This is a genomic window from Amycolatopsis halotolerans (assembly GCF_042647905.1).
GTDB lineage: Bacteria > Actinomycetota > Actinomycetes > Mycobacteriales > Pseudonocardiaceae > Amycolatopsis > Amycolatopsis halotolerans.
The window spans coordinates 57,339-105,207 of the sequence record NZ_JBHRWI010000029.1 but is presented as its reverse complement, the minus strand read 5'-3'; the positions used below and the strand labels follow the sequence as shown (position 1 = coordinate 105,207).

The 47,869-nt window shown below is 70.4% G+C and carries 48 protein-coding genes (1 of these 48 running past the window's edge); 30 read left to right on the top strand and 18 right to left on the bottom strand.

Going from position 1 to position 47,869, the window contains the following annotated elements:
• A partial coding sequence (locus ACFORO_RS25020; RefSeq protein ID WP_377896641.1) for a serine hydrolase domain-containing protein occupies positions 1-325 on the bottom strand: 325 nt, incomplete at its 3' end.
• Positions 326-402: 77 nt separating this feature from the next.
• Here ACFORO_RS25020 and ACFORO_RS25015 point away from each other — a divergent pair.
• Positions 403-984 (top strand): phosphatase PAP2 family protein, encoded by a 582-nt coding sequence (locus ACFORO_RS25015; protein ID WP_377868148.1) that lies wholly within the window; start codon positions 403-405, stop codon positions 982-984.
• On the opposite strand, the gene zapE is transcribed toward ACFORO_RS25015, so the two are convergent.
• On the bottom strand, positions 926-1,969 hold the full coding sequence (gene zapE, locus ACFORO_RS25010) for a cell division protein ZapE (RefSeq protein ID WP_354748454.1): 1,044 nt from the start codon (positions 1,967-1,969) through the stop codon (positions 926-928). The two genes, ACFORO_RS25015 and zapE, sit on opposite strands and share 59 nt — an antisense overlap.
• Before the next feature lie 734 nt (positions 1,970-2,703).
• On the opposite strand from zapE, the gene ACFORO_RS25005 reads away from it, so the two are divergent.
• From ACFORO_RS25005 to ACFORO_RS24975, 7 genes are all read left to right on the top strand, one after another.
• Positions 2,704-3,159 carry an Asp23/Gls24 family envelope stress response protein gene (locus ACFORO_RS25005; RefSeq protein WP_377868147.1) on the top strand — a complete coding sequence of 152 codons (456 nt, stop codon included), beginning with the start codon at positions 2,704-2,706 and terminating at the stop codon, positions 3,157-3,159.
• A gap of 328 nt (positions 3,160-3,487) precedes the next feature.
• On the top strand, positions 3,488-3,664 hold the full coding sequence (locus ACFORO_RS25000; RefSeq protein ID WP_009075692.1) for a hypothetical protein: 177 nt from the start codon (positions 3,488-3,490) through the stop codon (positions 3,662-3,664).
• Positions 3,661-4,047 carry an Asp23/Gls24 family envelope stress response protein gene (locus ACFORO_RS24995; RefSeq protein WP_344267437.1) on the top strand — a complete coding sequence of 129 codons (387 nt, stop codon included), beginning with the start codon at positions 3,661-3,663 and terminating at the stop codon, positions 4,045-4,047. The genes ACFORO_RS25000 and ACFORO_RS24995 overlap by 4 nt, the downstream gene beginning before the upstream one ends.
• On the top strand, positions 4,047-4,580 hold the full coding sequence (locus tag ACFORO_RS24990; protein WP_354748449.1) for a DUF6286 domain-containing protein: 534 nt from the start codon (positions 4,047-4,049) through the stop codon (positions 4,578-4,580). Before ACFORO_RS24995 ends, ACFORO_RS24990 begins: the two co-directional genes overlap by 1 nt.
• Positions 4,580-5,179, top strand: a complete 600-nt coding sequence (locus tag ACFORO_RS24985; RefSeq protein ID WP_377868146.1) for an alkaline shock response membrane anchor protein AmaP — start codon at positions 4,580-4,582, stop codon at positions 5,177-5,179. Before ACFORO_RS24990 ends, ACFORO_RS24985 begins: the two co-directional genes overlap by 1 nt.
• A 26-nt stretch (positions 5,180-5,205) precedes the next feature.
• Positions 5,206-6,279 carry an ATP-dependent DNA ligase gene (locus ACFORO_RS24980; protein WP_377868145.1) on the top strand — a complete coding sequence of 358 codons (1,074 nt, stop codon included), beginning with the start codon at positions 5,206-5,208 and terminating at the stop codon, positions 6,277-6,279.
• 117 nt (positions 6,280-6,396) lie between these two features.
• The gene (locus ACFORO_RS24975; RefSeq protein ID WP_377868144.1) at positions 6,397-7,965 is read left to right on the top strand and encodes an alpha/beta hydrolase; all 1,569 of its coding nucleotides are present in this window, start codon (positions 6,397-6,399) and stop codon (positions 7,963-7,965) included.
• 349 nt (positions 7,966-8,314) lie between these two features.
• Here the strand turns inward: ACFORO_RS24975 and ACFORO_RS24970 are convergent, their stop codons facing one another.
• Together ACFORO_RS24970 and ACFORO_RS24965 are read right to left on the bottom strand one after the other, a co-directional pair.
• On the bottom strand, positions 8,315-8,902 hold the full coding sequence (locus ACFORO_RS24970) for a TetR/AcrR family transcriptional regulator (RefSeq protein WP_377868143.1): 588 nt from the start codon (positions 8,900-8,902) through the stop codon (positions 8,315-8,317).
• 73 nt (positions 8,903-8,975) lie between these two features.
• Positions 8,976-9,215 (bottom strand): DUF2630 family protein, encoded by a 240-nt coding sequence (locus tag ACFORO_RS24965; protein WP_182890496.1) that lies wholly within the window; start codon positions 9,213-9,215, stop codon positions 8,976-8,978.
• Between the two features lie 87 nt (positions 9,216-9,302).
• On the opposite strand from ACFORO_RS24965, the gene trxA reads away from it, so the two are divergent.
• The gene (gene trxA, locus ACFORO_RS24960; RefSeq protein WP_116205014.1) at positions 9,303-9,674 is read left to right on the top strand and encodes a thioredoxin; all 372 of its coding nucleotides are present in this window, start codon (positions 9,303-9,305) and stop codon (positions 9,672-9,674) included.
• A 78-nt stretch (positions 9,675-9,752) separates the two neighbouring features.
• Here the strand turns inward: trxA and ACFORO_RS24955 are convergent, their stop codons facing one another.
• Together ACFORO_RS24955 and pruA are read right to left on the bottom strand one after the other, a co-directional pair.
• The gene (locus ACFORO_RS24955) at positions 9,753-10,682 is read right to left on the bottom strand and encodes a proline dehydrogenase family protein (RefSeq protein WP_354748439.1); all 930 of its coding nucleotides are present in this window, start codon (positions 10,680-10,682) and stop codon (positions 9,753-9,755) included.
• A 15-nt stretch (positions 10,683-10,697) separates the two neighbouring features.
• The gene (gene pruA / locus ACFORO_RS24950; protein WP_377868142.1) at positions 10,698-12,335 is read right to left on the bottom strand and encodes an L-glutamate gamma-semialdehyde dehydrogenase; all 1,638 of its coding nucleotides are present in this window, start codon (positions 12,333-12,335) and stop codon (positions 10,698-10,700) included.
• Between the two features lie 117 nt (positions 12,336-12,452).
• On the opposite strand from pruA, the gene ACFORO_RS24945 reads away from it, so the two are divergent.
• Together ACFORO_RS24945 and ACFORO_RS24940 are read left to right on the top strand one after the other, a co-directional pair.
• On the top strand, positions 12,453-14,045 hold the full coding sequence (locus ACFORO_RS24945; RefSeq protein ID WP_344267455.1) for a PucR family transcriptional regulator: 1,593 nt from the start codon (positions 12,453-12,455) through the stop codon (positions 14,043-14,045).
• Positions 14,046-14,086: 41 nt separating this feature from the next.
• Positions 14,087-14,743 carry a maleylpyruvate isomerase N-terminal domain-containing protein gene (locus ACFORO_RS24940; protein ID WP_377868141.1) on the top strand — a complete coding sequence of 219 codons (657 nt, stop codon included), beginning with the start codon at positions 14,087-14,089 and terminating at the stop codon, positions 14,741-14,743.
• Here ACFORO_RS24940 and ACFORO_RS24935 read toward each other — a convergent pair.
• The 3 genes from ACFORO_RS24935 to ACFORO_RS24925 all read right to left on the bottom strand — a co-directional run bounded on the left by ACFORO_RS24935 (position 14,740) and on the right by ACFORO_RS24925 (position 17,822).
• Complete coding sequence (locus ACFORO_RS24935; RefSeq protein WP_377868178.1) at positions 14,740-15,735, bottom strand: MsnO8 family LLM class oxidoreductase; 996 nt, start codon at positions 15,733-15,735, stop codon at positions 14,740-14,742. The two genes, ACFORO_RS24940 and ACFORO_RS24935, sit on opposite strands and share 4 nt — an antisense overlap.
• A 478-nt stretch (positions 15,736-16,213) precedes the next feature.
• Positions 16,214-16,606 (bottom strand): DUF6221 family protein, encoded by a 393-nt coding sequence (locus ACFORO_RS24930; protein ID WP_116206681.1) that lies wholly within the window; start codon positions 16,604-16,606, stop codon positions 16,214-16,216.
• Between the two features lie 193 nt (positions 16,607-16,799).
• A complete protein-coding gene (locus ACFORO_RS24925) occupies positions 16,800-17,822 on the bottom strand; it encodes a DNA polymerase domain-containing protein (protein ID WP_354748431.1) in 1,023 nt (340 codons plus the stop codon).
• 37 nt (positions 17,823-17,859) lie between these two features.
• On the opposite strand from ACFORO_RS24925, the gene ACFORO_RS24920 reads away from it, so the two are divergent.
• The 10 genes from ACFORO_RS24920 to ACFORO_RS24875 all read left to right on the top strand — a co-directional run bounded on the left by ACFORO_RS24920 (position 17,860) and on the right by ACFORO_RS24875 (position 26,073).
• Entirely contained in the window at positions 17,860-18,534 is a 675-nt protein-coding gene (locus ACFORO_RS24920; RefSeq protein ID WP_344267463.1) for a TVP38/TMEM64 family protein, read from the top strand.
• A gap of 117 nt (positions 18,535-18,651) precedes the next feature.
• Complete coding sequence (locus ACFORO_RS24915; protein ID WP_377868177.1) at positions 18,652-20,292, top strand: serine/threonine-protein kinase; 1,641 nt, start codon at positions 18,652-18,654, stop codon at positions 20,290-20,292.
• Positions 20,293-20,342: 50 nt separating this feature from the next.
• Positions 20,343-20,648 (top strand): hypothetical protein, encoded by a 306-nt coding sequence (locus ACFORO_RS24910; protein ID WP_354748427.1) that lies wholly within the window; start codon positions 20,343-20,345, stop codon positions 20,646-20,648.
• Between the two features lie 19 nt (positions 20,649-20,667).
• Complete coding sequence (gene msrB, locus ACFORO_RS24905; protein ID WP_344267467.1) at positions 20,668-21,096, top strand: peptide-methionine (R)-S-oxide reductase MsrB; 429 nt, start codon at positions 20,668-20,670, stop codon at positions 21,094-21,096.
• Positions 21,097-21,208: 112 nt separating this feature from the next.
• Entirely contained in the window at positions 21,209-22,132 is a 924-nt protein-coding gene (locus ACFORO_RS24900; protein ID WP_377868140.1) for a TIGR04222 domain-containing membrane protein, read from the top strand.
• Between the two features lie 99 nt (positions 22,133-22,231).
• On the top strand, positions 22,232-23,182 hold the full coding sequence (locus ACFORO_RS24895; protein WP_377868139.1) for a TIGR04222 domain-containing membrane protein: 951 nt from the start codon (positions 22,232-22,234) through the stop codon (positions 23,180-23,182).
• A 60-nt stretch (positions 23,183-23,242) separates the two neighbouring features.
• Positions 23,243-24,073, top strand: coding sequence for a TIGR04222 domain-containing membrane protein (locus ACFORO_RS24890; protein WP_377868138.1), 831 nt, complete (start codon positions 23,243-23,245; stop codon positions 24,071-24,073).
• Entirely contained in the window at positions 24,066-24,869 is an 804-nt protein-coding gene (locus ACFORO_RS24885) for a DUF692 domain-containing protein (RefSeq protein WP_377868137.1), read from the top strand. The genes ACFORO_RS24890 and ACFORO_RS24885 overlap by 8 nt, the downstream gene beginning before the upstream one ends.
• Positions 24,866-25,192 (top strand): hypothetical protein, encoded by a 327-nt coding sequence (locus ACFORO_RS24880; RefSeq protein WP_377868136.1) that lies wholly within the window; start codon positions 24,866-24,868, stop codon positions 25,190-25,192. The genes ACFORO_RS24885 and ACFORO_RS24880 overlap by 4 nt, the downstream gene beginning before the upstream one ends.
• A 101-nt stretch (positions 25,193-25,293) precedes the next feature.
• The gene (locus tag ACFORO_RS24875; RefSeq protein WP_377868135.1) at positions 25,294-26,073 is read left to right on the top strand and encodes a TIGR04222 domain-containing membrane protein; all 780 of its coding nucleotides are present in this window, start codon (positions 25,294-25,296) and stop codon (positions 26,071-26,073) included.
• Positions 26,074-26,364: 291 nt separating this feature from the next.
• On the opposite strand, the gene ACFORO_RS24870 is transcribed toward ACFORO_RS24875, so the two are convergent.
• Genes ACFORO_RS24870 through hemE form a run of 4 tightly spaced genes read right to left on the bottom strand, consistent with a single transcriptional unit; the run spans position 26,365 to position 30,966 of the window.
• Positions 26,365-27,732, bottom strand: coding sequence for a CoA transferase (locus ACFORO_RS24870; protein ID WP_377868134.1), 1,368 nt, complete (start codon positions 27,730-27,732; stop codon positions 26,365-26,367).
• Between the two features lie 6 nt (positions 27,733-27,738).
• Positions 27,739-28,431 carry a hydrogen peroxide-dependent heme synthase gene (hemQ, locus tag ACFORO_RS24865; protein ID WP_037819061.1) on the bottom strand — a complete coding sequence of 231 codons (693 nt, stop codon included), beginning with the start codon at positions 28,429-28,431 and terminating at the stop codon, positions 27,739-27,741.
• Between the two features lie 46 nt (positions 28,432-28,477).
• Positions 28,478-29,887, bottom strand: a complete 1,410-nt coding sequence (gene hemG / locus ACFORO_RS24860) for a protoporphyrinogen oxidase (protein WP_377868133.1) — start codon at positions 29,885-29,887, stop codon at positions 28,478-28,480.
• Positions 29,884-30,966: a uroporphyrinogen decarboxylase gene (hemE, locus tag ACFORO_RS24855; RefSeq protein WP_377868132.1), complete on the bottom strand. Its 1,083-nt coding sequence runs from the start codon at positions 30,964-30,966 to the stop codon at positions 29,884-29,886. Before hemE ends, hemG begins: the two co-directional genes overlap by 4 nt.
• Positions 30,967-31,689: 723 nt before the next feature.
• Here hemE and ACFORO_RS24850 point away from each other — a divergent pair.
• The 3 genes from ACFORO_RS24850 (at position 31,690) to ACFORO_RS24840 (ending at position 34,980) form a co-directional block, all read left to right on the top strand.
• A complete protein-coding gene (locus ACFORO_RS24850) occupies positions 31,690-32,253 on the top strand; it encodes a DUF3000 domain-containing protein (RefSeq protein WP_354751255.1) in 564 nt (187 codons plus the stop codon).
• A gap of 673 nt (positions 32,254-32,926) precedes the next feature.
• The gene (locus ACFORO_RS24845; protein WP_033291604.1) at positions 32,927-33,643 is read left to right on the top strand and encodes a response regulator transcription factor; all 717 of its coding nucleotides are present in this window, start codon (positions 32,927-32,929) and stop codon (positions 33,641-33,643) included.
• Positions 33,644-33,714: 71 nt separating this feature from the next.
• Entirely contained in the window at positions 33,715-34,980 is a 1,266-nt protein-coding gene (locus tag ACFORO_RS24840; RefSeq protein ID WP_377868131.1) for an HRDC domain-containing protein, read from the top strand.
• 264 nt (positions 34,981-35,244) lie between these two features.
• Here the strand turns inward: ACFORO_RS24840 and ACFORO_RS24835 are convergent, their stop codons facing one another.
• On the bottom strand, positions 35,245-36,009 hold the full coding sequence (locus ACFORO_RS24835; protein WP_377868130.1) for an IclR family transcriptional regulator: 765 nt from the start codon (positions 36,007-36,009) through the stop codon (positions 35,245-35,247).
• 51 nt (positions 36,010-36,060) lie between these two features.
• Here ACFORO_RS24835 and ACFORO_RS24830 point away from each other — a divergent pair, with 51 nt between their 5' ends.
• The 3 genes from ACFORO_RS24830 to ACFORO_RS24820 are packed head-to-tail and all read left to right on the top strand — an operon-like array spanning position 36,061 to position 38,966.
• Complete coding sequence (locus ACFORO_RS24830; protein WP_377868129.1) at positions 36,061-36,852, top strand: SDR family NAD(P)-dependent oxidoreductase; 792 nt, start codon at positions 36,061-36,063, stop codon at positions 36,850-36,852.
• A gap of 45 nt (positions 36,853-36,897) precedes the next feature.
• Positions 36,898-38,010 (top strand): NAD/NADP-dependent octopine/nopaline dehydrogenase family protein, encoded by a 1,113-nt coding sequence (locus ACFORO_RS24825; protein ID WP_377868128.1) that lies wholly within the window; start codon positions 36,898-36,900, stop codon positions 38,008-38,010.
• A complete protein-coding gene (locus tag ACFORO_RS24820) occupies positions 38,007-38,966 on the top strand; it encodes a 3-hydroxyacyl-CoA dehydrogenase NAD-binding domain-containing protein (protein WP_377868127.1) in 960 nt (319 codons plus the stop codon). The genes ACFORO_RS24825 and ACFORO_RS24820 overlap by 4 nt, the downstream gene beginning before the upstream one ends.
• A 22-nt stretch (positions 38,967-38,988) precedes the next feature.
• Here the strand turns inward: ACFORO_RS24820 and ACFORO_RS24815 are convergent, their stop codons facing one another.
• Entirely contained in the window at positions 38,989-40,068 is a 1,080-nt protein-coding gene (locus ACFORO_RS24815; RefSeq protein WP_377868126.1) for a tetratricopeptide repeat protein, read from the bottom strand.
• 26 nt (positions 40,069-40,094) lie between these two features.
• Positions 40,095-41,156 carry a tetratricopeptide repeat protein gene (locus ACFORO_RS24810; protein ID WP_377868125.1) on the bottom strand — a complete coding sequence of 354 codons (1,062 nt, stop codon included), beginning with the start codon at positions 41,154-41,156 and terminating at the stop codon, positions 40,095-40,097.
• 206 nt (positions 41,157-41,362) lie between these two features.
• Between ACFORO_RS24810 and ACFORO_RS24805 the strand changes: the two genes are divergently transcribed.
• From ACFORO_RS24805 to ACFORO_RS24795, 3 genes are all read left to right on the top strand, one after another.
• Positions 41,363-42,616, top strand: a complete 1,254-nt coding sequence (locus ACFORO_RS24805; protein ID WP_377868176.1) for a thiolase family protein — start codon at positions 41,363-41,365, stop codon at positions 42,614-42,616.
• Complete coding sequence (locus tag ACFORO_RS24800; RefSeq protein WP_377868124.1) at positions 42,616-44,724, top strand: 3-hydroxyacyl-CoA dehydrogenase NAD-binding domain-containing protein; 2,109 nt, start codon at positions 42,616-42,618, stop codon at positions 44,722-44,724. Before ACFORO_RS24805 ends, ACFORO_RS24800 begins: the two co-directional genes overlap by 1 nt.
• A gap of 143 nt (positions 44,725-44,867) precedes the next feature.
• Positions 44,868-46,481, top strand: coding sequence for a PHP domain-containing protein (locus tag ACFORO_RS24795; protein ID WP_377868123.1), 1,614 nt, complete (start codon positions 44,868-44,870; stop codon positions 46,479-46,481).
• Between the two features lie 49 nt (positions 46,482-46,530).
• Here the strand turns inward: ACFORO_RS24795 and ACFORO_RS24790 are convergent, their stop codons facing one another.
• Positions 46,531-47,655: a sensor histidine kinase gene (locus tag ACFORO_RS24790; RefSeq protein WP_354750427.1), complete on the bottom strand. Its 1,125-nt coding sequence runs from the start codon at positions 47,653-47,655 to the stop codon at positions 46,531-46,533.
• Positions 47,652-47,869, bottom strand: the 3' portion of a protein-coding gene (locus tag ACFORO_RS24785; RefSeq protein ID WP_344267515.1) for a response regulator transcription factor. It continues 454 nt past the right edge of the window; only the last 218 of its 672 coding nucleotides appear in the window; its start codon lies off the right edge, out of view; its stop codon occupies positions 47,652-47,654. Before ACFORO_RS24785 ends, ACFORO_RS24790 begins: the two co-directional genes overlap by 4 nt.

Below are 47,869 nucleotides of genomic sequence, written 5' to 3'. Positions count from 1 at the left end.
GGTGGCTCAGCACGTCTCGCACCGTGATCCCGCCCTTGCCCGCGGCAGCGAACTCCGGCCAGTGGCGCGCGACCGGCTCGTCCAGGTCAAGAACGCCGTCCTGCACGAGCAGCGCCACCACCAGCGTCGTCGCGCCCTTGGTCGAGGAGTACACGCCAGTCAGCGTCTCGCCCGTGACGTCACCCGCCCAAAGATCAACCACCAGCCGCCTGCGCACGCGGACCGCCAACTGCACGCCCGCACTCGCCTCGGCCGACGCAGCGAACTCGTCGCGGACCGTCTCGAAGCCGTCCGCGACAGTCCCCTGGATTTCGATGTCCCCCATTGGTTCTTGTCCCTCCGATCGTCAGTTGTCGAAAGGAGGACCCACGCGCCGCCGTGAATGTGACTAGGCTTCGCTTCGTGACCGCTAGGCGGACTCTCGCGCTCTTCGCCGCGCTCTGCGCACTCGCCACGCTTGTGCTGGGACTGCTCGTCGCGCCCTACGCACCGGGCACTGTGGACCAATGGGCCGACAGGTCCGCCTCAACGCTGAGTCCGGGCTTGCTCAACGCGCTCGTGCTGCCCACCGAGCCGTACGTGCTCATTCCCGCCGTCGCCGTCATCGCCGGAATCTGCCTCTACCAACGCTCCCGGCGCGACGCTCTGCTCGCTGTAGCAGGCCCGTTCATCGCCATCGCCCTCAACAGCTGGGCGCTGAAACCCGTCTTCGACCGCTGGAAAGGCGGCACGCTCGTCTACCCGAGCGGCCACACCGTCAGCCTGGTGGCTGTGCTCACTGTGGTGGTGCTGCTGGTCCGCTTCAAGGCGATCGCCGTCACAGTGGGCGCGCTGCTGGTCGCTTGTGCCGCCGTTGGCATGATCGGCCTCGGCTACCACTACCTCACGGACATCGTCGGCGGCGTCTGCTTCGCCGCCGCAGTGGTCACCGCGCTGCGGGCGGCGCTGTCACCGCGTCGCGCGCCAGAGCCGTCAACCGGCTGATCGCGCGCAGGTACTTCTTGCGGTAGCCGCCGTTCAGCATCTCCTCGCCGAACAGCTCGGGCAGCGGCACGCCGGACACGACCACCGGGATCGCCCGGTCGTACAGCCGGTCCGCCAGCGCGACCAGCCGAAGCCCGACCATCTGGTCCGGCACCGGCGTCACGTGCTTGAGGTGCACCCGCCGCACCCCGGCGAGCAGCTTCCCGTACCGCGAGGGATGCAGGCGCTCGAGATGCGTCATCAGCGCGCTGAATTCGTCCACAGTGGACCCTTCGTGCGCGGCCGCCGAGGCGTCGATCTCGTCGTCACCGACCGGCGGCGGCGCGTCCGGCAGCCCGCGGTGCCGGTAGTCCGGCCCGTCGACCCGCACGACGCCGAACCGCCGCGACAACGCCTGGATCTCGCGCAGGAAGTCCTCCGCCGCGAACCGCCCCTCGCCGAGCTTGTCCGGCAACGTGTTGGAGGTCGCCGCGACGTAGACGCCCGCGTCGGTAAGTTCCTGCAGCAACCGGCTGACCAGCGTGGTGTCGCCGGGATCGTCGAGTTCGAACTCGTCGATCGCCAGCAGCCGATGCTCGGACAGCCGCGCGACCGCGTTGGCGAACCCCAGTGCGCCGACGAGGTGAGTCAGCTCGACGAACGTCCCGTACGCCTTGGGCCCCGGAGTCTCGTGCCAGGTCGAGGCGAGGAGGTGGGTCTTGCCGACGCCGAACCCGCCGTCGAGGTAGAGCCCCATCGGCCCGTCCGGAATCGCCGCCCCGCCGCCGAACAACGACCGCAGCCGCGACTTCTTGGCTTTCGCCGCGCCGATCCGCGAAGCGAACGCAGAACACGCCTCGACCGCGGCCGCCTGGCTGGGCTCGTCCGGGTTGGGAAGGTAAGTGGAAAACCGAGCCTCGCCAAACCGCGGCGGCGGCACGAGGGACGCGATCAGCTCGTCGGCCCCAAGCTCGGGAAACCGGTCGGTCAGCGCAGCGGCGGGCATGGTGGAGGAGCCTATCCGGCCTGCTCCGGCGGGCTCGGCTCGCCTCGACGTCGCCGGACGCGGCAAATCCCCCGGTCGGAGCCACTTTTGGCCGGGGATGGGGCGGGCAAGACGGGGTTCGTGTGGTGACTGTCACCGGGCCGCGTAGCTGGCCCGACACACCTGGTGAACCGGGCCGAGCGAGGTCGGCCATCGGCGCGCGAACCAGCAGCATTGCCGCCAGGCAGCCATCGCAAGGCGGGCTCGGACCCGCTGACCGCCGACCGAGTCCGCCGCGTAGCCGCGCGGATGGCCGACGGTGCGCACCGTCGGCCTGCCGTCAGCGACAGCCTCTGGTCGAGGCCGCACTAGCGCCATGCCGAGCCGAACTGGCCCTACGAGTCGTCGCCTGGCTGCGCCTCTTCGCCTGGCTGCGCTTCGTCGCCTGGCGGTGCGCTTCTTCGCCGCGAGTCATCTCCTGGCTGTCCCGTCCGCGCCACGCGCCGTCTTCAGACCGCCCCGCCTGCACTCGAAGGCCCGGGCGCAGTGCGGTGAGCCCGGCGAGCCACCGCCACCATCGCAGGACGGAAGTTCGGCCGCGGCCTCGCTGGCCGCTTGCCAACTCACCCATTCGAGGGATGCCGCGTGAGTTTTCGCCCGGTCGGGAGGTCCTTTCAGCGAGCACGTCTCCGGCGCCGCGGGCCGCTCGCGGTGACACTGGACGCGCTATGTCCGCATACAGGGAGCGAGGAACCATGCCGACCCCGAACCGGCCCGATGCGCCGACCGCTGTTCCGTCTGCCGCGCTGACTTCGGTCGAGCAGACGGACACCGCTGGGCGCACCACGATTTCGTCGCTGGTCGTGCAGAAGATCGCGGCGCTTTCGGCGCGCGAGGTCGCCGGCGTGCACGCGCTCGGCGGCGGGGTCTCGCGGGCGATCGGGGCCATCCGGGACCGCATCCCGGGCTCGGGCGCGACCTCCACTGCGGGAGTCTCCGTGGAGGTCGGCGAGAAGCAGGCCGCGATCGACCTCGACGTCGTCGTCGAATACGGCGCGCGCATCGCGGAGGTCGCCCGCGACGTGCGGCGCAACGTCATCACCGCGGTCGAGCAGATCACCGCGCTCGAGGTGATCGAGGTCAACATCTCGGTCAACGACATCCACCTGCCCGGCGAGGAGGACGAACCCGAGTCGAGCAGGGTCGAGTGACCAGTCAGTCGCCAGTGCGTCGGCGCAGCCCTGTTGTCCCGCGGACTCGACACCTCGTCGGTCCTGGCGGCCCAGGTGCGCCAGCGCTCCGGCACTGACGCCGAAACGCTTCGGACCGCAGCGTGCCGACGCCAGCTAGACAGGGCGAACGGCCTAGCGACAGCTCCGGAATCCCGAAGCGCCGCGCAAGCCGCTGCCGCGACGGCCACGAACGCACCGTCGTGCCAGTCACGGAACCGCTAACCGCACCAACTGCCAGTCCAAGGACCACAGCACCTCAGATCAGGCAGCACAACCAACGCAGCACGCAATCCCAGGAGGGCGCACGTTGAACGCAACGCAGACCGGGATCCTCGCCGGGCTGATTCTCGGCCTGGCCGCCACTCAGGGGTTCACCGCCTTTCTGGTGACCTTCGCGGTCGGCATCATCGGGCTCGTGGTCGGCCGGGTCCTCGACGGCGAACTCGACCTCGGCGACCTGTTCGGGAAGGGCCGAGACAAGTGACCAGGGCGGTCGAGGCAGGGCCGTCCCGCAGCGATCTTCCGGAACCCGCCGAGCGCGGTTCGCTGACCATCGCCCAGGCCGTGGTGCGCAAGGTCGCGCAGCACGCCGCCGACCAGGTGCCCGGGACGATGTTCACCGAGCGCCGCGTCGCGGGCGTCAGCACCGGGACTTCCGGTGCGTCCGCGAAGGTCGGCGGATCGGACAACGACGTGGAGCTGTCCCTCGATCTCGCGCTGCGCTATCCGGCCCCGGTGCGGGAAGTGACCGGGCAGGTGCGCGCCAAGGTCGTCGAAGAGGTCGAACGCATCACCTCCTATCACGTGCGTTCGGTCGCGGTGACGGTCACCGCGCTGCTGCCGGACGTGCCGCCGAGGGTGCGATGATGCGCGTCCTCGTCCGTCTTCTGTCCACGTTGCTCGGTCTGGCCGTCGCCGCCGGCGGCGCGTTGCTGGCGCTCGAGGTCGGCTGGGCCTGGTGGCAGCCCGGCAAGGAGCCGCTGCTCGTGCCGTGGCCGCGGTGGAAGACCGCGATCGCCGAGCTGGACTGGACCAGCACGCCGGTGCGGATCGCCGCCGGGATCGCGGTGCTCGCCGGGCTCGTGCTTCTGTTGCTGGCGCTCGGTGCGGGCGACCGCGCGGTGCGGATGACCGATCCCGCCGACGGCATCACGGTGAGCACCTCGCCGCGGGCGCTCGCGCGGTTGGTCGGGCTGGCGGTGCGCGCGGAGGACAACGTGCGCGGCGCGTCCGTGACCGCCAGCTCTCGCAGGGTGCGCGTGCGCGCGACGAGCCGTCTCGAAAACGAGGAACAGCTGCGGCCGCGACTGTTGGAGACCGTTTCCGGGGTGCTGGACGATCTCCCGTTGCAGCGCCGCCCGAAGGTGTCTGTGGTCGTCGACTCTCCGAAGGACCGGTGATGAGTGCTTCTGCGGCGCGTCGCGCGCAAGGTCGTTCGCACGGTGCCGAGCGCACGCTGACCTCCCTGGTCGGCGTGCTCGGGCTGCTGGCTGGTGCCGGTGCGCTGGTCGTCGGCATGGGGTGGCTCGGGCAGTTCCGCGGGCACCGGCCGGTGCTCGACCCGATCGCGGTCGGCTGGCTTGGCGACCACGTGCTGTACGCGCGGATCGGCGCGCTCGTGCTCGGGGTGCTGCTGCTGGTGTTCGGGCTGTGGTGGTTTTTCCGTTCGCTGCGCCCGGAACGCCGTCCGGACCTGAAGCTCGACGAGACGATCGGCTCGGAGCTGACCGTCACCGCCGGGGCGCTGGCCGGGGCCGTGCAAACGGATGTGGAGAGCGTTGACGGGGTCACCCGGGCCCGGGTCCGATCGGTGGGCACGGTGGCTGAACCGGCGTTGCGGATCACGCTCTGGCTGGCCGAGGGCACGGAAGTCCGGCGGGTATGGGAAGACCTCGACTCGTACGTGCTGACCAGGGCCAGGGAATCGCTCGGCGTCGAGACGCTGCCGACCGCGGTGCGGCTCGAACTCGACACGGCCGGCTCGGCACGCGTGCGCTGATCCCGCGTTTCGCCCAGAATGCCCGCATGGCCCTCCCTGTGCAGGCACCGATCAAGCCCATGCTGGCGAAACCGGCGAAAGCGATCCCCGATTCCGGCGGCCTGCTGTTCGAGCCGAAGTGGGACGGGTTCCGCTGCCTGGTTTTCCGCGACGGCGACGAGATCACCCTGCAGTCGCGCGCGGAAAAGCCGCTGAACCGGTATTTCCCGGAGGTGCTCGCCGCGCTGCGGGAATCCTTGCCGGAGCGGGTCGTGCTCGACGGCGAACTCGTGGTGGCCCGCGACGGCAAGCTCGATTTCGACGCGCTGACCGAGCGCATCCACCCGGCGGAGAGCCGTGTGCAGCTGCTCGCCGAGCAGTCGCCCGCGCAGTTCGTGGCTTTCGACGTGCTCGCGCTGGGCGACGAGTCGTTTGTGGACGAGCCGTTCTCGGCACGCCGCGAACGACTCGAGTCGCTCCCGGGCATCGCGCTGACGCCGGCGACGACGGATCCGGAGACCGCGCGGCACTGGTTCGAGCTGTTCGAAGGAGCCGGGCTGGACGGCGTGATCGGCAAGCCGCTGGGCGAGCCGTACTCGCCGGGCAAGCGGGTTCTGTTCAAGTACAAGCATTCCCGCACCGCGGACTGCGTGCTGGCGGGCCTGCGCTGGCACGTGGACGGCGAACCGGGCGAGGCGGTCGGCTCGTTCTTGCTGGGCCTGTACGACGACAACGGGCTGCTGCACCACGTCGGCGTGGTCGGTTCGTTCCCGGTCGCGCGTCGCCGCGAGCTGGCGCAGGAGCTGGCTCCGCTGATCACTGACGGCGAAGGACATCCGTGGCTGGGCGACGCGGTCCGCGAGGGACAGCGGATCCCGGGCGGCATCACGCGCTGGCGGTCGAAGGAACAGCCGTGGGTGCCGTTGCGGCTGGAGCGCGTGGTGGAGGTTTCGTACGAGCACACGGAGGGCGGCTATCCGTCGCGCTTCCGGCACACCGCCCAGTTCGCGCGCTGGCGGCCGGACCGGGAGCCGTCGTCGTGCGGCTACTCGCAGCTGGACGAGCCGGCGCGCTACGACCTGTCTGCGGTGTTCCGGGGCGAGGTCGTGCGGACCCGCTGACCGGGCCGCCCGGACCGGCGCGAGCCGGACACGCCGCAGGACCCGCTCACTGGCTTCCCACACCAGGCGTGCCAAGCTCGTCCGAGAGTTCCGCCGAGCAGACGTGAGGATCAGCCCGTGCACCGCCGTTCCCCCAGCCGTTCCCGTTCGCGCGCCCGGCTGGTGGCGGCGACGCTGGGAGTGCTCCTGCTGGCCGGCTGCACCAGCGGGCCCTCCGTGCGGCCCGCGGTGATCGACAACGACGGGCGCGCTACCACCGCGCCGCCCCCGAGCGCCGCCGCGGTGCCGCTGCCGCCGCTGGCCGAGCCCAAGAAGTCCAATGTGCGATGGGCCAACTGCGACGCGGACACCCGGCAGCGGATGGCCGCTCCGGCGCTGCCCGATTCGCTGCACGTCAGCTGCGCGCGCCTGACCTCCCCGCTCGACGCTCCCGACGACTCCCAGCATCTGCTCGCCCGCGTCCTCGTGCTCAAGGCAGGCGACGGCCCGATCCCGCTCGTGGTGGTCAACGACATCGGCGGCGAGCCGGGGTCGCTGTTCGCCGCGCGCCTGGCGACGAAACTGCCGCCGGAGTTCCTCAAGAAGTTCTCGCTGATCGGCGTGGACCGGCGCGGCACCGGGCTGTCCGGCGGAGTGCAGTGCGTGCCGCTGGAGGTGCGTTCCGACCTGCTGGGCGCGGACCCGGCCGAGGGCGGCCTCGGCGAGGTGCTCGACGCGGCCCGCCGGGCCGGTCAGCAGTGCGCTCTCGATCTCGACACCGCGCAGACCGCGCTGGACAGCTGGCGCACCGCCGGAGACCTCGACCAGCTGCGCAAACAGTTGGGCCTGGACCGGCTGAACGCGCTCGGCCGCGGCGACGGTTCGAAGGTGCTTTCGGAGTACGCCGTGCGCTATCCGGCGCAGGTGGGCCGCATGGTGCTGGACGGCATCCCGGACCCGGGCGCTGACCGAGCGGCCGTGCTCGACGCGGTCGCCGCTGGCGCCCAGTCGACGTTCGACGCCTTCTCCGCCGACTGCGCCGCCCGCAACTGTCCGATGGGCGATGCGAAAGCCGCGCTGAAGACGGTGACCGACCGGCTCCGTACGTCCCCTGTGGACACTGACGATGGCGTGACGATGAGCCCGGGCGTGGCGACCTACGCGGTGTACCAAGGACTCGCCGACCGTTCGAACTGGCCAGCTCTCGCCGACGCGCTGAACGCCGCGAAGAACGGCGACATCACCGCACTGGCCGGCTTCGCGAATCCGATCGTCGCGGACATCCGCGGACGCACGTCGCGCATCGGCGGCACCATCGCGACCCGCTGCAACGACTCGACCACCCGGCTGCCCGCCGATCAACTGGACCGCGCCGCGTCGGCGATGCGCGCGAAATACCCGCAGTTCGGCGCGGCGGTCGCTCAGGAACTCGCCTGGTGCGGCGCTTGGCCGGTCCGCCGCGAGGCGCTGCCGCCCGCCGGTGCGCCCGGCGCCCCGCCCATCCTGGTGGCCGCCACCGCCACCGACCCGGTGACGCCGCAGATCGGCACCACCCGGGCCGCAGACCAGATGCCCAGTGCCGTGACTGTCACCTGGCAGGGTGTCGCGCACGGCGCGGTCGGCCAGTCCCCCTGCGTCACCTCCGCCGCGCAATCCTTCCTGATCGACGGCAAGATCCCGGACAACGGCACCCTCTGCCCAGCCTAGGGATCGATCGCTCTTCCGCCGGTGCCCCGCGGTTTCCGCGACGCAGTTGCCGAGCGATGCCATCCGACCGAGACAGCGCCGCCGTCCAAGGCGCAACATCCGGCCGAGTCGTTCGCCCCGCTGTGGTCTGAGGTGGCGGGACCGGGGCTGCCCCGCCGAAGTCGTTTCGAACACCTCACCAGTATCTCGAACACTTGTTCGAGAGCGCATCACTCAACCCGGCTGGATTACCTCACCCACCCGAGAACGCGGATCTCACCGCGAGTGCCGAAAACCCGGCAGCGCGCCGAATTCCGCCACTCGCAGCCGGGAACCCGGCAAGCCAAGGCCGCCCCAGGGCCCGACCGTCCTAACGGGACACAGCAGGACTGGCAGCCGCCCAGGCCGCCTCGATCATCCGGAACACCTCGTCCACCGCGGCCTCCGGATCAGCCGCCTCGCGGGCCACCGAATAGGCGTCGACCACGAACCGGGCGATCGCGCGGCACGCCGTCGGAGTCCGCCCGAGCCCGGGATCGGCCGCCATCGCCGCCGCCAGCGACTCCGCGTGCCGCAGCCGCATCGAATCCTCGTACTCCCGCAGCGCGGGCGATCCGTCGATCATCCGCCAGACCGGCGCGACGCTGTCCGCCGTGCAATGCCGCACCAGCGCCTGGATCTCGCCTCGCAACACCGGGATCAGCGGCTCCGCGGGCTCCCGCCCCTCGACTGCTCCCCGGAGGTTCTCCTCGAAGTTCGAGTCCTGCTCGAAGACCAGCGCTTCCTTCGAGGCGAAGTGCGAGAAGACCGTGGTCACCGCGACATCGGCCTCGGCCGCGATGTCCCGGATGCCCACCTCGTCGTACCCGCGCTCGAGGAACAGCCGAAGCGCGGTGTCGGCGATCTTCTGGCGGGTCGCAGCCTTCTTGCGCTCGCGCCGCCCGGACGGCTCAGTCATCCGCGGATGCTATCAGCCACAAAACCTGGCCGATCACCAAAAGCTAACAGTTAGCTTTTAATCGGGCGGGGAGCTACTGCCGGTACCCCTCGACCTCGCCCACCGACCGCACCGAAGCCTCGTCGGGGTCGTCGTCGAACTCGACGCGGGCCCGCCGCTGCCGCAGAAGGTCCCAGCACTGGTCGAGCTCCTCTTCGGCCCGGCGCAACCGCTCGCGGTCGTCCGAGGACAACCCGACCCCGATCGCCCGGTCGCGCAGTTCCTTCTCCTCCGCGATCAGCTCGTCGATCCGCCCCAAGATCCCGTCAGCCACATCAACCTCCAAGACAGCGTCGGACACCCACCAGGACGCTACCGCGCCCCGGGGAATTCCCCACCCGGCTCGTTCGTTGAACCACCCATGAGCACAGTGGAACTGACGGCGGACAACTTCGACCAGACCGTGACCGACAACGAGTTCGTGCTGATCGACTTCTGGGCAAGCTGGTGCGGCCCGTGCCGCCAGTTCGCGCCGGTGTTCGAGAAGGCGTCGGAAAAGCACGGCGACATCGCCTTCACGAAGGTGGACACCGAAGCCGAGCAGCAGCTCGCCGCGGCGTTCAACATCCGCTCGATCCCGACGCTCGCCGTGATCCGCGACAAGACCCTCATCTACTCCCAGCCGGGCGCCCTTCCGGAAGCCGCGCTGGAGGACCTCATCCGCCAGGCCCGCGAGGTCGACATGGACGAGGTGCGCAAGGCCGCCGCCGCGCAAGAAGCCGAGCAGGCCTGAGCCCAGCCACCGCAGGCGCACTACCCGGGGAAACACGAAGGCCCGGCACCCACCAGGGTGCCGGGCCTTCGCGGTGATTCAGGACCGGGTGACGAGCCCGCGCAGGAAGAACGCGAGGTTCGCCGGCCGCTCGGCCAGCCGCCGCATGAAGTAGCCGTACCACTCGTCGCCGCAGGGCACGTACACGCGCATCGTCTCGCCTTCGCCGGCGAGCCGCTTCTGCTCCTCGGGCCGGATGCCGTACAGCATCTGGTACTCGTGGTCGCCGGTCGCGCGCCCGGCGTCGGCCGCGAGCTTGCCAGCGATCGCGATCATCCGCGGGTCGTGCGAGGCCACCATCGGGTAGCCCTTGCCCTCCATCAGGACGCGCAGGCAGCGCACGTAGGACTTGTCCACTTCGGACTTGTCCTGGAACGCCACCGATTCCGGCTCGGCGTAAGCGCCCTTGCACAGCCGCACGCGCGACCCGGGACCGGACAGCTCGCGGCAGTCCTGCTCGGTGCGGTGCAGGTAGGCCTGCAGCACCGCGCCCACCCACGGGTACTCGGCGCGCAGCTCGCGGAGGATGCCGAGCGTCGAGTCCGTGGTGGTGTGGTCCTCCATGTCGAGCGTCACCGTCGCGCCGACCGCGTCGGCCGCCGCGCAGATCTTCCGCGCGTTCTCGAGCGCGACGCCTTCGCCGTCGCCCGGCAGGAACTGCCCAACCGCGGACAGCTTCACCGAGACATCCGCGCCCTTGGCGAGGCCCTGTTCGGACAGCGCCGTCAGCAACTCCTCGTACGCCTGCACCGTGGCGGTGGCCTGTGAGGCGTCGGTGGTGTCTTCGCCGAGGTGGTCGATGGTGATCTTCCGGCCGTCGGCGGCCAATTCCCGTGCGGCGCGCACGGCGTCGGCGGTAGCCGAGCCGGACACGAACCGGCGCACTACGGACCGGGTGACCGGTACCGCTTCGATCAGCGCACGCATCCGCTGCGAACGAGCGGCGGCGAGCAACGGGGCACGCAGCATGGCGGTGTCTCCTTCTCAGCCCTGGTGCGGGTAGCGCACGGAGGTCGGCGGCACGAACGTCTCCTTGATCGAGCGGGGGCTCGTCCAGCGGAGCAGGTTGAAGACCGAACCGGCCTTGTCGTTCGTGCCGGAGGCGCGCGCCCCGCCGAACGGCTGCTGGCCGACGACAGCGCCGGTCGGCTTGTCGTTGACGTAGAAGTTGCCCGCGGCGAACCGCAGCGCCTGAGACGCCTTCGCGACAGCCGTGCGGTCGTTCGCGATCACGGCGCCGGTCAGGGCGTACGAAGCGGTCTCGTCGACCAGGCGCAAAACTGAGTCGAACGCAGTGTCATCCCGGTCTTCGTACACGTACACCGACAGGATCGGGCCGAAGTACTCAGTGCTGAAGATTTCGTGCTTCGGGTTCGTCGACACGAGAACGGTCGGCTGCACGAAGTAGCCGACGCTGTCGTCCGCAGTGCCGCCGACGAGGATCTCGACCTCGCTGTCGTTCTTAACGCGCTCGAAGAGCGAGGCGTGCTTGTCGAAGGCGCGACGGTCGATCACGGCACCGCCGAAGTGCGACAGGTCAGTGACGTCGCCGTAGCTGAGCGCGGCGGTCTCGGAAGCAAGGCCGTCCTTCAGCTGCTCCCAGAGACTGCGCGGCACGTACGCACGCGAAGCGGCTGAGCACTTCTGGCCCTGGTACTCGAAGGCGCCGCGGACGAGCGCGGTGCGAAGCACGTCGATGTCGGCCGACGGGTGCGCGAGCACGAAGTCCTTGCCGCCGGTCTCGCCGACGAGACGCGGGTAGCTGCGGTAGCCGGCGATGTTCGCGCCGACAGTGCCCCACAGGTGCTGGAAGGTCGCGGTGGAGCCGGTGAAGTGGATGCCCGCAAGGTCGCGGTGCGTCAGCGCGACCTCGGAGACGGCCTTGCCGTCGCCCGGCAGCAGGTTGATCACGCCCGGCGGCATGCCGGCCTCTTCGAGCAGCCGCATGGTCAGGTGCGCGGCGAAGCTCTGCGTCGGCGACGGCTTCCACAGCACGGTGTTGCCCATCAGCGCGGGCGCAGTGGGCAGGTTGCCGGCGATGGCGGTGAAGTTGAAGGGCGTGATCGCGTACACGAAGCCCTCGAGCGGACGGTGCTCCATCCGGTTCCACACGCCCGGCGAGCTGACCGGCTGCTGGTCGAGGATGCTGCGGCCGAACTCGACGTTGAAGCGCCAGAAGTCGGCGAGCTCGCACGCGGAGTCGATCTCGGCCTGCGTAGCGGTCTTCGACTGGCCGAGCATGGTGGCCGCGTTCAGCGTCGCGCGCCACGGGCCGGTCAGCAGATCGGCGGCACGCAGCAGGATGGCCGCACGGTCGTCGTAAGACAGCGCGCGCCACTCCGGAGCGGCCTTCGAGGCAGCGGCGATCGCGTCAGTCGCGTCCTGCTTCGTGGCGCTCTGGATGGTGCCGAGGACGTGGCCGTGGTTGTGCGGCTGGACCACGTCGATCTTCTCGCCGCCGCCCGCGCGCTGCTCGCCGCCGACGGTGACCGTCAGGTCGACGGGACCGGCCTGACCCAGTTTCTTCAGCGCACCCTCCAGCTCGGCGCGCTCGGCGCTGCCCGGTGCGTACGTCAGCACCGGCTCGTTCTTCGGGGCGGGGGTCTGGGTCACGGCGTCCACGGCGGCTCCCTCGTTGGCTTACTCGTCGGTTGCCCGAAAGATAACGCTGCGCGGCGTTCAAGGGTTTGTTCAAGCGGCTAGAATCGCCCATATGGCTTTGTCCGATCGGCCTACGAGATGACGACCGCTGAGCCCTTCGCCGGTGCCTCGCTGCGGCACGTGCTCGCGACCCTCGGCGAACCGCTCGTGCGGGTGCTCGTCGCGCCGCGCGGACTGGGCGTTCCGGTACAGGACGTGGTGATCCTCGACCCCGAGGACCCGCCCGAACCCCACCCCGGCGACCTGGTCCTCGTGATCGGCGCGCGGGGCCGGTCCGCGGCCGCGGCGATCCGGGCGGCCGGACGCGCGGGAGCGGCCGCAGTGGCGGTGAAGGGCGAAGGCGGCACAGACGTCGCGGCCGACGCTGGCGTCGCGCTGCTGACGGTCGGCGCGGAAGCCCGGTGGGAGCAGGTCGAGGCCTTGGCGCGCGGGGTGGTCGACGCGGCCCGAGCGGGCGGCGAAGCGGAAACCGGCGAGGTGCTCGGCGACCTGTTCGCGCTGGCCCAGACGGTCGCGACGCTCACCGGTGGCCTGGTCAGCATTGAGGACACCGCGAGCCGCGTGCTGGCGTATTCAAGAGCCGGCGACGAGGTCGACGAGCTGCGGCGGTTGTCGATCTTGGGCCGTGAAGGACCGGAACGGTACCTCGCGATCCTCCGCGAATGGGGCGTCTACCAGCGGTTGCGGGCAGGCGAAGGAATCGTGCGCGTGGACGAACGCCCGGAGCTGGGAATTCGCCGCCGCATCGCCGCCGGAATTCACGCCGGGTCGCAGCCGCTCGGCACGATCTGGGTGCAGGAAGGCGCGCAGCCGCTGACCGAACAAGCCGAGGTCGCCCTGCTCGGCGCGAGCCGAACCCTTGCCCCGCAACTGATCCGCGCGCGAACCCTGCCCGATCCGCAACTGCGGCTGCGCGAGGATTTGCTGGCCGGGCTATTGGAAGGACGCGTCGACGCCGAATCTGTCGCGGACGACATCGGTGCCGATCCGGCGCGCCCTGCGCAGGTGTTGGCGTTCACGCTCTCCCGACAGGAGTCCGCCGCCGCTTCGAACCGGTTGCTGCGCCGGGCCGAACTGGTGCACCTGATCGCCGTGCACACGGCGGCCTACCGGCGGACCGCCCTCGTGAGCGTCCTCGGCGGCCGGGTGTACGCGTTGCTCCCGGATCTGCCGGAACACTCGGATGCCCCCGTGCTCGCGTTGGCGAAGGAAATCGTTGGTGCAGCGCGGAAACACCTCGACGCACCCGTCCGCGCCGCACTCGGCGGAATTGTGCCGCGACTGTCCGACGCGGCATTGTCGCGCGGCGATGCCGACCGAGTGCTGATGGCGATGACGCGCGGTCATTGGCCGTCCGACGTCGCGTCGCTGGCCGACGTCCGGGCCGATGTGCTGCTGTCGGAAGTGTTGTCCTACTTAGGAGATCAGCCCCGCCTGCGCGATCCCCGGCTCGCTGAACTGCGTGCCCACGACGCCGACCACGGCGACATTCTGGTGCCCGCGGTGCTGGCGTACCTGAACGCTTTCGGCGACGTCCGCACGGCCGCCCGCTCGCTCAACATCCACCCGAACACCGTGCGCTACCGGGTGCGCCGGGCGTCGGAGGTGTCCGGGATCGACCTGACTGATCCAGCTCAGCGGCTGCTCACCGAGTTGTTGCTGCGGCTGTAAAACCGGATGCCGAGGAGGTTCGTGATCGCTAAAGTGCCGTCGTGGACCTCTTCTTCCGCTCCTGGAACGCACTTCAGAACGCCGTGAAATCGCTTGAAGGCGGGCAGTGGCTGGCCCCGTCGGGCTGCACCGGCTGGGTGGTGCAGGACCTGGTGTTCCACCTGGTCATCGACGCGCAGGACATCCTGATCACGCTCGCGACCCCCGCGGAAGGCGAGCCGACGCACACCGCCGCCCAATACTGGGAAATCGGCACCGACCTGCCGACCGGCATGGACGAAGAAGGCCTGTTCACCCGCCGCGCGGCGGTCAGCTACGGCACCACCGCCTGGCTGGCACACCACTTCGACGACCTGGCCCAGGCAGCCGGACGCGCCGCGAAACTGGCGGACCCGACGTCGAAGGTCGAAACCCGCGACTACGTGCTGACGGTCGCGGACTATTTCGAGACCTACGTCGTGGAAGCCACGCTGCACCACCTGGACCTGGTCATGCATCTGTCCGGAGTGGACGGTCCAGACACGGACTGCCTGGCAGCGACCCGCCGGACGGTGGAGACCGCGCTGGGTTCGCCCCTGCCGTCGGCACTGGACGACCAAAGCGCGCTCCTGATCGCGACCGGCCGCCGCGCCGCAACCGACGCCGAAAAGGCAGCGCTGGGGTCGTTGGCGGAGAAGTTGCCGATCGTCCTCGGCTAGACCGAAAGCCGTTCCGCCGCAGTCAACTCAGCAAGCGCGGCAAACGATTCGACGCGCGCGGCCGGATCGTAAGTACTGGTGCTGATGAGCAACTCGTCCGCCCCAGTCGCGGCGACCAGGTCATCGAGACGTTCGCCGACCTCGTCCGGAGTGCCGCTGATCTGCCCGGCCAGCGTGTCGTCGAGCCGACGGCGTTCCCGATCAGTCATCGGCAACGCCAAAATCTCGTCCGCGGGCGAAAGCGGCGGGAACACGCCATGACTGCGCGAGTACACAGTGGACCAAGCCTCGGGCACCAGCAACCGCCGAGCCTCCGCCGCGGTATCCGCCACCGCGACCGCTGTCGACACGACGACATAGGGATCGTCCACATCGGACCGGAACGCTTCGCGGTACCGCGAAATCGCCTCCGCCATCGCACGCTGACCGTGCGCAGGAGCGATCACCAGCGGCAACCCCAACGCCGCGGCGAGGTCCGCGCCCGCACCAGTCGCAAGCAGAAACACCGGCACCGACAACCCCTCGGCCGGGATCGCGTGCACCCCGTCGTGCTCGCCACGGAAGAACGCGAGAAGCTCGCGAACCTGGCCGTCGAAGCCGTCGGCCGCGTCCTTGCCCTGCCCGAGCGCGCGCCGCACCGGCTCGATGAACCCGACCGACCGCCCGATCCCGAGGTCGATCCGCTCCGGGAACAGGGACTCCAGAATCCCGAACTGCTCCGCAACCACGAGCGGCCGATGATTGGGCAACATCACGCCACCGGACCCGACCCGGATACGCGAAGTCGCAGCGGCGACGGCTGACGCGAGCACCGCAGGCGACGACCCGGCGACCCCAGGCACTCCATGGTGTTCGGAGACCCAAAACCGGTGGTAGCCAAGCTCCTCGATGTCACGCGCGAAGGCGACGGTGTCCCGGATCGCCTGCGCGGTCCCCCGCCCTCGCCGCACGGGCGACCGGTCCAGCACGGAAATCGGAACGTCCACGCTCAGGCCAACGCCCTCCGCACGGCCCGAATTCCCGCCCCGACCGTCCGTGAGGGCCACCTTCACGGACTCTGAGTCCCTCAGGGTTCCCCTCACGACCCGCCGCAGTCCGTGAGGGGCTCCTTCACGGAATCAGATTCCCTCAAGGAGCCCTTCACGGACCACCGCCACTCGCTCGCCGCCGCGATGCGCCCCAATGCCGCATTGGGTGCATCCCACGCACCCAATGTGGCGTTCGGTGCATCCAACGCACCCAATGCCACATTGGGGCGCTAGCCCCCTCACGAACCGCAGCCGATGCACCCAAATCGAGGCACCCACACCACCCCCGCACCCCGATACGAAGCCAAAAACGCGGACGGCGAGTGCTTGTCAAGGCATCTTTCCCGCCTTGACAAGCACTCGCCGTCCGTCGTCACAATCAGCTTCGGGGTGCCCCACGCAACCACCGGGCGCAATGTCGCCGCCAGGCGACGAGCCGCCCCTACGGCCTCCACCGCTCGCTGTAATCCGGATGCTCCGCATACGGCAACGCCAGCAACCGCAGCGTCAAACACCAGTTGGACCCAGCCTCATCCGCGGGCACATGACAGGTCTCGCACCAATACTCACTGCCGTACAACGGAAACCCGGGCACCTTCTCCGACACCGTGGTCCGATGGGCGAGCATGATCCGCCGAGTCGCCTCGATCTCGTTGATCATCTGATTGACCACGTCAAGCTCAAGATCGCCGAGCGAACGGACCCGCTCCTCCAGCCCGACCTTGGCCTCTCCGCGGTTGAGCGGCTCTCCGGCCTTGCCCTTCTGCACCGCCTGCATGATCAGCGCCTGCCGCTGTCCGACGCGCGCGGCGAGGAACGCGATCAGGTCGTCCACGACGTCTCCCTCCTCCGGGTCCCGGCCCCCTCCCGGCCCCGGCAATAGTCGCACCTCGACCCCGGCGCGTTACCAGTCAGCAGCGCACTCCATGGTAATCGACCTCGGAAAAATCGGTATGACCTGCGGAAACATCACAGAAATTCCCCGCGATGTTGATCACCCAGAGTGATCACGCCCGGCAACCGGACGATCACGCCTGGTCGGATCGGGCCTTGCTCGGCTGCACCCGCTTCGGTTCGCCGGGCATTTTCGGATAGTCCGGCGGGTACGGCAGTTCCGCACCTCCTAGGTCGCGGTCGTCGCGCTCGTACCACTCCAGCAGCGTCTCCAGCCCGAACGCCGTCTCGTCCATCGGCGCGTGCAGGTCGCCGCGCTCGGCGAGGAACTTGGGGACGGTCAGCACGTCGAAATCGTCCGGGTCGACGTCGGTCAGCAAATCCCAGGTCAGCGGCGTCGAGACGGTCGCGCGCGGGGTGCCGCGCACGGACCAGGACGACGCGACCGTCCGGTCTCGCGCCGCCTGGTTGTAGTCGAGGAAGACGCGGCCGCCGCGTTCCTCTTTCCACCAGGACACCGTCGCCTTGTCCGGGATCCGCCGTTCGACCTCGCGGCCGAGCGCGATCACCGCGTGCCGCACCGCGATGAAGTCCCATTCCGGGCGGATCCGGACGAGGACGTGCACGCCGCGGCCACCGGAGGTCTTCGGGTATCCGGTGAGCCCGGCGTCGGCGAGCACCTCGCGGACCACGCCGGCGACCTCGACCGCGTCGGCGAACCCGGCGCGTTCCGGCGGGTCGACGTCGATCCGCAGTTCGTCCGGATGGTCGACGTCGGACCGGCGCACCGGCCACGGGTGGAAGTCGAAGGTGCCGAGATTGGCCGCCCAGGCGAACACTGCGGGCTCGGTCGGGCAGACCTCGTCGGCGGTACGGCCGGACGGGAAGGCGATCCGCGCGGTTTCGAGCCAGTCCGGCGCGCCCTTGGGCACGCGCTTGGCGTAGAACCACTCGCCGGTTACACCGTCGACGTAGCGTTTCAGCGTGGTCGGCCGTTCGCCGATCGCCCGCAGCAACGGGTCGGCCACGGCGAGGTAGTACTCGACGACCTGCCGCTTGGTGATGCCGCGTTCGGGGAAATAGACCTTGTCCGGGCTCGACACCCGGACGGTGCGCTCCCCCACCTGGTATTCGACCGGATCGCCGTTTTTGGCCATGCGGCCACCGTAGCCGCGAGTGCCGTACCGTGGCGGGGTGTCCGGGAGAACCAAGCTGATCGTCGCCCTGGTCGTGCTAGCTCTTCTCGGCGCCGCCGCGCTGTGGCTGCCGATCCCGGGTCCGGCGCAGCTGCGCACCTGGGCCGCGGCGACCGGCTCGATGACTCCGCTGGTGCTCCTCGTGGCCTACTCGTTGCTCACCGTCGCGCCGATTCCGCGCACGGTGTTCAATCTGGCCGCCGGATTGCTCGTCGGGAGCGTCGCGGGAGTGCTGATCGCCTTGGCGGCCACCACGATCGCCGCCGCGCTGGCGTACGGGCTGGCCCGGCTGCTCGGCCGGGACCTGATCCTCCGGCACCTCCACCGCGCACCGGTGCGGGCCGTCAACGACCGGCTCTCCGACGGCGGCGTGCTCGCCATCACATCGCTGCGGTTGATCCCGGTCGTCCCGTTTTCGGTGATGAACTACCTGTGCGGCGTTTCGTCCGTGAAACTCCTTCCGTACCTTGCCGGAACGGCGCTCGGCAGCGTCCCCGGGACGATCGCGGTGGTGGTTTTCGCGGACGCGCTGACCGGCGACACGCCGCCCGCTTTGCTGGCCTGCTACGCGGTCTTCGCGGCGCTCGGCGCGGCAGGATTGGTGCGAGTGCTCAGGAAGCGCGTCCCAGCCGCCGAGCCGGAGGCTCCCGTGCCGTCGGCACCGGCTGGCTGACGGCGGGCAGGTACTTCCGACCGCTACACTCGTCCGGGTGCGCGAGGGGCATCCGTGCTGCGCACGAACACGATCACGGGACTTTCGTCAGGAGCGGGCGTCATCGACACCGGGCAGCTGATCGCGGGGCACTACCGCCTCGTCGAGCACATTGGTAGCGGTGCCATGGGCGTGGTGTGGCGTGCCGTCGACGTGCGCCTGGAGCGGTCCGTGGCGATCAAGCAGATCCTGCCGCAGCCGGGCGTCTCCGAGGCCGAACGCGACAACATGCGCCAGCGCGCCATGCGCGAGGCGAAGAACGCCGCCCGCTTCCAGCACCCCAACGCGATCGTCGTGTTCGACGTCGCCGAGCACGGCGGCGACCCGTGCCTGGTGATGGAGTACCTCAACGGCCCGAGCCTGTCCGCGGTGCTGTCCGAACAGGGCACGCTGCCGGTCGGCCAGGTCGCGCGGATCGGCGAGCAGGTCGCCGCGGCGCTCGTGGCCGCGCACCGCGCCGGGATCGTGCACCGGGACGTCAAGCCCGGCAACATCCTGATCGACGAAACCGGCACCGCGAAGATCACTGACTTCGGCATCTCCCGCGCAGCCGGCGACATGACGCTCACCCAGACCGGCCTCATCGGCGGCACCCCGGCATACCTCGCGCCGGAGCTGGCCCGCGGCGCCGACCCGGTGCCCAGCTCGGACGTCTTCGCCCTCGGCGCGACGCTGTACCAGGCGATCGAGGGACAGACGCCCTACGGCAACACCACCAACCAGCTCGCGCTGCTGTACGCGGCGGCGAACGGGCAGGTCAACCCGCCGACGCAGGCCGGCCCGGCGACCGCGTTGCTGATGAGCCTGCTGCGCAGCGAGGCTTCCGAACGGCCGAGCATGGCCGAGGCACGCGAGCGGCTTGCTTCGCTGGCGACCGGGGAACCGGCCGCGCCGCAGCAGTTGCTTTCGGGCAATCGCGGTCCGGGGAGCAACGGGTCTCGCCCGCCGTGGGCGCGTGCAGGTGCTCCGGCAGCTGCTGCCGCGCCCGCGCCGAAGGCTCCCTCAAACCCGCCGCGGACGCCGACTGCGGCGTTCATGCCGATGAACGCGCCTTCGCGTCCTGCTCCCCCGCCGAACACTCCGCCGCGTGCGCAGCCCGCGGTGCGGCCTTCGCCTACTGCTGCTGCACCGAATTACTCCGGTGCCGGGTCGGGGGCGCGGGTTTCGGCCGCTGCGGCACGGAAGAAGAAGCTGGCGTTCCTCGTCGGCGGGGCTGCGGCTGTTGTCGTGGTGGCGTTGGTGGTGTTCTTGGTGTTGAGCAGCAGCCGGGACAAGGGCGGGGCTTCGAACGCGCAGCAGCCACCGGCGTCGAGCTCCTCCGCTCCGGCGACTCCGTCGAGCACGCCGAGTTCGTCTGCGCCACCGGTCAAATCCAGCGGGACCGTGCAGTGGGGGCCAGCAGGCACCCAAGTCGTGAATTTCTACCAGAACGCCGGATCGTCCACTGCGTGGGCGATGCTGAGCCCGTCGGCACAGGCGGCCTTCGGCGATCAGACCGCTTTCGCCGCATATTGGGACCAGAACAAGCTAAGCGGCTACAAGGGCGCCAACGTTTACAAGCGCCAGAACAATCCTGACGGTTCCGCCGACGTCCAGATCACCCTCACTCCGGAGGGCGGTGCGCCGATGCAGAAGGTCGTGCAGGTCATCGCCGGGCAGGACGGCACATTGATGATCAACAGCGATCCCCGCCTCGGAGGCGGCGCGCCCGCGCAGTGACACTCGCCGCAGAGGTGGGTACGACGGGGCGAATAGCCTACCGTTGAGGCATGGCCGAGAACGGAGCTCTGCCGCCGGGCTGGAATCCTCGGTTCCACGAGGATCTGGTCGGGCTGGATCCGTACGACCCGGATGCCCGTGCGTTCGCCGCTCATCTCGACCGGATGGAGCGCACCGGGCCGACTTTCACCGTCGAGGCGTGCCTGGACCAGGTCGCCGACTTCGCCGAATCCAGCAACCGCACCGGCGGGCTCCGTTACTGGGTGTCCGCGCTGGTCGTGGTGCTGATCGTGCTGGGGCTGCTGGTCACCGCCTGGGACATCGCGCTGCACACGGTCGCTTTTCTCTCCAGGTAACGTGGGAAGGGTGAAAGGTATGAAACCCGTCGTCGGCACCACTCCCCGCGTGGTGAAGTCCGACCAGGAATGGCGGGAGCAGCTGGGCCCCGAAGAGTACGCGGTGCTCCGGCAAGCCGGCACCGAACGGCCGTTCACCGGCGAGTACACCGACACCAAGACCACCGGCGTGTACGAGTGCCGGGCTTGCGGCGCGGAGCTGTTCCGCAGCGACACGAAGTTCGAAAGCCACTGCGGCTGGCCGTCGTTCTACGACCCGGCGGACTCCGACGCGGTGCTGCTGCGCGAGGACCGCACCATGGGCATGCGGCGCATCGAGGTGCTGTGCGCCTCGTGCCACAGCCACCTCGGGCACGTGTTCGAGGGCGAGGGCTACGCCACTCCCACGGACCAGCGCTACTGCATCAACTCGATTTCCCTGAAGCTCGTCGAGGAATCCGGCGACTGACGCCCGGGTCCCCCAAGACCGCCCTTCCCGTCCCCGGGGAGGGCGGTCTTTCGTCCGGCGGCAACCCGCGCGGAGCAGGTAGCGTGGATTGTTCATCCGGAGGGGGTCCGTGATGGAGTGGACGATCGAACGCGCGATGCCGGCCGCGCTGATCCTGGTGCTGGCGCTGGTCTGCTGGTGGTTCGGGCTGCGGACCGCCGCCCGGTTGCGCCGCGGCAGGCATCCCGAAACCCGGCTGACGTCCGCGGCGCAGGTCGCGTTGCTGACCAACGGCCCGATCCGCGTCGCCGAAACGACGGTCGCTTCAATGCTGGAGCGGGAGCAGCTGCGGGCGGATTCCGTGGGACGGCTGTATCGCACGCCGGCCGAACCGTCCGACGATCTGAGCCGGGAAGCCGCTGAGCTGGCTGGCACGGGCGTCGGGATCGCGACGGTGCTGCGCGGTCTGGTCTGGGGCGACGCGGTCCGCGAGCTGGTCGACGACCTGACCAAGCGCGGTCTGCTCGTCGACGGCCAGGCGCTGCAACGGGTGTGGAAGTGGACTGCGCTCGAAGAAGCAGTGCTGGCGGCAGCCGGGGTGGCGGCGTTCGTCGGCGGGCTCAACGGCTTTGTACTGATCTCGGTTCTGCTGCCGGGGTGGTTCGCCTTTGCCGCGCTCTCCCGTCGCCGGGCGGCCAGGTGGGTCCGCCCGACCGACGCCGGGCGCGAGACGGTCGAAGCGGCGTGGCCGGACCAGAGTCTGATCAGCGGCTTGACCGGGAACGTCGCGGTCGGCGGGCTTTCGAATCATCCGGATCGCGAGCTGCGGGTCGCGCTGCTCCGCGGGCTCCCGGCGACCCGCCAGGCGCGGGCGGCCGTCGCGGGCACCGGCGTCGCGGGCGGGTTCTCCGGAGCGGCGGGGTACTGGGCCGCCGGGGCTGGCTGCGGATCGGGCTGCGGCGGCGGAGCGGGCTGCGGGTCCGGCTGCGGCGGTTCGGGGTGCGGATCCGGCTGCGGCAGCGGGTGCGGCGGGGGCTGCGGCGGCGGGAACAGCTGAGCCGGGGAACGAATCGGACAGCGGCTGCGTCAGTTCTGCCGACAGCCTCCGGCGACGGTCCGGTTAGGGTTCCGGCAAAGCGGAAAAGAGGGGGAAACCGTGGACGAACCGTGGGGCATTTCCGGCCCGCAATTCCTGCTGATCTTCGGCCTGGCGCTGGCCGTCGTGCTGCTGGTGCAGCTGAGCTGGCCGTCGATCGCGCGGAAGCGGCAGCGGGACGCGCCCGCCGTCGTCGAGGCACCGCCGCAGCCGGACGTCTACCAGCTCGCCTACCTGGCCGGCGGCGCGGATCGCACGGTCGACACCGCGATCGCGACCCTGCTGGAACAGGAACTCCTGCGGGTGAGCAGCAAGGGCAAACTGAGCGCGATCGGCAAGCGACCGTCTCGCAAGAGGCTGGAACGCGCGGTGCACGACGCCGCGAAGAGCGGCACCGCGACCGTTGCCATGGTGCGCAAGTCGCCGGTGGTCCGGCCGGAAGTCGAGAAGATCCGCGAGGACCTCGAGCGGCGCGGGCTGGTGACCGTCGTCGGCGACGGACTGGACGGCTTCCGCACCGGCGTTGTGGCGGCGTACGTGGCGCTGGTGCTGATCGGCGTCGTCCGCGCGGTCAACGGGGCACAGCTGGACCGGCCGATCGGCGGGTTGATCGGGCTGCTGGTCGTGGCCGGGATCCTGACGTTGATCGCGTTCACGTCCCGAAAGGGCAAGAAAACGTCCCAGGCGACCGACGCCGGCCACGCGGTCGTGGTGCGGGCCCGCGAAGACGCGAAAGCCGCGCAGGAACGGCCTGAGGAGTTCGCCTCCACGAGCCGCAACGGCGGCGGAACGTTGCTCGTCGGGGCCGCGGCAGTGGTCGCGCTCGGCGGGATCGCGCTGTACCCGGACGACGAGATGAGCACGGCGCTGCTCAGCGGCGGCGGGGGCGGCTGGACCGGAGGCGGCGGATCGAGCGGCGGATCGTCGTGCAGCAGTGGTTCCTCGTGCAGCAGCGGGTCTTCGTGCGGCGGAGGCAGCAGTTGCGGCGGCGGGGGCGGCTGCGGCGGATAGACGCAACGAACCGCGCGGTCCGGGCGTCAGCAGGGTATCCGGACCGAGGAGGGAGACGCCGTGCACGAGCCGTGGGGAATCTCCGGCCCGCAGTTCCTGGCGATCTACGGAGCGGCGCTGGCCTTGACGCTGGCAGTGCAGTTGGCCTGGCCGCGCGTCGGGCCGAGAGCGCCCGCGGACGTGCACCGGCCGCTCGACGTCTACCAGCTCGCCTATCTCGCCGGTGGGCACCATCGCACGGTCGACACGGCGATCGCGGCGCTGCTGGAGCACGGATTGCTGCGGGTCGACACCAGGGGTCAGCTCACCGCTGTCTCCGGAGCGCCGACAGGGCCGGTTGAGCAGGCGGTTTACGCAGCCGTACGGAAACGGCCGCAGACAACCGCGACGCTGCGCACGGCAGAGGCGGTCTCCGCGCCGGTGCGGAGCATCGGGAACGACCTCCGCCAGCGCGGTCTCGTCGCGGTTGCTTCCGCCCGCTTCGCGACGGGCGTGGTTCTCGTTTACATCGCCGTGCTCCTGGTCGGTCTGGCGCGCTGGGCGAACGGCTCTGCGCTGCACCGGCCGACAGGCGGGCTGACGGTGCTGCTGGCGGTCACTGCGATTCTCCTCGTACTGGCGGTGACCAGCCGCAAGCGGCCGAAGGTCCAGTTGACCAAGGCCGGGCGAGCGATGGTCGCGGCAGTTCGGACGGACCGGGCGGCCCAGCGGGCACAGGCCGGCGCGCTGCTCGTCGGTGCCGCTTCGCTGGTCGCACTGGGCGGGTTCGCGGTGTATCCGGACCATGCGACAAGCTTGGCGCTGAAGAGCGGTGCGGGAGGCTCGTCCGGCGGCGGATCGTCCTGCGGCGGTGGCGGCGGATGCGGAGGCGGAGGTGGGTGCGGTGGCTGACCGGCTGGGGATCGGCATCGGCTGGCGGCCGGAACTGGACCTGTCGATCGCGCGGCTGCCGGGCGTCGACTGGGTCGAGGTGGTCGCGGAGAACCTGCACGCCCCGCACCTGCCGGAAAGCCTGCTGGCGCTGAAGGATCGCGGGATGCCGGTGCTGCCGCACGCGGTGTCGCTGTCGCTGGGCGGGGCCGAGCCACTGGACACCACGCGGGTGGAACACCTGGCCGAGCTGGCCCGGGTCCTCGACGCGCCGCTGGTCAGCGACCACGTGTGCTTCGTCCGCGCGGGCGGGCTCGATTCCGGGCACCTGATGCCGCTGCCGCGCACGCGCGAGGCGCTGGACGTGCTGGTGGACAACGTCCGGCTCGCTCAGTCCATTGTGGACGTACCGCTGGCGCTGGAGAACATCGCCGCGCTGCTGGAATGGCCGGAAAGCGAGCTGTCCGAGGAACAATTCCTCACCGAGCTGACCGAACGGACCGGCTGTCTGCTGATCATCGACGTGGCGAACCTGTACGCGAACGCGCGCAATGTGGGTACCGATCCGGTGGCGTTCCTGGACGGGATTCCGTGGGAGCGGCTGGCTTACGTGCACATGGCCGGCGGCGTGGAGCGCGACGGGGTCTACCACGACACGCACGCGCATCCGGTGCTGCCGGAGGTGCTGGATCTGCTCGCCGAGCTGCGTCGGCGCACGGATCCGCCGGGTGTTCTTTTGGAGCGCGACGACGACTACCCCACCGATTCCGAGCTCGCTGCCGAACTGGTCGCGTTGCGGACCGCGGTGACGCTGTGAGCCGGGAAGAGTTGGCTGCTCGGCAGGCAGCGTTGCTGGACAGCCTGTTGACCGGAGCCGAAGCACCGTCCGGCTTCGATGCCTCGCGGTTGCGCATCGAGGCCGACGTGCTGCTCGCCAAGCGGCGGCGACTAGTGGCGTACCTGCGACCGGACCTGCCTGAGACGCTCGGCTCGCGGTATCGGCCGTTGTTCGACACCTACGCCGCGGAGCGGCCAAAGACGACTTCGATCCGGGCGCGGGAGTATGCCGACGCGTTCGCGGAGTGGCTGATCGCCCGCGGTGACCTGCCCAAACCCCGGCGCAGATGGTTCCGCCGCTGAGCCCGTTCCGGTTTTGTCGGTGGTGCTGGTTACGCTGACGACATGTCTGGTTACGGCAGTGTTGTCCAATCTCTGCCGGACCGGGAGGGAGGGAACCTGTCGTGAACGGATTCTGGGCTGCCTTGAGCCCGATCTATCTCGTCTACGCGGCCACCGCCGTGGGCGTGTTGAGCATTCTGGCCATGGGCAAGAACAACCTGGCCACGCAGGCGTCCGCGCCGGAGTCGGCCGCCGTGCCGCGCGATGCCTACGACGTCGCGTACTTGGCCGACGGGCGGCCTCGGGTGGTGGAAACCGCGATCGCGGCACTGCTCTCGCGCGGCCAACTGCAGGTCGGGCCGCTGGGCGAGGTCGCCGCCGCCGGCCCGCCACCGGCGTCGCCGCCGGTCGAGCAAGCCGTGCACCAGGCGGCCGGTCGAGGTCTCCTGGCGTCGTGGATCGCGCGGTCCTCGGCGGTCAAGGCTGCGATACGGACGCTCGAAACCGATCTGGTCCAGCGGCGGCTGGTCAGCCGGCGCAGGCCGTTGACGAGCCTCGGGTACACGCTGACCGCGATCGCCGTGGTCGTGCTGGCGATCGGCGTGGCGCGGCTGGTCTACGACGTCGGCCGGTCTCACCTGAACGTCATGGTGCTGCTTGTTTTCATCGAGACCGGGCTGACGCTCTGGCTCTGTCTGGTCGGCAGTCAGCGGATCACCAAGACGTTCGGCGAGCGGACGGTCAAGTCGCTGCCGCCGACGACCGCTGGGGCGACGGTGCTCGCCCAGGCCGAACAGCAGGGTGCTGGGGGCCGTGGTTCAGGACCGGCCGAGCTTGTCGCGCTGGGCGGGCTGGCGGCTTATCCGGACAAGCGGATCGCGGGAGGGCTTATGCCGATTTAGCCGGTGTGGCGCGCGCGGCGTTGGCTGGCGGGATTCGCGAGGCTGATGGTGCTCACGCGACTGGCGCGGTGTCTACAGGACTGGCGGTGCTTGCAGATCGGCGCGGTGCCCACCGGCCGGTGGCGCTGACGGGACTGGGTGCGCTCACGAGACCGGCGGTGCCCACCGGGCCGGTGCGACTCCCACCGTCCGGTGGCAACTCGCGGAACTGGTTGCGCTCACCGGACTGGCACGGCGCTCACGAAACGGCTGCGCTCGCGGGACCGACAGCGCTGGCGAAACCAGCTGCGCTCACGGAACTGGCTGCGGCACAACCGGCGACCACACCGCCGTATCCGCGCCAGGTTTGGGCGACGGGTGGTCCCAGTGCGGCGGCGCGCCCGGCAGTTCTCCGGCCATCCGAACCCGGGTCATCTGGCCGAAGTCGCTGTCGACCGTCTCGAGCACGTCCGTGTAGTCCACTTCGGACGGTGCCGGATCCTTGCGGCCCAAGGAATCCAGCCATCGTCCGGTGCCGGCGAGGGACAGGCGGGCGTGCCAGCTGCCGCCGTCGGTGACCGTGCGGCGGATTGCTGTCATGATCGCGGCGGCGGTCAGCCAGCCGGTCGCGTGGTCGAGTGCTTGTGCGGGCAGCGGTGCGGGAGCGTCGGTGGCGTATTCCTCGGCGATGCCGGACGACATCTGCACGAGGCTGTCGAAGCCGCGGCGGCGGGCCCACGGGCCGGTCCAGCCGTACGCCGAGATGTCCGCGATCACCAGGCCGGGGCGCAGTTCGGCGAGTTGTTCCGGGCCGAGGCCGATCCGGGCCAGCGCGCCGGGGCGGAACGACTGGACGAGGACGTCCGCGCGGGCGATGAGCTTCTTCAGCTTCGCGCGGCCGCCCTCGGTGTCGAGCGCGACGAAGGCGGAGCGTTTGCCCTGGCCGGTGTCCATGGTCAGCATGGGGATCCGCGGCAGGTGCGTGGCACCGACGTGCAGCACGTTCGCGCCGTGCGCGGCCAGCACACGGCCTGCGACGGGGCCGGCGAGCACGTGCGTCAGTTCCAGCACGCGGACGCCGCCCATCGGGCGGTCCGAGTCGAACAGCGTGCGCTTTGGCGCGTCGCCGATTCGATCCAGCTCGACCAGGGGCAGTTCCGCGACGGCCTGGCCTTGCGGGTGCGCCAGCCAGTCCTCGCGCGAGCGCATCAACGCTGCCGCGCCGCCCGCGGTCACCACGGCGGATTCGACCTCTGCCATCGATTTCGCGGCCACGGTCTTGGTCACGGCTTCGCGGGTCGCCGGGACGCCGAGCGCCCAGCAGACCGCCGCTTCATGCCGTGGGGTGTTGCAGTGCAGCTTGATCCAGCCGTCGGCGGCGCGGTAGTCGCCGGCGATGGGGCCCCACGGGCTCGGCGCGGGTTCGCCGTCGATGCGCAGCAGTTGCTCACTGCGGAACGCGGCCGCGGCGTGCCGGGTGTCGACCGACACGGTGCCGGGGTCGATGCCGCGCAGGCGCAGCAGTTCTCCGGCGGACAGCGTGGCCGCGGCGATGCTGGCGCTCGCCATGGCGGGGACCCGGAAGTGCCCGGGCAGCACGGATTCGTCGCCGGTCAAGGCCACGGCGGGCAGCGGTTCCCCGGCGAGCGACTGCCAGGCCCCGGCCAGTACGTCCTGCACCGGCGGTTACGGCAGAGCCGCGACGAGCTCGGCGGGCGGCACCTTCGTGCCGGTGTAGAACGGGATCTCGACGCGCACGTGGCGACGGGCCTCGGTGTTGCGCAGGTGGCGCATCAGGTCGACGATCCGGTGCAGTTCGTCGGCTTCGAAGGCGAGGATCCACTCGTAGTCGCCGAGCGCGAACGACGCGACGGTGTTGGCGCGCACGTCCGGGTAGTCCCGCGCCTCCTTGCCGTGGTCGGCCAGCATCTTGCGGCGGTCCTCGTCGGGCAGCAGGTACCAGTCGTAGGACCGGACGAACGGGTACACGCAGATGTACTTGCGCGCCTCCTCGCCGGCCAGGAACGCGGGCACGTGGCTCTTGTTGAACTCGGCGGGCCGGTGCAGCGCGGTCTGGCTCCAGACCGGCGTGGACGCGCGGCCGAGCGGCGTGCGCCGGAACCCGGTGTAGGCGGCCTGGACCTGCTCGATCTCCTCGGCGTGCCACCAGATCATGTAGTCCGCGTCGGCACGGAGGCCGGACACGTCGTACACGCCCCGGACGACGACGCCCTTGGCCTCGAGCCCGTCGAGGTACTCGGCCGTCTCGCGGCCCGCGGCGCCGCGGTCCTCCCCCAACTTCCCCGGTTCGATCCGGAAGACCGACCACGTGGTGTAGCGGATCGTGTCGTTGAGTTCGTTGTAATTCAGCCGCGCCATGACTCCATCCTGGCACTGTCGCCGCGGCGATCGCCATGGGGCTCCGTCACACGGAGAGCTGCTCCGCGGTCCGCCGGGCGGCGGCATCGGCCGTGGCCACGCAGGCCGGCAGCCCGACGCCGTGCAGCGTGGCGCCCGCCACGGCCAAGCCTGGGATGTCCGCCACCGCCGTCTCGATCCGCGTCACCCGCTCCAGGTGCCCGGTGCCGTATTGCGGGAGGCCGCCGCCCCAGCGCGTCACCAGGGTGTCGATCGGGGTCGCGGTGACCCCGGCGAGCCGGGAGAGGTTCGCGCGGACCGCCGCGACCAGCGCATCGTCGTCGCCGTTCAACGCGCCGGGCTCGCCGAATCGGCCGACGGAGCCGCGCACCAGCACCGGCCCGGAGCCGCCGAGGTGAGCCCACTTGTTCGACGAGAACGTGAACGCCTTGGACGCGTACGGCACGCCTTCCGCGTCCCGCTCCCCCGCGCCGATGAGGATTCCGGACGCCTCGGGCAGTTCAGTGCCCGGCGGGAACGCGAACGCGACGACCGCCATCGACGCCAGTTCGACCTCGCCGAACGCCGTCGAAGCCGCCGGGACCACGCCGTCGAGCAGCTTTCGCGCGGCCGGGGCGGGCACCGCGAGCAGCACCGCGTCAGCGTCGACGGGGCTGTCGGCGGGCGCGTGCGCGGGGGCGGCGGCGCCGAACTCCAGCCGCCAGCCGGACGGCGTCCGCGTCAGCGCGCGGACCGTCGACGAAGTGCGCAGTTCAGCTCCGGACAGCTCCAGCAGCCGATCGAGCAATCCTCGCAGGCCGCCGGTGAGACTGCCGAAAACCGGTGCGGTGCCTGGTGTTTTCGGCAGCAGCGAGGAAGCGGCCTCGGTGAGCGAACCCGCGCCGCCTTCGATCGCGTCGGCCAGGCCGGGCATCGTCGCGCGAAGGCCAAGACCGTCTGCCCCGCCTGCGTACACGCCGCCCAGCAGCGGGTCGACCAGCCGGTCCACCAGTTCGTCGCCGAACCGGGTTCGCAGCAGCGGTCCGAGCGGCACGTCGCCGTCGCCCAGCTCGACCGCGCCTAGCGAACGCTCCTTCTCGACCGCGCGCAGTCCGTCGTCAGACAGCACGCCTGCGACCGAATCAGCAGACGCCGGGACTCCCATCACCGTGCCGGGCGGCAAGCTCTGCACCGAACCGCCCGCGTGGATCTTGGCGCGCGCCTTCGTCGGATGCACCAGGCGATCGGCCAGCCCGACCTCATCGACCAGCGAAACCATCTCGGGCCGCCGGGCGAGGAATGCTTCGGCGCCGACGTCGTAGCTGACTCCGCCGACCTCAGCCGTGCGCAGCTTACCGCCGATCGCGTCCGTGCTCTCGAAAACAGTGATCGTGACCCGGTCGCCGAGCAGCCGGCGCAACCGGTACGCCGCGGCCAGCCCGGAGATCCCACCGCCGACGACCGCGACGTGCTTCACAGCGAGTGCACCAGGTCAACGACGCGCTTCAGCACCTCCGGGTCCACCCCCGGCAGGACGCCGTGGCCGAGGTTGAACACGTGCCCGCGAGCGGCGCGGCCCTCCTCGACGATCCGGCGCACCTCGGCCTCCAGCACCGGCCACGACGCGTACAGCAGCGCCGGGTCGAGGTTGCCCTGCACCGACACCTTGCCGCCGAGCCGGTGGACCGCGACGTCGAGCGGGATCCGCCAGTCGACGCCGACGACGTCCGCGCCCGCCTCGCGCATCGCGCCGAGCAGCTCGCCGGTGCCCACGCCGAAGTGGATCCGCGGCACGTCGTACTCGCCGGCCACGGCCAGCACCCGGGCCGAATGCGGCAGCACGAACTCGCGGTAGTCGCGCTCGGACAGCGCACCGGCCCACGAGTCGAACAGCTGCACCGCGTCCACGCCCGCGTCGAGCTGGGCGCGCAGGAACGTGGCGGCGATGTCGGCGAGGCGCGCGGCGAGGTCGTGCCAGACCTCGGGCTGCGAGTGCATCAGGGCTTTGGTGTGCTCGTGGTTGCGGCTCGGGCCGCCCTCGATCAGGTAGCTGGCCAGCGTGAACGGCGCTCCGGCGAACCCGATCAGCGGCGTTTCGCCGAGCCGGTCCACCAGCAGCCGGACGCCCTCGGCGACCTTCGCCACCTGCTCGGCTTCGAGCTTCGGCAGCGCGCGCACCGCCTCCGCGTCGCGGATGGGCGAGGCCACAACCGGGCCGGTGCCGGGAACGATGTCGATGTCGAGGCCGGCCGCCTTGAGCGGAACCACGATGTCGCTGAACAGGATCGCCGCGTCGACGCCGAGCCTGCGGACCGGCTGCATCGTGATCTCGGCGAGCATCTCCGGGTCGAAGCACGCGTCGAGCATCGGGACGCCCTCGCGCAGCGCGCGGTACTCCGGCAGCGAACGGCCGGCCTGGCGCATGAACCACACCGGGACGTGCGCGGGCCGCTCGCCGCGCGCGGCGGCGAGGAAAGCCGAGCCGGGCAGGGCGCGACGGGGCGAAACGGGCGGAGCGCCGACGGGCGCGGACGAAACCTGAGGCACGACCCCCATGGTCCCACGCGGTTCCGACAGTCGCGGGCCGCCCCGTGCCCAACGAGCCCGGACGCGGCTGCGGGCGGCCGCGGCTGCCGAGGGATCCCGCACGCCTCGGCACCGGATTCGGCATCGCTCGCCTGGCGCGAATGCCGTATTCGTTGCGCATTACGCACCCAACCTGGCATCGGGGCTTTCTTGGAGCGGATGCCGTGTCGACGGCGCCGGGTTCTTCCCTGGCCCCGCATAGGTCCGTGAAGGGCTCTTTGAGGGAATCTGATTCCTGTAAGGAGCCCTTCACGGACTTCCGCAGGGCCGGGTCCATCGGTTAGGGAGCCGCGCGGCCGTCGCAGCCCAGCCCGGTGCTCCGCATCGCGGTGGCAGAGCCGCATACAGCTGCCGATGAGAAGACGCCAATGTGGCGTTGGTTGCGCGATGCACCCGCCGCGACGTCGGGCGCGCGAGACGCAAGCCCAACTCGGCGTTGTGTGCGTCCGATGCAACCAAGTCGGTGTTGAGGACGTCCTCAACACCGACACACCACGGCCAGCCCGGCCGCCGCCCTGCGCACCCACGCACACTCGGCTCGCAGGACCCCGCCGAAGCAGCGGCAGGAGCACGCCGGGAACGGGCACGGCGAGAGAGACGGAGGGGCAGCCGGAGCCGTCCGCCGGGTCGCGGGTGGGTCTCGCTCGGCGCGCCTGCGTCCGCAACGGGGCGTCGCCGCCCTACAGTCGGTGCGTGACCGCGATGACGCCAGTGCCCGATCTCTTCCGCGAAGCCGTCGCGGCGCTGCAAGCCGTCCGGCCGCGCCCGGAGATCCGCCTGGAGACGATGCGCGCGCCGCAGCGGCTCGCGCCGTGGTCGTACGCGTTGAGCTGCGAGCTCTCCGGACCCGCCGACGTCGAGGCGTCCGGCAGGCTGGTCCTGCTGCACGACCCGGACGGCCAAGAGGGCTGGGACGGCGTGCTGCGGCTGGTCATGTACGTCCGCGCCGAGCTCGATCGCGAGCTGGCCACGGACCCGTTCCTTCCCGCGGTCGGCTGGTCGTGGCTGACCGACGCGCTGGAGGCCTCCGGCGCGTCGTGGAAGGCGCTCGGCGGCACTGTCACGGAGACCTCCTCGGCCCGCTTCGGCGACATCTCCGGCCCGGCCCGCACCGACGACCTCGAACTGCGGGCCTCCTGGACCCCGACCGACGCCGCGCTCGGCCCGCACGGGCTCGCGTTCTGCCAGGTGATGGCGAGCGTCGTGGGACTGCCTCCAGTGGGCGTCACGCTGTTTGAGCAGCGCCAAAGCTCCTGATTTCCTAAGTTCACCCGGTCGGGCAGCCTCTTCGCGGCGCTTGCACGCGCACGAACGCGCCTTCCCGGGCGGATTCGAGCCCTCCCGGCGCTCCGCCGGGATCTTCGGCGGGGCTTCACCGACGCCCGCCACCGACCGTCCAACGTGGACTCCGGCGGCCGCTGCTCCGGATGCCGCACGTTCGTGGCCGGGCGTGATCACAGCCAGTGAACCCCCGGTAACCAGCTCCGACGCGGTTCCCGGCCCCATTTCGGTGCCTCCGGCAGGACGCCGACGGCCGGGCAGCATGCAGGGCAAAACGTGAAAGAAAATGATCTTGCCCCGGCCGGAGCGCATTTCCGGGCCCGGGTCGCCGGGGCGGCGGCCCCGCTCCGGCAGCACCCGCAGGTGCACGGGCCATCTGCACGCCCGTTTCGATGCCGGTAACTCAGGTGCATCGCGGCCCGGTCGTCAGTCGTTAACAAGACTCCGATCGTTAGTCCGATCGTGTTACAACGACCTCGCTGAGTGACGAACTGTTTCGGATAGATACCCATTCGATCCCCCCGCAACGGCGTCCGGACGGCTACAGTGCCTGGGACGACACCACTTTCGGTCTAAAGCTGGCGCGGCTGAACGGCCGAAGGTCCCGGTGCCGGTCGGGGGGCACGACCGACTCCAGGGAGGTAGTGACGTGGCTACCGTCGGCTTATCTCAGGCCGTCCGATCCACGCCAGCCGGTGCTTTGCCGGCGAGCATGGTTCCGCACCCGCGGGAAGAGCTTTTTTCCGTGTTGGTGGTCGATGACCACCCGCTGTTGAGGGAGGCAATCGCAGCACGACTCGCACAGATGGGTGCGGGCACTGTCCACGAGGCCGCCACGGTGGCCGAGGCGAGGGCGCGAGCACAGGCCACCGGCCCGTGCGACCTGGCGATCCTCGATCTCGGACTGCCGGACGGCAGCGGCATCGAGCTGGTTACGGAACTCCGTAGCCACGGCTGGCCGCGCGTGGTGGTCCTGGCATCCTCCGACGACCCGTACGCGGTGCGCTCCGCGTTCCAGGCCGGAGCTCAGGCGTACCTGCTGAAGTCGGCGTCGCCGGTGGTAGTCACCGACGGCGTGCGCCGGGTTCTCGAAGGCGGCGTCTACGCCGACCCGAGCGTGGCCCCGGTCCTGGCGACCGGCACGCGAGTGGCGGGCACCGACAACACCCCGCGCGAGCTTTCCGCTCGCGAGGTGGAGGTGCTCCAGCTCGTCGCGGACGGGCAGTCGAACAAGGAGATCGGGGAGGAGCTTTCCCTCTCCGCGCTCACCGTCAAGTCCCACCTGTCCCGCATCGGGCGCAAGCTCGGCACGGGCGACCGGGCACAGATGGTCGCGCTGGCGATGCGAGCCGGCGTGATCCGCTGACGACGACGAACCACGCCCCTGCGGGGCGGGCGGACCAGGCGCGGTCCGCTCGTCCCGTAGGGTCGTCGGACATGGGAACTGCACAGGCGGACGGAGCCCGGACCGGAGACGAGACCACCGAGGACTCCGGAACGCCGGTGCTGCTCCGCGAACCGGCCGAGGGCACCCCACCGGTGGTGACCGATCCCGTCGCGCTCGCCGAGGCGTGCGCGCGGCTCGCCGCGGGCACGGGAGCCGTCGCCGTCGACACCGAACGGGCGTCGGGCTACCGGTACTGGCCCAAGGCCTATCTCGTCCAGCTGCGCCGCGAAGGCTCCGGCACGGTGCTGATCGACCCGATCGCGCTCGCCGACGACCTCGCCCCGCTGCGGGACGTCCTCAACGACACCGAATGGGTGCTGCACGCCGCGTCCCAGGACCTGCCGTGCCTGGCGGAACTGGACCTGCGGCCGCTGTCGCTCTTCGACACCGAACTGGCCGGACGGCTGGCCGGGTACGAACGCGTCGCGCTGGGCACGCTCGTGGAACTGCTGCTCGGGTACACGCTCGAAAAGGGGCACAGCGCCGCGGACTGGTCGAAGCGGCCGCTGCCGATCGACTGGCTCAACTACGCCGCCCTCGACGTCGAGCTGCTCAACGAACTGCGCGCGAAGCTCGAAACCGAGCTGGCGGCGCAGGGCAAGCTGGAGTGGGCGCAGCAGGAGTTCGAGGCGGTCCGCACCGCTCCCCCGCCCGCGCCGCGCGCCGAACCGTGGCGCCGGACGTCCGGGGTGCACAAGATCCGCAGCCCGCGCGGCCTCGCCGCGGTGCGGGAGATGTGGCAGGCCCGCGACGAACTGGCCCGCAAGCGCGACCGCGCGCCGAGCCGGATCCTGCCTGACAGCGCGATCGTCAACGCGGTGACCTCGGACCCGAAGACCGTCGAGGAACTGCAGGCGCTGCCGGTGTTCAGCGGACGCGTGCAGCGCAAGTACACCGCCAGCTGGCTGCGGCATTTGCAGGCGGCGAAAGCGCTGCCGGCGAGCGAACTGCCGAGCCCGAGCCAACCCAACGACGGTCCGCCGCCGGTGAACCGCTGGGCCGACAAAGACCCCGACGCCGCCGCCCGCCTGGCCGCCGCCCGAGCCGCACTGGCCGCGATCGCGGAGGACCGCAAGCTGCCGGTGGAGAACCTGCTGCTGCCGGATCTCGTCCGGCGCACCTGCTGGCGACCGCCAGCCGACCTCGCGGAAGACTCGGTGGCGGACACGCTGCGAGCAGGCGGGGCACGCCCGTGGCAAGTGGAGCTGACAGTCGCGGCGCTGAGCAAGGCGCTACACAGCACCGCTTCCGAATAACAAGCCGGTGGTCTAGACCTCAAGTCGAGGTTTAGACCTCCGGACGCGAGCCACGACTTCCGCAACCAGGCCCAGCCCTGACCGCTCACTTGCCCACCACGCGGGATCGCGCCGGCGTTTGGGGGCTGCCCGGCGTGACAGGCCGAAGGCCCCTCACGCCGGGCAGCCCCCAAACGCCGGCATAAAAGCGATCCCGCCCGCGGCGGCGAAGCCGACGCCAAAAACACAGCTTGGTGAGCTGACCTGCCAAATCAACCCCGCCAATCAACCCCGACCACGAACCGACCTGCGATAACCAAGCGACCGCCCCACCCCCGTAGCCGTCGTAACCACCGCAGGCACCAGATGCGCCACCGACGTCGTCTCCCGGCGCCCCACAACCGCGACCGCCGCAGTGACCCGACCGGAAGCGTCTCGGATCGGCGCCGCGACGGCTACTGCATCGTCGGCAAGCTGGCGATCCGCGACGCAGTAGCCAGTACGGGCGATCTCAGAGAGTTCGGCGCGCAGAGTCTCCGGGTCGGTCGTCGTGTGCTGAGTTTCCGCCGCAATCGGGCTAGTCAGCGCGGATTCGCGGGTGTCGGCGGCGGCGTGCGCGAGCAGCACCCGGCCGGTCGCGGTGGTGGTCGCGGGAAGGCGGCTGCCGGTCGTGGTGAGGATGCCGACTGAGCGGTGTCCGGCCAGCCGGGCCAGGAACACGACGTCCGTTCCGTCCAGCACCGAGAGGTGCACGTTTTCGCCGGTCGCGTCGAACAGGTCGCCCAGATACGGCAGGGCGATGTCGCGGATCGAGGCGCGGGCCAGCGAGAGCGAGCCGAGTTCCCACAGTTTCAGGCCGAGGTGATAGCCGCCGTGGTCGTCACGGGTGAGTGCTCCCCATTCGGCCAGTTCGCCGACCAGGCGGTGCGCGGTGCTCAAGGGCAGGCCCGCCGCCTGGGCGATCTCGGTCAGGGACAGCACGGGCGTCTGGGCGCTGAAGCAGTCCAACACCGACAGCAGCCGCGCCGCCGCGGTGGGTCTGGCTTCCATGTGGCGGAAGTCTGATTGAGGCGGGGCCGCGACGCAAGCGACACTGCGCACGTGGGTCGGCCAAGCGAGGAAAACACAGAACACAGCGAGTCGGTTTTGATCACGGGGGCGGGATCGGGTCTCGGGCTGGGAGCGGGATTGACGCTCGCGGCGCGCGGGCACCGGGTGTTCGCCACCGTCGAACGGGACGACCAGATCGAGCCGACGCGGGCGGCGTTCGCCGAGCGCGGGCTCGTCGCGGAAGTCTCCCGGCTTGATCTGCTCGACCCGGCTGATCGCGAAGCGGCTGCGGCGCTCGACGCGTCCGTTCTGCTCAACAATGCCGGATTCGGTGCCGAAGGGCCGCTTCTGCGCACGGATTCCGCAATGGTTCGGAAAACGTTCGAGGTCAACGTCTTCGGCACGCTCGAGTTGACGCGGCTGGTCGCCGACCGGCTCGTCGCGGGCGGGCGCGGCGGGCGGATCGTGTTCGTCACGTCGGTGGCGGGGCTGTTCGTCGCTCCCGGCGCGGGCGCGTACGGGGCCAGCAAGTTCGCCCTCGAAGCCATGGCGCAGGCGGTCCGTCAGGAACTGCGGCCGCACGGAATCGAGGTACGGGTGGTCGAGCCTGGGCCGTTTTCCACTGGGTTCAACGAGAAGCTCGTCGAGCACGCGCCTGCCTCGGACCACGACTTTTCGGATTTCCTCGCCATGCAGCGCGATCCGGCCCCGGCGGTCGAGGCGATCGCGCGGGTCGCGGTCGAATCCGGGCCGTACCGGACGATCGTCCCGGGCGAGTTCGGTGCGATCGTGCGCGAGCAGCAAGATCATCTGTGGGGCGAGACCGACCTTGTCGAACCGTGAGAAAGTGCGGTCGGCGCGACTGAAACAAGCACGAGACAGGAGCACATGACAGTGAAGATCGCGGTTCTCGGGGGCGGGCACGGTTCCTGGGCCACGGTGGCGGAACTCGCCGAGCACGGCCACGAAGTGCGCTGGTGGCGGCGGAACGCCGAGGCGTCGGAAGCGTTGCGCGCGACCGGGGCGGTGGGCGTCCGGGACTACCGGGGCTCCCGTTCGGTGCCGGTGGGCGACGGCGCCGGGGAGATCAACCCGGTGGCAGACCTCGCCGAGGCGGTGCGCGGCGCGGCTCTGATCGTGATCCCGCTGCCCTCGACCACGCACGACGACCTGGCTCCCCGGCTCGCCCCGCTGCTGACCGAAGGCCAGGTGGTCTTCCTGCCGCCGGGCACGTTCGGTTCGATGGTGTTCGCCAAGGCCGTCGCCTCGGCGGGCGGGAGTTCGGAGATCGCGTTCGCCGAAGCCGGGACGCTGCCCTACCTCGCGCGTCGTCATGGCGACGCCGAAGTGGTGATCAGCGGGTACGCGACCCGGCTGCCGACCGGTGTTTTCCCGTTGCGGCTGGCGGAAAGCGCGTTCAAGACGCTGCGCGAGGCGTACCCGAGCATCGAGGACGCGGGCGACGGGCTCAGCGGAGCGCTGATGAACGCGGGTCCGATCATCCATCCGCCGCTGATCACGATGAACGCCGGTCCGCTGGAGCATTTCGCCGCCTGGGACATTCACAACGAGGGCACGCAGCCGTCGATCCGGAGCGTCACCGACGCGCTGGACGCCGAGCGGGTCGCGCTGCGCGAAGCGTTCGGCTACGGCGCGCCGCACTTCCCGCTGGCCGATCACTACGCCACCGACGGCGAGGAGTGGATGTACGGCCGCTCGGCGCACGAGCGGCTGACCGACAGCGGCGACTGGCGCGAGAAGATCGACCTCCACACGCACCGCTACATGGTCGAGGACACCCGGCTCGGGCTGTCGCTGCTGGTGTCCGCGGGCCGTTGGGCCGGAGTGCCGACGCCGGTCGCGGAAGGGCTGCTGGCTTTGGGTTCTGCCATCACCGGCCGCGATTTCTACGCCGAGGGACGGACGTTCGAGAACCTCGGCCTGGCGGATCTCGACCGGGCTGGACTGGCCAAGCTGCTGCAGGACGGAGTCCAGTCGTGATCGCCATCGTCGGAGCCGGGCGGATGGGCGAGGGCATCGCGCTGGCCTTCCTCGCGGCGGGACATCCGGTGTTGCTCGCGGACGTCAAGGACCGCACCGAGGAAGAACGCCAACTCCGCCGCGACGAGGTCCGCAAGCGCCTCGCGGACCGGCTGCGCGCGATGTTCGGCCACGCCGACGCGCTGGAAAGCCTGACGCTGGGCGACCGTTCGGCGAAGGAACTCGCCTACGCGACCGTGGTGTTCGAGGCCGTGCCGGAGGTCATGGACGTCAAGCGCGAGGTGTTCGGCTGGCTCGGCTCGCAGGTGCCGGAGTCGGCGGTGCTGGCCTCGACGACGTCGACCTTCCTGGTCACGCAGATCGCGGAACTCGCCGACCGGCCGGAGCGGGTCGTCAACGCGCACTGGCTCAACCCGGCCGAGCTGATGCCGCTGGTCGAGGTCAGCCGGAGCGACGACACCGACCCGGCCGCGGTCGAGCGGCTCGTGGAGCTGCTGCGCGAAATCGGCAAGGTGCCGGTGGTGTGCGGGCCCGCCGCCGGGTACATCGTGCCGCGGCTGCAGGCGCTGCTGATGAACGAGGCCGCGCGGATGGTCGAGGAAGGGGTGGCCGGCGCCGCCGAGATCGACCTCGCGGTCCGCGCCGGGCTCGGGCCGCGGTTCTCGGTGCTGGGCCCGCTGGAATTCATCGACTGGGGCGGCGGGGACATCCTGTATTACGCCTCGCGCTACCTGACCGGGGAACTCGGCGAGCGGTTCCAGGCCCCCGCGATCGTCGAGGAGAACATGACCGGCCAGCGGCGAGGTCTCCAGGACGGGGCCGGGTTCTACCGCTTCGACGCGGCCGGGGTGCCGGACTACCGGGCGGCGCGGATCCGGGAGTTCGAGGAGATTTTCCGGCTGCGGGAACCGCATTTGCGGGACGGGACGCCGGTTCCGGAGCGTCCGCAGGAGTGACTTTTGGTTGGCGGCCGCGGGTTCAAGCCCGCGGCCGCCAGCACTCCTCAAGCCATCCGGCCGCCTGGGCGACGCGCGGATGGGCTTCGCCGAGGACTGCTTTGAGCCCGGCTGCCACGGATTCCAGCTCGGCCGCCGCATCTGCTCGGTCGCCTCGTTGGGCAGCGGCCCGGGCCAGCGTCGCGCGGAGGCCGAGCACCATCGGATGTCCCGCTGGCCAGGCACCGGCAGCCAGGACTGTCCGCGCTGAGTGTTCCGCTTCGTCCAGGTTTCCGCTCTCCACGCAGGCTCGCGCGAGCGCGGTGCGGATGATCAGCGCACCTCGGCCTCGCGCTTCGCCCAGTGTCTGGCGGAGCAGGTCGGCCGCCTCGCGCGCTTGCCCTGCCAGCAGGAGAACGGTTGCCAGCGACTCCCCCAGCTCTGGCCGCTTCTCGAACAGCTCGCGCATCGGAGCGATCGCCGCCTCCGGATCTCCGATTTCGGCTCGCACCACCAAGAGGAGCCCGCGGAGCGCGTCTCGTTGCTCGTCGGTCTCGCAGAGCGCTTCCTCATTTGACAGCAGTTGTTCGGCCATCTCGTAGCGGGCCAGCGCGCGCAGCATGGTGACCTTCCGGTGCCGTCCGGCTCTCGTCTGGGCGTGCGCCGGGCCGAGTTCGGCGGTGCAGTAGTCGACGTGCGCGTCGAGCACCGCGAGCGCGTCTTCGTACTGCGCTGCCACGCCATAGGCTTCCGCGAGGAGCAGTTGGGTCTTGAACGTCCCCGGCTGGCGCGCGCCCCACGTTTCCTCGAACAATTCCGCGGTGCGTTCCAGCAGCGGGATCGCCTCCGCCGGACGGCCCTGCGAAGTCTGGCAATACGCCAGATTCGCCCACGCGGCAAGGGTGTCCGGCCCACGCGGACCGAATTCTTCCGTCAACGCGGGCACGAGATCCGTGTAGTGCCGCTCCCCTGCCGCCCAGTCCTCGTTCTTGAGCAGTAACTGGCCCAGCAGGAGCCGCCGACGCAGGTTCGGCACGCTCTTCGGGTTACGCGCCTTCGCGAGGGCGGCCTGCAGCGCGGCGATCTCGTCAACCGGCTCTGGCTTGGTACGGAAGAGTCCCACCTGGACAGTCTGCCCGGCCCGGAGATTCAGTCCTTCTCAAGCCACCCAGAAACCTCGACGACATCCGGATGCTTCGGACCAAACGCCTCCGTCAACCCCGCCGCGACCGCCGCCAGTTCGCGGTCCGCCTCGGCATCCCGGCCGCGTTCCCGGGCCACCCGCGCCAAAGTCGCCCGGGCACCGAGCTTCAGCGGGTGTCCGTCCGGCAAGCCATCAGCCGCCGCGATTTCTCCGGCCAATGTTTCCGCCGCGTCGAGCTGGCCGCTTTCCAGGTACGCGCGGGCCAATTCCCCGGCCGGGCCCCACTGCTGCGCCGCCGGTTGCGCGGACAGCACGGCGCGGTACAACTCCGCCGCTTCCGCGGGTTCCCCGGCTCGCAGCAGCACCGCGGCGAGCACCTCGACGAACTCCGGAGTGCGGTACTGCTCGGCGAGTTCCCTCGCCTTGTACTGGACTGTCTTCGCCTCGCCCGCTTCCGCCCGAATCAGCAAGCCGACCGCGCGGGCACTATCGCGTTCGTAGTCGTCTCGCGGCTTACGGGACAGGCCGGAGTTCAACGAGCCAGCCTCGTCGTATCGCCCGAGTGTCCGCAGCACGCTCACCTTCCGGCGCGCGCCGGCGATGGTCAACTCGTGGTACTCGCCGAACTTGTCCACGCACGCGTTCAGATGCTTGCTCAGCACGGCCAGCGCCTCGTCGTACTCCCCGGAGAGCGAGTACATCTCCGACAGCATCAGCTGTGCCCGCAGGGTGGCCGGGTCGGCGGGACTGACGGCCTCGTAGATGTCCACTGTGGACTCCATCAGGTGCACCGCGTCCTCGGTCTGCCCCAGCGCGGCTTTCGCCGTCGCCAGGTTCAGCCACGCGCCCAGCGTGCCCGGGTGCTGATCGCCCTCGACGCGCACCTGGGCGTCGGCGAGTTCGGTGTAGTGCTCCTCCGCCGCGGGCCAGTCGCCGGTTTCCACCAGGAGAACGCCGATCCGGTGGCGCATCGCGAGGCTCTCCGGGGAATCCGGATCCGCGGCCTTCGCCAGTTTTTTGCGCAGCTTCGCGATTTCGGCTGCCGGGTTCGCCCGGAAAAGCGCCATTGCCGTCCCCCGTCCGGTTGGTGCGTTCCCGCCAGTGTGCCCCAGGCCACAAGACCCCGGGAGTGTGCCGTCTCCCACTCGACCGGGCCACTGCACTGGTTACCCACGGGTAACAAGGGCTAGGGTGCGGGACAGGAACACTCTCTACTTCAGGAGCATTCGTGGCCGCACCAGCAACGCCGCCGCTCGCGCCCACCGCGCGAGGGGTGCGCAATGTCGTCTTCGTCGAAGGGGTACGCACGCCCTTCGGCAAGGCGGGCGACAAGGGCATGTACGCCGGGACCCGGGCGGACGACCTCGTCGTCAACGCCATCCGCGAGCTGCTGCGGCGGCATCCGGAGCTGCCGCCCGAGCGTGTCGACGAGGTCGCGATCGCCGCGACGACGCAGATCGGCGACCAGGGCCTGACCATCGGCCGCACCGCCGCGCTCCTCGCCGGGCTGCCGAAGTCCGTGCCGGGCTTCGCGATCGACCGGATGTGCGCGGGCGCGATGACCGCGGTGACCACCACCGCGAGCGGGATCGGCTTCGGCGCGTACGACATCGCCATCGCGGGCGGCGTCGAGCACATGGGCCGCCACCCGATGGGCGAGGGCGTCGACCCGAACCCGCGGATCGTCGCGGACAAGCTGGTCGACCCGACGGCGCTCGTGATGGGCCAGACCGCGGAGAACCTGCACGACCGCTTCCCGGAGATCACCAAGGAGCGCACGGACGCGTTCGCCGCGCGCAGCCAGGAGCGCTACGCCGAGGCCGTGAAGACCGGCAAGATCGGTCCCGAGCTGGTTCCGGTGGCGACCAAGTCCAAAGTCCAATCAGCGGAGCGCAGCTCCTCCGTTGAGGGCGGCGGCGGGGGCATGGATGGACTCGGCTGGGGTCTCGCGACCGAGGACGAGCCGCCGCGCCCGAGCACGACCGTCGAGCAGCTGGCGAAGCTGAAGACGCCGTTCCGCCCGCACGGCCGGATCACCGCGGGCAACGCGGCCGGTCTCAACGACGGCGCCACCGCGGCGATCCTCGCCGACGAGGACACCGCGCGCGAGCTGGGTCTTCCGGTCGGGATGCGGCTGGTCGGCTACTCGTTCGCGGGCGTCGAGCCGGAGGTCATGGGCATCGGCCCGGTGCCGGCCACCGAGAAGCTCTTCAAGCGCACCGGTCTGTCCATTGAGGACATCGGCCTGTTCGAGATCAACGAGGCGTTCGCGGTGCAGGTGCTCGCGTTCCTCGACCACTTCGGCATCGCCGACGACGACCCGCGGGTCAACCAGTGGGGCGGCGCGATCGCCTGCGGCCACCCGCTGGCCTCGTCCGGCGTGCGGCTGATGACCCAGCTGTCGCGCCAGTTCGCCGAGCGCCCCGACGTGCGCTACGGCCTCACCACGATGTGCATCGGCATCGGCATGGGCGGCACCGTGATCTGGGAAAACCCGGCCTACAACGGCTCTGAGGGGGCGAAGTAATGACTTTCACCGCTGAAGCGGCGAAGGCCGCGTTCCCGGACGAGGTCGTGACCAACGCGGTCACGAACCTGGTCAAGGTGCCGGGGCTGGACAAGCCGGTCGCGCTGATCACCTTGGACAACGGCCACGACCACACCCGGCCGAACACCTTCGGCCCGCAGGGTCTCGTGTCGCTGAACGCCGCGCTGGACAAGGCGTTCGCCGCCGAGCCCGCCGCGATCGCGGTCACCGGCAAGCCGTTCATTTTCGCGGTCGGCGCGGACCTTTCCGGCGTCGAGGCGGTGTCGGACCCGAAGCTGGCGCGGGAGATCGCGCAGACCGGGCACGACGTGTTCCGCAGGCTCACCGAATCGAAGATCCCGACGTTCGGGTTCGTCAACGGCGCGGTGATGGGCGGCGGGCTCGAACTCGCGCTGTCCTGCCACTACCGGACGCTGTCGGAGAACACCGCGGCGATCGCGTTCCCCGAGGTCTTCCTCGGCCTGTTCCCGGGCTGGGGCGGCACGCAGCTGCTGCCGAACCTGATCGGCCCGGACGCCGCCGTCACCGTGATCATCGAGAACGCGCTGGCGCAGAACAAGATGCTGAACGTGCGCAAGGCCGCCGAGCTCGGCATCGTCGACGAGGTCTTCGGTTCCGCGGACTACCTGGAGCAGTCGCTGCTGTGGCTGGCCAAGGTCGTCAACGGCGAAATCACCCCCGCTCGCCGGGAAATCGACCGCGGCGCGGAGTGGGACGCGGCCGTCGCGCGCGCCAAGTCCATCGTGGACGGTCGCACGCACGGTGCTTCGCCGGGCGCGACCAAGGCTGTCGAACTGCTTGAGCTGGCCCGGGAGAACGATCTCGACCGCGGCTACGCGGCGGAGACCGACGGGCTCGCCGAGCTGCTGATGTCGGACGTGCTGCGGGCTGGGCTGTACTCGTTCAACCTGGTCAACAAGCGGGCCAAGCGGCCGGCCGGTGCGCCGGACAAGTCGTTGGCGCGCAAGGTGAACAAGGTCGGCATCGTCGGCGCGGGCCTGATGGCCAGCCAGCTGGCGCTGCTGTTCGTGCGCCGCCTCAAGGTGCCGGTGGTGCTCACCGACGTCGACCAGGCGCGCGTCGACAAGGGCGTGGGCTACGTCCACGAGGAGATCGACAAGCTGCTGGCCAAGAAGCGGGTGTCGCCGGACGGCGCGAACCGGCTGAAGGCTCTGGTGACCGGCTCGCTCGACAAGGCCGCGTTCTCCGACGCGGACTTCGTGATCGAGGCCGTTTTCGAAGAGCTGGGCGTGAAGCAGCAGGTGTTCGCCGAACTGGAGCAGCACGTCTCCCCCGAGACGATCCTGGCCACGAACACCTCGTCGCTGTCGATCACCGCGATGGCCTCGAAGCTGCGGCACCCGGAGCGCGTGGTCGGCTTCCACTTCTTCAACCCGGTCGCCGTGCTGCCGCTGCTGGAGATCGTGCGCGGCGAGAAGACCGACGACGCGGCGCTGGCGACCGCGTTCTCGGTCGGCAAGCAGCTGAAGAAGTCGAGCGTGCTGGTGAAGGACGCGACGGCGTTCGTCGTGAACCGGCTGCTGCTGCGGTTCCTCGGCGAGGTGCTGGTGGCGGTCGACGAGGGCACGCCGTTCGACGTGGCCGACTCCGCGCTGGAGCCGCTCGGCCTGCCGATGTCGCCGCTGAACCTGATGCAGCTCGTCGGCCCGGCGATCGCGCTGCACGTCGGCGAGACGCTGCACGGCTCGTTCCCGGACCGCTTCACCGTGAGCGAGAACCTGGACAAGTTCGTGAAGGCGGGCAAGAAGGGCGTGTGGACCTGGGACGCGACGGGCACGCCGTCGGTCGACCCGGAGGTCGCCGCGCTGTGGACGCAGGGCGACCGGCCGTCCACCGCCGAGCAGGTCCGCGACCGCGCGCTGAACGCGATCGCCGAAGAGGTCCGGATCATGCTCGACGAGGGCGTCGTCGCGGAGGCCCAGGACATCGACCTGTGCCTGATCCTCGGCGCGGGCTGGCCGTTCTGGCTGGGCGGCATCACGCCGTACCTCGACCGGGCGGGCGTCTCGGAGCGGGTCAACGGCAAGCCGTTCCTCTCCCAGGGCGTCGCTTCGGTTCCGGCGTAACGCCTCGGCGGAGCCGCCCTGTCCCGCGGGGCGGCTCCGCCGTGAACCCGGACACACCGAGTACTTCGTGACCTTCCGGGCACCAGCCGTTCACCACTGCCCCATAACGTCCTGCCGAATCGTTCGAGCAGGTCAGGAGCAGGATGAACACCACGGACCCGGGCGGCGTCGGCCGTCGCGGATTCTTCAAGCGCGCGGGGCTCGTCGGCGCCGTCGCGGCCGGGGCCCCGGTGCTGGCCTCGGGCCAGGCCGACGCCATGGACCTCGATCTGGGGCTTGACCTCGGGATTGATCTCGACTGGCTGTTCGGCCGCCGCTACCAGTGGGTCGTCGGCGATCACCACACGCACAGCCAGTACTCGTACGACGCGATGTACACCATCGACCGCATCGCGGCCGGCGCGCGCGAGCACGGCGCGAAGTGGATCGTCTTCACTGATCACGGCCACGCGACGCACGAGAAATCGTCCGTGGAGCCGACCAGCCGCGACGTGCTCGCCGCGCAGCGGAGGCATCCGGATCTGCTGCTGTGGCAAGGCATGGAGTGGAACGTGCCGGGCGCGGAGCACGCCACGCTGTTCTTCCAGGCCGGGCGCGACCAGGCGAACGTGCTGCGCGAGTTCGAGCGCGGTTTCGACTGGCGGCTGACCGGGTCCGAATCCTCCAGCCCGGAGCACGAAGCGCTGGCGCTCAAGGGTTTGCGGTGGCTCGCCGAGCAGGAACGCACACGCCGGATCCACGCGCCGGTCGTGCTGATCAACCATCCGCTGCGCAACGGCCGCGTTTCGCCGCACGAACTGCGCAACTACCGCGACACCGCGCCGGGCATCGTGATCGGCATGGAAGGCGCGCCGGGTGCGCAGGCCGACGGATTCCCGAAGCCGCAGGGCAATGGCGGCGCGCGGGGCGGCTACGGCAACAACCCCGGCGGTGACTCGTGGCCCGGCTTCCCGGCCGAGGCGTACCGCACGTTCGGCGGCTGGGACTGGACCGCCGCGAAGGTCGGCGGGCTGTGGGATTCCCTGCTGGCTGAGGGAAAACCGTGGTGGATCACGACGAACTCCGACTCGCATTACAACCGCGGCGACCAGCTGGTGCGGCCGTCGGTGCCGGACGGCTGGTACGAGCAGACCGGCAAATACCCGGACCCGGTCGACAGCGGGGTGCCGCAATTGTCCGCGCCGTACGCGGATTTCTACCCCGGCGAGTTCAGCCGCACGGTGGTCGGCGTGCGCTGCCCGGGCTTCGAAGGCGTGCTGGAGGGTCTGCGCGCGGGCCGGATCTGGTTGTCTCACGGCGGTTTGGTGCAGCAGCTGGAAGTCGGCGTGTTCGGCGGCGGTGACTGCGCGACGTTCGGCGGACGGCTGCGCGTGCGCCGCGGCTCGACCGTGACGGTCGTCGTTTCGGCGGTGACCGCGTACCGGCCGAACGGATCTGGCTCGGTGCCGCGGCTGGGTCGGCTGGACCTGATCTCGGGCCCGGTCACTGGCCCGGCGGCGGATCGCGACGCGATGACTGCGCCGGGTACGCGGGTGGTGGAGTCGTTCACGCCTTCGCGCGGATATGCGGGACGGCGGGTGATGTTCAAGCACACGTTCCGCAACGTGCGGGAGCCGTTCTACGTCCGGGTGCGCGGGACGGACGGGAAGCGGCACGTGCCGGGCGGCATTGAGCCGATGATGGACGTGATCGGGCAGGCGAATCCGTACGAAGACCTTTGGCTGTACGGGAATCCTACGTTCGTGGACGTCCACTGAGTCGTGCGTGGCTAAGCCGGTTCTAACCGGCTTAGCCACGCACGAGTCGCTACACCGTGGGCAGCCGCACCGTCACCGCCAGTCCGCCTCCCACCACCGGCTCCGCGGCCACCGTCCCGCCGTGTGCCTGCACCGCCGCGCGCACGATCGACAGCCCCAGACCCGCTCCCGAACGCGCCGTCCGGGCCACCCCGGCGCGGCGGAACGGCTGGAACAGCTCCGGCACCGCCGCCGGGTCCAGCAGGCCGCCCGACGAGCGCACCCGCAGGACCGACCACTGCGCGCCCGGTTCCGTCGTCACCTCGATCCAGCCGCCGTCGACGTTGTGCCGCACCGCGTTCTCGACCAGGTTTCCCGCGATCCGTTCCAGCAGAGCCGAATCCCCGATCGCCGGGGACGGCTGCATCACGAAATCCGCGCGCAGGCCCCGTTGTTCGGCTTCGCCGCGCACCGCCGACCAGGCGCGCTCCACGAGCACCGTCAGGTCCACCAGTTCCCGTGTCACGAGCCCGGCTCCGTCGGTGCGCGCCAGCAGCAGCAACGAATTCACCAGCTGTCCCGCCCGGTTCGTCGCGTCCAGGACCACCCCGGCCATCCGGCGGAACTCGGCCTCGTCGGCGTGTTCGTCGGACAGCGTGACGTCCAGTTCCGTGCGGATCACCGACAGCGGGGTGCGCAATTCATGGCTCGCGTTGGCGACGAAATGGCGCTGCGAATCGAACGCGTCCTGCAAGCGGTCGAGCATGGCGTCGAAAGTCCGCGCCAGTTCGGCGAGTTCGTCGCGCGAGCGGATCTCGCCGATGCGCTCCCCCATCGACTCGATCGACAGCCGTTGCGCGGTCCCGGTGATCTCGCGCAGCGGACGCAGCACGCGGGAGGTGAACGTCCAGGCCAGGATCGCCGCCGCGGCCACCACGAAGCAGAACGCCAGCGAGCCGAAGATCAGCACCCGGGTGACGGCGTGCGTGCGCAGATGCTGCGCGAGCGTGGACGCGTCGACGTCGATGCCGTCGACCCGGACGATGGTGCCCGGCGGCATGTGCGGCACGGCGTCGACCGCGTCGCCGACGAGCGTCCACGCCAGCCACAGCAGCAACAGCCCCGCCGCGGCGACCAGGACGGTCGCCAGGACGGTGACGCGCACCCGCAGGCTGCGGGCGCCGGGAAGCTTCACTCGGAACCGGCGACCGACACCCGGTAGCCCGAGCCGACCACGGTCTCGATGATGCCCGGTTCGCCGAGCTTCTTGCGCAAGGTCATCACGGTGACCCGGACGGTCGTGGTGAACGGGTCGGCGTTCTCGTCCCAGACCCGCTCCAGCAGTTCCTCGCTGCTGACCACGGATCCGGCCGCGGACAGCAGCACCTCGAGCACGCCGAACTCCTTGC

Bases quoted from the DNA above. Each gene is read 5' to 3' on its own strand.
- ACFORO_RS24925 (WP_354748431.1), bottom strand. From the start codon at position 17,822: ATGGCCAAAAACGGCGATCCGGTCGAATACCAGGTGGGGGAGCGCACC.
- ACFORO_RS24945 (WP_344267455.1), top strand. From the start codon at position 12,453: ATGACGACCGCTGAGCCCTTCGCCGGTGCCTCGCTGCGGCACGTGCTC.
- ACFORO_RS24910 (WP_354748427.1), top strand. From the start codon at position 20,343: ATGGCCGAGAACGGAGCTCTGCCGCCGGGCTGGAATCCTCGGTTCCAC.
- ACFORO_RS24810 (WP_377868125.1), bottom strand. From the start codon at position 41,156: ATGGCGCTTTTCCGGGCGAACCCGGCAGCCGAAATCGCGAAGCTGCGC.
- ACFORO_RS24990 (WP_354748449.1), top strand. From the start codon at position 4,047: ATGCGCGTCCTCGTCCGTCTTCTGTCCACGTTGCTCGGTCTGGCCGTC.
- hemE (WP_377868132.1), bottom strand. From the start codon at position 30,966: ATGGGGGTCGTGCCTCAGGTTTCGTCCGCGCCCGTCGGCGCTCCGCCC.
- zapE (WP_354748454.1), bottom strand. From the start codon at position 1,969: ATGCCCGCCGCTGCGCTGACCGACCGGTTTCCCGAGCTTGGGGCCGAC.
- ACFORO_RS24835 (WP_377868130.1), bottom strand. From the start codon at position 36,009: ATGGAAGCCAGACCCACCGCGGCGGCGCGGCTGCTGTCGGTGTTGGAC.
- ACFORO_RS24840 (WP_377868131.1), top strand. From the start codon at position 33,715: ATGGGAACTGCACAGGCGGACGGAGCCCGGACCGGAGACGAGACCACC.
- hemQ (WP_037819061.1), bottom strand. From the start codon at position 28,431: ATGGCGCGGCTGAATTACAACGAACTCAACGACACGATCCGCTACACC.
- ACFORO_RS24955 (WP_354748439.1), bottom strand. From the start codon at position 10,682: ATGCTGCGTGCCCCGTTGCTCGCCGCCGCTCGTTCGCAGCGGATGCGT.
- ACFORO_RS24800 (WP_377868124.1), top strand. From the start codon at position 42,616: ATGACTTTCACCGCTGAAGCGGCGAAGGCCGCGTTCCCGGACGAGGTC.
- ACFORO_RS24795 (WP_377868123.1), top strand. From the start codon at position 44,868: ATGAACACCACGGACCCGGGCGGCGTCGGCCGTCGCGGATTCTTCAAG.
- trxA (WP_116205014.1), top strand. From the start codon at position 9,303: ATGAGCACAGTGGAACTGACGGCGGACAACTTCGACCAGACCGTGACC.
- ACFORO_RS24985 (WP_377868146.1), top strand. From the start codon at position 4,580: ATGAGTGCTTCTGCGGCGCGTCGCGCGCAAGGTCGTTCGCACGGTGCC.
- ACFORO_RS24900 (WP_377868140.1), top strand. From the start codon at position 21,209: ATGGAGTGGACGATCGAACGCGCGATGCCGGCCGCGCTGATCCTGGTG.
- msrB (WP_344267467.1), top strand. From the start codon at position 20,668: ATGAAACCCGTCGTCGGCACCACTCCCCGCGTGGTGAAGTCCGACCAG.
- ACFORO_RS24970 (WP_377868143.1), bottom strand. From the start codon at position 8,902: ATGACTGAGCCGTCCGGGCGGCGCGAGCGCAAGAAGGCTGCGACCCGC.
- ACFORO_RS24825 (WP_377868128.1), top strand. From the start codon at position 36,898: ATGACAGTGAAGATCGCGGTTCTCGGGGGCGGGCACGGTTCCTGGGCC.
- ACFORO_RS24980 (WP_377868145.1), top strand. From the start codon at position 5,206: ATGGCCCTCCCTGTGCAGGCACCGATCAAGCCCATGCTGGCGAAACCG.
- ACFORO_RS25005 (WP_377868147.1), top strand. From the start codon at position 2,704: ATGCCGACCCCGAACCGGCCCGATGCGCCGACCGCTGTTCCGTCTGCC.